Source organism: Psychrobacter sp. I-STPA6b (assembly GCF_020662265.1).
Lineage (GTDB): Bacteria > Pseudomonadota > Gammaproteobacteria > Pseudomonadales > Moraxellaceae > Psychrobacter.
Genome location: NZ_VEWM01000004.1, coordinates 1 through 51,759, shown reverse-complemented (window position 1 = coordinate 51,759; position 51,759 = coordinate 1). Strand labels below are relative to the sequence as shown.

General features: G+C 38.0%; 37 protein-coding genes and 2 tRNA genes. 6 read left to right on the top strand and 33 right to left on the bottom strand.

Annotated features, from left to right (window positions below):
• Window positions 1-1,022: 1,022 nt before the first annotated feature.
• The 9 genes from FHK88_RS00210 to FHK88_RS00170 all read right to left on the bottom strand — a co-directional run bounded on the left by FHK88_RS00210 (window position 1,023) and on the right by FHK88_RS00170 (window position 11,907).
• On the bottom strand, window positions 1,023-3,272 hold the full coding sequence (locus FHK88_RS00210) for a TIGR03986 family CRISPR-associated RAMP protein (protein ID WP_227428777.1): 2,250 nt from the start codon (window positions 3,270-3,272) through the stop codon (window positions 1,023-1,025).
• Window positions 3,273-3,309: 37 nt separating this feature from the next.
• A complete protein-coding gene (locus FHK88_RS00205; protein WP_227428776.1) occupies window positions 3,310-3,876 on the bottom strand; it encodes a hypothetical protein in 567 nt (188 codons plus the stop codon).
• A 38-nt stretch (window positions 3,877-3,914) separates the two neighbouring features.
• Window positions 3,915-5,480: an RAMP superfamily CRISPR-associated protein gene (locus FHK88_RS00200; RefSeq protein ID WP_227428775.1), complete on the bottom strand. Its 1,566-nt coding sequence runs from the start codon at window positions 5,478-5,480 to the stop codon at window positions 3,915-3,917.
• Window positions 5,470-7,287: a type III-B CRISPR module-associated Cmr3 family protein gene (locus FHK88_RS00195; protein ID WP_227428774.1), complete on the bottom strand. Its 1,818-nt coding sequence runs from the start codon at window positions 7,285-7,287 to the stop codon at window positions 5,470-5,472. Before FHK88_RS00195 ends, FHK88_RS00200 begins: the two co-directional genes overlap by 11 nt.
• On the bottom strand, window positions 7,277-7,975 hold the full coding sequence (locus FHK88_RS00190) for an RAMP superfamily CRISPR-associated protein (RefSeq protein WP_227428773.1): 699 nt from the start codon (window positions 7,973-7,975) through the stop codon (window positions 7,277-7,279). Before FHK88_RS00190 ends, FHK88_RS00195 begins: the two co-directional genes overlap by 11 nt.
• A gap of 72 nt (window positions 7,976-8,047) precedes the next feature.
• Window positions 8,048-9,736, bottom strand: coding sequence for a hypothetical protein (locus FHK88_RS00185; protein WP_227428772.1), 1,689 nt, complete (start codon window positions 9,734-9,736; stop codon window positions 8,048-8,050).
• Between the two features lie 143 nt (window positions 9,737-9,879).
• On the bottom strand, window positions 9,880-10,398 hold the full coding sequence (locus tag FHK88_RS00180) for a DUF2939 domain-containing protein (RefSeq protein WP_227428771.1): 519 nt from the start codon (window positions 10,396-10,398) through the stop codon (window positions 9,880-9,882).
• A 59-nt stretch (window positions 10,399-10,457) separates the two neighbouring features.
• Window positions 10,458-11,009, bottom strand: coding sequence for a hypothetical protein (locus tag FHK88_RS00175; RefSeq protein ID WP_227428770.1), 552 nt, complete (start codon window positions 11,007-11,009; stop codon window positions 10,458-10,460).
• Window positions 11,010-11,163: 154 nt separating this feature from the next.
• Complete coding sequence (locus FHK88_RS00170; RefSeq protein WP_227428769.1) at window positions 11,164-11,907, bottom strand: hypothetical protein; 744 nt, start codon at window positions 11,905-11,907, stop codon at window positions 11,164-11,166.
• Between the two features lie 394 nt (window positions 11,908-12,301).
• Between FHK88_RS00170 and FHK88_RS00165 the strand changes: the two genes are divergently transcribed.
• Window positions 12,302-12,715, top strand: a complete 414-nt coding sequence (locus tag FHK88_RS00165) for a hypothetical protein (RefSeq protein ID WP_227428768.1) — start codon at window positions 12,302-12,304, stop codon at window positions 12,713-12,715.
• Here FHK88_RS00165 and FHK88_RS00160 read toward each other — a convergent pair.
• The 3 genes from FHK88_RS00160 to FHK88_RS00150 all read right to left on the bottom strand — a co-directional run bounded on the left by FHK88_RS00160 (window position 12,710) and on the right by FHK88_RS00150 (window position 14,459).
• On the bottom strand, window positions 12,710-13,297 hold the full coding sequence (locus FHK88_RS00160; RefSeq protein ID WP_227428767.1) for a hypothetical protein: 588 nt from the start codon (window positions 13,295-13,297) through the stop codon (window positions 12,710-12,712). The two genes, FHK88_RS00165 and FHK88_RS00160, sit on opposite strands and share 6 nt — an antisense overlap.
• A 23-nt stretch (window positions 13,298-13,320) precedes the next feature.
• Entirely contained in the window at window positions 13,321-14,022 is a 702-nt protein-coding gene (locus FHK88_RS00155; RefSeq protein WP_227428766.1) for a hypothetical protein, read from the bottom strand.
• Between the two features lie 143 nt (window positions 14,023-14,165).
• On the bottom strand, window positions 14,166-14,459 hold the full coding sequence (locus tag FHK88_RS00150; RefSeq protein WP_227428765.1) for a hypothetical protein: 294 nt from the start codon (window positions 14,457-14,459) through the stop codon (window positions 14,166-14,168).
• Between the two features lie 111 nt (window positions 14,460-14,570).
• On the opposite strand from FHK88_RS00150, the gene FHK88_RS00145 reads away from it, so the two are divergent.
• The 3 genes from FHK88_RS00145 (at window position 14,571) to FHK88_RS00135 (ending at window position 21,235) form a co-directional block, all read left to right on the top strand.
• Entirely contained in the window at window positions 14,571-17,510 is a 2,940-nt protein-coding gene (locus tag FHK88_RS00145) for a DNA methyltransferase (protein WP_227428764.1), read from the top strand.
• Between the two features lie 115 nt (window positions 17,511-17,625).
• Window positions 17,626-19,839 carry a DEAD/DEAH box helicase gene (locus FHK88_RS00140; protein WP_227428763.1) on the top strand — a complete coding sequence of 738 codons (2,214 nt, stop codon included), beginning with the start codon at window positions 17,626-17,628 and terminating at the stop codon, window positions 19,837-19,839.
• Window positions 19,832-21,235, top strand: coding sequence for a GIY-YIG nuclease family protein (locus FHK88_RS00135; RefSeq protein WP_227428762.1), 1,404 nt, complete (start codon window positions 19,832-19,834; stop codon window positions 21,233-21,235). The genes FHK88_RS00140 and FHK88_RS00135 overlap by 8 nt, the downstream gene beginning before the upstream one ends.
• A 509-nt stretch (window positions 21,236-21,744) precedes the next feature.
• On the opposite strand, the gene FHK88_RS00130 is transcribed toward FHK88_RS00135, so the two are convergent.
• From FHK88_RS00130 to gyrA, 5 genes are all read right to left on the bottom strand, one after another.
• Window positions 21,745-21,821: transfer RNA gene (locus tag FHK88_RS00130), tRNA-Asp, on the bottom strand.
• A 19-nt stretch (window positions 21,822-21,840) separates the two neighbouring features.
• A tRNA-Val gene (locus tag FHK88_RS00125) sits at window positions 21,841-21,916 on the bottom strand.
• A 194-nt stretch (window positions 21,917-22,110) separates the two neighbouring features.
• The gene (gene clpB, locus FHK88_RS00120) at window positions 22,111-24,699 is read right to left on the bottom strand and encodes an ATP-dependent chaperone ClpB (RefSeq protein WP_227428761.1); all 2,589 of its coding nucleotides are present in this window, start codon (window positions 24,697-24,699) and stop codon (window positions 22,111-22,113) included.
• Between the two features lie 565 nt (window positions 24,700-25,264).
• Entirely contained in the window at window positions 25,265-25,942 is a 678-nt protein-coding gene (locus tag FHK88_RS00115) for a glutathione S-transferase (RefSeq protein ID WP_227428760.1), read from the bottom strand.
• 3 nt (window positions 25,943-25,945) lie between these two features.
• Window positions 25,946-28,624 carry a DNA gyrase subunit A gene (gene gyrA, locus FHK88_RS00110; protein ID WP_227428759.1) on the bottom strand — a complete coding sequence of 893 codons (2,679 nt, stop codon included), beginning with the start codon at window positions 28,622-28,624 and terminating at the stop codon, window positions 25,946-25,948.
• 242 nt (window positions 28,625-28,866) lie between these two features.
• Here gyrA and FHK88_RS00105 point away from each other — a divergent pair, with 242 nt between their 5' ends.
• Entirely contained in the window at window positions 28,867-29,664 is a 798-nt protein-coding gene (locus FHK88_RS00105) for a methyltransferase domain-containing protein (protein WP_227428758.1), read from the top strand.
• A 140-nt stretch (window positions 29,665-29,804) separates the two neighbouring features.
• Here the strand turns inward: FHK88_RS00105 and FHK88_RS00100 are convergent, their stop codons facing one another.
• The 10 genes from FHK88_RS00100 to FHK88_RS00055 all read right to left on the bottom strand — a co-directional run bounded on the left by FHK88_RS00100 (window position 29,805) and on the right by FHK88_RS00055 (window position 43,015).
• Entirely contained in the window at window positions 29,805-30,992 is a 1,188-nt protein-coding gene (locus FHK88_RS00100) for an ABC transporter ATP-binding protein (protein WP_413680419.1), read from the bottom strand.
• A gap of 102 nt (window positions 30,993-31,094) precedes the next feature.
• Complete coding sequence (locus FHK88_RS00095) at window positions 31,095-32,690, bottom strand: ABC transporter permease (protein WP_227428757.1); 1,596 nt, start codon at window positions 32,688-32,690, stop codon at window positions 31,095-31,097.
• Between the two features lie 147 nt (window positions 32,691-32,837).
• Window positions 32,838-33,968, bottom strand: a complete 1,131-nt coding sequence (locus FHK88_RS00090; RefSeq protein ID WP_227428756.1) for an extracellular solute-binding protein — start codon at window positions 33,966-33,968, stop codon at window positions 32,838-32,840.
• A gap of 350 nt (window positions 33,969-34,318) precedes the next feature.
• The gene (locus FHK88_RS00085; protein WP_227428755.1) at window positions 34,319-35,464 is read right to left on the bottom strand and encodes an extracellular solute-binding protein; all 1,146 of its coding nucleotides are present in this window, start codon (window positions 35,462-35,464) and stop codon (window positions 34,319-34,321) included.
• The gene (locus FHK88_RS00080; RefSeq protein ID WP_227428754.1) at window positions 35,461-36,240 is read right to left on the bottom strand and encodes a 16S rRNA (uracil(1498)-N(3))-methyltransferase; all 780 of its coding nucleotides are present in this window, start codon (window positions 36,238-36,240) and stop codon (window positions 35,461-35,463) included. Before FHK88_RS00080 ends, FHK88_RS00085 begins: the two co-directional genes overlap by 4 nt.
• A 36-nt stretch (window positions 36,241-36,276) precedes the next feature.
• The gene (locus FHK88_RS00075) at window positions 36,277-37,587 is read right to left on the bottom strand and encodes a 3-deoxy-D-manno-octulosonic acid transferase (protein ID WP_227428753.1); all 1,311 of its coding nucleotides are present in this window, start codon (window positions 37,585-37,587) and stop codon (window positions 36,277-36,279) included.
• 266 nt (window positions 37,588-37,853) lie between these two features.
• Complete coding sequence (locus FHK88_RS00070; RefSeq protein ID WP_227428752.1) at window positions 37,854-38,300, bottom strand: hypothetical protein; 447 nt, start codon at window positions 38,298-38,300, stop codon at window positions 37,854-37,856.
• Window positions 38,301-38,711: 411 nt separating this feature from the next.
• Entirely contained in the window at window positions 38,712-40,253 is a 1,542-nt protein-coding gene (locus FHK88_RS00065; RefSeq protein WP_227428751.1) for a tetratricopeptide repeat protein, read from the bottom strand.
• 204 nt (window positions 40,254-40,457) lie between these two features.
• Window positions 40,458-41,243 (bottom strand): SDR family NAD(P)-dependent oxidoreductase, encoded by a 786-nt coding sequence (locus tag FHK88_RS00060; protein ID WP_227428750.1) that lies wholly within the window; start codon window positions 41,241-41,243, stop codon window positions 40,458-40,460.
• 62 nt (window positions 41,244-41,305) lie between these two features.
• Window positions 41,306-43,015, bottom strand: coding sequence for an AMP-binding protein (locus tag FHK88_RS00055; RefSeq protein WP_227428749.1), 1,710 nt, complete (start codon window positions 43,013-43,015; stop codon window positions 41,306-41,308).
• A gap of 329 nt (window positions 43,016-43,344) precedes the next feature.
• On the opposite strand from FHK88_RS00055, the gene FHK88_RS00050 reads away from it, so the two are divergent.
• On the top strand, window positions 43,345-45,717 hold the full coding sequence (locus FHK88_RS00050) for a hypothetical protein (protein WP_227428748.1): 2,373 nt from the start codon (window positions 43,345-43,347) through the stop codon (window positions 45,715-45,717).
• Between the two features lie 120 nt (window positions 45,718-45,837).
• Here FHK88_RS00050 and FHK88_RS00045 read toward each other — a convergent pair whose 3' ends face one another.
• The 6 genes from FHK88_RS00045 to prfB form a co-directional block, all read right to left on the bottom strand.
• Window positions 45,838-46,122 carry a pyrimidine/purine nucleoside phosphorylase gene (locus FHK88_RS00045; protein ID WP_227428747.1) on the bottom strand — a complete coding sequence of 95 codons (285 nt, stop codon included), beginning with the start codon at window positions 46,120-46,122 and terminating at the stop codon, window positions 45,838-45,840.
• A 103-nt stretch (window positions 46,123-46,225) separates the two neighbouring features.
• Complete coding sequence (locus FHK88_RS00040) at window positions 46,226-46,495, bottom strand: hypothetical protein (RefSeq protein ID WP_227428746.1); 270 nt, start codon at window positions 46,493-46,495, stop codon at window positions 46,226-46,228.
• Between the two features lie 158 nt (window positions 46,496-46,653).
• A complete protein-coding gene (locus tag FHK88_RS00035; RefSeq protein ID WP_227428745.1) occupies window positions 46,654-47,868 on the bottom strand; it encodes an RtcB family protein in 1,215 nt (404 codons plus the stop codon).
• Window positions 47,869-48,806: 938 nt separating this feature from the next.
• Window positions 48,807-49,850 carry a hypothetical protein gene (locus FHK88_RS00030; protein WP_227428744.1) on the bottom strand — a complete coding sequence of 348 codons (1,044 nt, stop codon included), beginning with the start codon at window positions 49,848-49,850 and terminating at the stop codon, window positions 48,807-48,809.
• A 36-nt stretch (window positions 49,851-49,886) separates the two neighbouring features.
• A complete protein-coding gene (locus FHK88_RS00025; RefSeq protein WP_227428743.1) occupies window positions 49,887-50,573 on the bottom strand; it encodes a DUF6915 family protein in 687 nt (228 codons plus the stop codon).
• Between the two features lie 57 nt (window positions 50,574-50,630).
• A protein-coding gene (gene prfB, locus FHK88_RS00020) for a peptide chain release factor 2 (RefSeq protein ID WP_227428742.1) occupies window positions 50,631-51,726 on the bottom strand; the annotation gives its coding sequence in 2 pieces (ribosomal slippage) (window positions 50,631-51,653 and window positions 51,655-51,726; 1,095 coding nt in all).
• Between the last annotated feature and the right edge of the window lie 33 nt (window positions 51,727-51,759).

The following is a 51,759-nucleotide window of genomic DNA, read 5'->3' as shown; positions in this document are numbered from 1 at the left end:
CATTTGGGGTTATTATCGTAACGTTCGTCCTCATCAACATAACGATAATCTAACCCCTGCTGAAAAAGAGAGACTATTTTTTAACTAAAACCTCTTAACCAGTGTCTAAAAAAACTTGACCACAACATATCTACCCATATCCCGAATTTTATCGGCGGGAAGCCTTGTAAAATAAGGGCTATAAAACACAAGAGGTACGGTATAGTACAAGATATGCATGTCATTAAGACATGGGAAGTATTGAGTGGAGGTAGTTAATAGAGGTACGGTATAGTACAAGATATGTTTAAATCCCTAGCACAATATATAGCTAAGAAATATCTGTATGACTGTGACCTAAGCTAAAATGGGTTAATTATTAGAGTGTATCTACCCATATCCCGAATTTTATCGGCGGAAAGCCTTATAAAATAAGGGCTATAAAATACAAGAGTACGGTATAGTACTAGATATGCATGTCATTAAGACTCAAATACATTTTCATTTTTCCATCTCCAAAAGTACGGTATAGTACTAGATATGCATGTCATTAAGACTATATAATGATTTTAACTGAGGACCATATTCCCAAGGTGCGGTATAGTACTAGATATGCTTAAATCCCTAGTGCAATATATAGCTAAGAAATATCTGCATGACTGTAACCTATGCTAAAATAGGTTAAGTATTAGGGTGCATCTACCCATATCCCGAATTTTATCGGCGGAAAGCCTTATAAAATAAGGGCTATAAAATACAAGGGGTACGGTATAGTACAAGATATGCATGTCATTAAGACTTTGTTGATATTAGAATATTTAACTAAATATTGGTACGGTATAGTACAAGATATGCATGTCATTAAGACACTTGTGAATTATCGTTGCGGTCAAATTTGGTACGGTATAGTACAAGATATGCATATTGTTAAAGTTTTTAGAAAAATAAAACTACAATACAAGTCACACTTATTGCCATTAGATATAAAAAAACCGACCCAATAAGGTCGGTTTCTCTATATAAGTATTTAAATGTTAAAACTTTTATAGTGCATTTATTTTTTTAATAATGGCATCTAGTTGCTTTTTTGGACCTACCAATTTACTCATACGACCAGCAAGTAGCTTTAATCTAATCTTTTCTTCATCTGAAAGTATATCTTTATATTTATCATAGATATTTTTTAGCTTTTTATGAGATTTACTTTTAAAAGTGTCTTTAATTTGAGTCTTACTATTTTCTTTTTCTTCTATTTCTTTTTCAAGATCTAACAAAGCTTGTTCCTGCTCACTAGCATTATCATAGTGTTTTTTACGTTCGTATTCTTCTTCAAACTTCTTAATACTATTATCAATATCACAATGGTAGGTAACAATCTTTATTATGGTTGGATCTTCTACCATGATTGCTTTGTCAGTATGAAAAGTTTCAATCACTTGTGGTAGTTTATCAGGTTGCTTAAGCACAGAGAACTGTTTTGGGTTATCCATATACACATACTTATCTGCAAAAACAGGGTGACCATGGTTAGATTTGTCTGAACGGTTTGTCTCACTATTATCTATTGGGGTTGCTAGTTTAATTAATGCCTTAATAGGGTCACAATCCTCCCATGTTGTATCTATACCATTTTCTTTAAAGACAAGGTTCATATAATTTATAAACTCTTGTCGACATCCCTGCAAATAGTGATTATTATCCTCTATCGTCCCAAAATCATTTTTTATTAATTCACTAGTTATGATTTCCAGCTTTACTGCCCCCATACCATAAGGCTTACCCATGCCCAGTCCGTGACAACATTCTTGCCGTCCACCAAAGTCTAATGCCCAAAGCAATCCTCCCAGCTCCACAGGCAGTACGTTATGTAGCATAATCTCAAAGTCAAACTTATTATCTGGTTTTAGAGCCTCTATCTCTTTTTGCATGTTTTTATTTTCGGCAAGTTCTCTGTTATCAATAGTTTGTTTGACTTGGTACCGCTTCCAACCTGCCAGTTGTACATTTTTATCCATTAACTGACTGTAGTGTTTTTTATTAATCTGCTGAGACTGCTTGATATAAAAGGGATAGTAAGTTGGCTGAGGAGCGGAAAGAACCAGTTTTTTACTGATAAATTTTTCCTTAATCTTATCTTTATTTGGTGTGTTTTTATCAGTCAGACAGTTAGCATCCATTTGCAATTTAGCAAAACCAAAATTAATCCGACCTTTTAGTCCATTTTGGGTAGTTTTTTCATTATCACTATATCCATTTAATAGTTCGGCAAAATCATCTTGAGCATTGGGATAAATGTGATTGGCATTAGTATTGGCAATTGCATCGTGTAAGCTGTTTTTATATGCCAATTTATACATATAAGATAAGCCAAACGACTTCACATCACCATACGCATCTTGTACTCGATGAAAAAATACAGGTATGCCAGATTCAGTAATATCAGTGTGCTGTTGCCAAAACTCCCATTCCTCTGTGGGTTGGTAAATTTGCATAAATGCCTTTATAACTTCACTAGATAATGTTAAAGCTTTATCACTGGTATCATAGAATATAAACTCGTACTTTTTTACCCCCTTTTTATTAGGATTATTTTCCGTAAAAAAATTACCAATTTGCCCTGTCATTATCAGCTGTCCCGTTTGTGACCCTTGACTTTCTATTAATTTGACAGTATTTTGCATATTTGAAGTGTTATCAAATTGGACTTCAGGACAACGGATAAAATGACTGTTATTTGGCTGAGTCTTTTTGTGTATTAAGCGATATTTTAATGATGCTGGCGTCTTTTTATTGCTCACCCAATCTTTATAAGGAATATTAAAGTATTTAATAATTTCCTGCTGATGCACTCTTCGCATTTTACAAGGGTAGATGACCCACTTACTTTGTTTAGCGTCAAACTTTAACCAACCTGTTTCTGCATTTCGCATTTGGCTCAAATAAAAGTTATCACTTTTGCTCAAATCACGTACACTTAAGCTTTTATTTTCTACCTCTTTAAACCGAGAAAAGCTGGCAATCTTAAATACGTTTTTGACCATGCTACTAAGAGAGGTGGGAGGGATAGCAGGTATGCCATCAGGATCACGATAAAACTGAACTTTGCCAATAGTTTGCTCATCTGTTTTACTCTGCTCGCTACCAATACATAATAAAGTTTCATTGGTCAGTCTAAGCACTAACTTACCACTGACACCATGCTTAAATGGTTTGTCATGGCTGACTTTGTCAGCCCAACTTGGATATACAATCAAATTAGATAAAGGTACAAATCGATATGGGGCTGATATCATGATTAACTTCCTTTTACTTGTCTATGTTGAGAGGACACTACTTTTTCCGAGTTCTTACCTGCTCATCAAAGCCTCTAAAAAAAGCCATCTGCGCTATTAGTTCTTCGTTATGTTCATTATGTTGTTTGTCAAACTGCCATAGCTTGTCATAAACTAAGAAAATATCCTCTTTTTTATTGACTTGTTGTTGTCGTATACGCTCAGCAAGATGTGTTGCCTTCTCTATATCATCTGCTTCACAATCAATAATTTGACAACTCTGCAATCCCCATTGATAATCACTTAGATAATCAATCAAATAGCATTGACCTTGCTCATCAACTAATTCGGCATTAAGTAAGGGTGAATCTAAGTTAACAGGATTATTATGATATATTTTGACTTCACTGGTCGCTTGTATCCACCCTGTTACTTTATCAAGTCCACTTAAAACCTTTTCAAGACTATCGTAGTCATTAAAAATCTTATAGCCTTCGAAAGTCACTTTTACTAAACGGAACTTATCTATATCTAATAAAGGTACGATCTTATTGTTTGGGTCATTTTTTTGTAGGTTGACCTGACTTAGCGTTTTAATATCATCCAATAACGTTTTTAAGTCCATGATTACATTCCAAAAGTGAACGTTAATAAATAAAGTAGTTATGCAAACAACGCATCTAACTTTTTGTCTAACTGGTCAAAAAATTTGGTATCATCTTGTCGTAATTTAAACACCCCTAATCCTTTAGCACCAGATGCTCCTATGCATAGTCTACCCGATGCCATATCTCGTAAAGCAAGTGATAAGGCTGATTTAATATTCTTTTTAAAATTATTATCAATAATATTGTTATATCTAGATACAGTGATGGTGATATCTATATCAGTTTGCCAAAGAATTTGCTCACTAAATAATCCACCAGTTATTACTCCAGAGGTGTAATCATCTATTTTATTATGCGGAACAATTTGCGTGATAACTTCATTGGGATCTAAGTAAATATCTTTAAACCCAAGTATACTGGCATTGGGTTCATCTGAATCAGCAGAACCAAATAACAATTTTACAGCAGGGCTATCCTCTGTCTCAAAGGCTTGCTTATCAACATCGTCATCATCTACAAATCTACCGAGTAGCCTATTATAATGATAGGCTACTCGATGCCTAAGAGTACCTGTGATAGCTGAGGCGGGTAGTACATATTCTTGTTCACCCAAAGTCCCCGTATCTAGGTTATCTTTGCTTTTTGTCCATTTTATTCGTGGCTCATGCATCGGTAATAAATCTGGGTCTTTAATACTCTTAGTGTTATTATCTATAGTATGAAATGAGATTCTTCGCTCACCACCTCCCACACGCCAGCCTGCAACAGCTTTTAGAGGTATGGTGATATTGTTTTCTTGTAAGAGCTTATCATCAAGCTCTATCTTTTGTAGTCCTTGATAATTCATCCGTGTACAGTTATGTGCACAAAAGTTCTGTCTACCTACGGGTGTTTTTAAATTCCATACAGCTTGATGCAAACTTATTGTCTTAAACAAGCCATAACCTCTTTGTGTACCATGACCGATACGCAATTTTTTAATTTTAAATAGATTAATTAAATTTTGCCAATGTTGGCATATCACTTCGCTATTGTCATCTTGGCATTCATTATCTTGCCCCCAATAGCTCAACCAAAAGCTATAACGAGCACCTGCTGGCACTAAGGTCACATCATATTTGCCTGCGTGTTTAGATACTCCTCTATCATTAATACTGACATGCTGACGTACGATAGGTTTTTTATCCAGCATAGTCGACAAGATACTAGCTTCAAGATTTTCGGTTTTATCAGTGAGTAATTGAGCATCTTCATTATACTCAGTTACATTGCACTCAATATCTTTTACCTCTGTTAGTTCAGAGGGTAATAACAAGCCTTCTAGTGCTTGATTTTTAGAATTATGAATAAATCCCCAATATATCTCTACCCACGATGTTTGACTATCTTCCCCCTCAACAAAACCAAATAAATCTTTGGTTGCCTGTTCACCAAATTGATGTTGATATTCTTGTTTTAGTACTCCAGCCAAACTACTACCTGACAGTGTTGGTAAGCCATTAGCATCTCTTAAAATAAGTGTGTCATGGGTAATATCACCTTCACCTGTATGAATAGCATGGGCACTTTCTGCCTCTATACTTACTTTTAATATGTGATATACAGGGCGATCAGCTATCATATGCATACTCCTTATCAATAGCCTTAGTAGATTGCATGGTTTTAATACCTAAGCAATATTCTTCCCATGTACGAGACAACCCTAATATGGCTAGCTCTGCCACTACTTGCGAGAAATAGTTATTAATAATGAACGTATCTTTAATGCCATTGTCTTTGACTTCGTTGTTAATTTCTTTATACACATCATACAATTTTTTAGATAAAAAACTTCCCAAACATGCATGATAGCTAGGTGCATATTTTAGCTCCCAACCAGCGTTACTATAATTAGCATTGCTCTGTCGATTGGTATTTTCATCTTCTGTAACTACTACTAACATACCAGTACGATTTTTATTTAATCTTGCTTTATCTATCATTTTATTATCATTATCTGCTGAAGATTTGACATCAATATCACAAAGAAATGCTAGCAATCCAGTAGCGTCATTTCTATAAATATTAGCCAACTCTCTTAGCTTACCAAACTGAGTACGTTTGGGGGGTAATGGCTGTAGAGGCATGCCTTTAACCAATCCTTGATAATTTCTGGCTTGAGATACTTTTATGCATAATTCATTGAAAATAGCAGTTGCTTTTTTATTAGGTTTATCGCCTAGTTCTCTTTTTATTCTCTCATTTTCAAGATAAGCTATTAAAATAGAGTTTTCAGGTCTTTTGGTATCAGATGTATCATTCACTTGTGTGACTGGTGATGTGGAGGTGAGAGGTGACAAATTTGATTTTATATCCTGTAATATCACAGGGTCTACCAATACCTGACCAAAACCACACTCTCTTTGTAAGCCCAACCCTGCATGGCAATGTCGCACAATGTCTTTATATTCAGTATCGCTATAACCATTTGGTAAGCTGTATCGCAACACACTACCACGACTGATGACTTGTCTTTCTTTATCATAGTGTCGACGGTAATTATTACGAGCACTAAAACGACTACTACGCAAAAAGCTTTTGTCAGATAACCATACTGTTCCACTGGGTAGCCCCAATAATTCGGGTTCAGGAATAAGTGTGGGTTGGCCATGTTTTAACAACTGCATATCACTGACTAACCAAAGGGTCAGTTGATTATCCTCAGATATCTCATTAGATTCTGCTATTTGCAAAAATGTTTGCTCTGCTTCCTCCTTTTTCAGTGATGTTATATTGATTTTTCCGTATTCTGCACTAGAGCTAGAACGTCCAATATGAGCTGTTCTTGGTATGCATTCAAGAATCTTATTCCAAAGGTTTACATCTACATCTGCATCTGCTTCTATAGAAAAATAGTAATATTGATTTTTATCATTGGCTTCATAGCCAAACAATTGCGATTTAGCAGCTATGTTAGTGGTATTATCAATAGCTGTCCTTAGTTGATAGTGCTGCTGTGGAATAAATCGAAACCCAGTTGTAGTAATATTAAACCCTCTAAGTTGTACAGGCTGTCTTTGTTTATCATATTTAGAGCTTGATGTATCAAAAACTTTATTACTATCGATATAATTGTTTTGTAGGGTATACTGTTCGCCTTTATAAGTATGTAAAGACATAGGTACAGGGTATGATACTTCAAAAATATTCTTATCCACTTTTCTTGTAGGTAGAGCATTAAGAAAACGTACCTTTCCGCTATGAAATACTAAAAATGCATCCTTGCTTGATAAGGATGTATATAACTGAGCAGCAACTATTCCAAGAAAACAAGCCCCTCGTAGATAATCAACACTATGATGCATGCCAGCAGTAGCACTAGTGGCACTCATAATAATTGGTAATTCAGACTCAATGAGATAGCTTTGTTTGAGTATCTTAGCTGTCATTAGCCACTCCTTGTTCGTAATCCACCATACTAACTATGCACTCACCTAAGCCTCTACTACGCTTAGCACCAAAGGACTTTATTAAAGGTAAAGCATTATTAATAACTTGCCAAATCATAGGCTCAAAATTTTCTAATAGCTTTTTTTGTTGTTCCTTTATTTCGTCATAACCTCTAATGCCAATGAGATCAATTTGTACAAACAGAGTCATTGGTATAGCAACCTCACCACTTCTTAAACTACCATCTTTAGTGGTTTTAGTTTCAGCATTAATCTCGATGTTACTTAATTTTTTAAACAGCCCCTGTCGTAAAGTGCTGTTATCAGGCTGTTGTAAGTAGCATAGCTCAGCCTCCTCAAGCTTGGCATTATTGATAAATATAATGCCATTAGTAGTTTTTGACTCTTCAGAGTTATTATTTTTACTCTCTTTGCCAAAGATTAAATCAGTTAAGCTCTCTGTAATTTGATGTTTATCAATCTCTTTTTTACTATCCTCATACCATCCCCATTGTTCGGCTCGATACACAGCATTTCTTATGATACCTCTTATATGTTTGCCACCGATGTATGGCAAGCCATTATCATCTTTTACATTAGTATCATCCATACTACTACCCTGACCACTACCGCTACCTGCTCGGAAGTAGTTTTTGAATTCAATTTTTAACACCTTACTCTTATACATAAAACATATTCCATTTATATACAGGCTGATAAGTCATTTATTATTAGATTTTACAATAATAACCGTAATAAATTATTTATCAGTATTTTTCTTAATTATTTTTAATAAAGTTAAAATATCTGCTAATGCACTTTGGTAAGTAGTATCAGTTTTAGTAAAAGGTAAGCTTTCTTCTAATTCGCCTATCATATTACCCAGCATTTCATGAAATTCTGTGATATTTTCTAGCTGTTGCTTTTGATGTATGGTATGTACTCTCACTTTTTCTTTACTAGAAAACTCTAACCAACGTTTATAATCTTTTTTTGCTTTTGGCAGACTATCATGTATTGTCGTTGCAAAACTTCGAAGAAAATTTTCATTAAAGTCTGAATTTAGTAAAAAATTTACCAGTTCTTTTAATTGTTTAACAGTTGCTAATTTTTTACCACTATCTTCACTAAATTTTGAACTGTCAACAAAATAAGCAGGTAGGGATAAATGGTAAGTTGCATCTTGATGATTGACAGTTAAATTATTGGCAATGATTAAATCAATGTCTGTCAATGTACTATCTTTAACTTGATAAAAAGCCAAGCTGGCAGGGATGGTATTATCTGTTACCAAATCAAGATGAGCTCTCGAATAGCTTTTAGCTTTTTTGCATAGACTTTCTGCTAGCTCATAAGCCTGATGAAAAGGCTGTGAGGATTTAATAAATACTATGCCTGCACACGCTGTAAGATAGGTGGGTAAGTTATTAATAACATTTATATCTATGTCGTGTTGCTCAAATATTTGCCTTAATTTATTAAGTTCAATTGCACTTTGTCGCGCAAATTCCAGTATAAACACTTCGGTAAAATCAATCGCTAAATCTGCTCTGACAATGACTGAAAGATCATCACCTCCTAATACTAACGGTCTAGCAGGTAATACGTTATTTTTTGCTAGATTAGGTAGCAATATAGATTTTGATGCATTTTGTGTGGCAGTAATTGTTGCTTGAGTCATACCTTGAGAAAAAGCCCGATATAGCTCAATATATGTATCGTCATCGGCATTTGAACATGCTACATTTAACACCCTTAAGACTTCCCCCAAACCATTTCCATCAGCATGGATTAGACCTATCATCGAATCAGAGTTTAGTGGAAATCTTTTATTATCCTTTGCATCTGCCTCAAAGTTATTAGGGAAAAAAATCTTAGTATCATTATTAGTTTCGGCAACAAATCGACTGATAACTGAACCACTATTAGCAGGTCTATCAAAGTTCCTTAGAATATAAGTACTGGCGTCGATGGGTTCTTTTTTATTATCATGTGTATATATATTTCTTGCAACTGCAAGCCCAGTACGGTTACACCTTTGAGTTATGGGGCTGGCATTAGGCAGTGTAATTCGTATTCGATTCCTTGCTATATGCAAGTTATTAATACCCTTAGCGATAGACTCCTTAACTGATGTATCTTGTGTTATTGTGTCTACAATCTCTAAGGTTGGAAACCATTGAGACATAATAAGTCGCCAAACTGATTGAAACCGTTGGGCATCATTAAGATTATCAAATATTAAATAAAAAGCACCGCCTGCTCTACGTGGGGATTTGACTTGGCTATCGAAACCTAAACTACATAATGCGTGATCTAAAAGTCCATTTTCTGCACATATATAATCAATTAAATCACTACCGACAAGCATGTCTTTGAGTCTACCAGTAGAAAATAAGAATCGTTGGATACCACGAGCTTCAAATAGATAGGCAACCTTCTTAGACATTAGGAATCCTTAACTTTATAAATGTTTTGTGCTTATGCATTTATTTTATGTTTATGTATGAACGCACGATAAGAATAATAGTGTGAATAACTCTATAATATATAGCATGTATCAGCTAAAATATAAACTAGAATTTATTAAATCTAATCAAATGTCACATTTGTAATTCTCCATTGAGTAAACCCCTCTCTTTCAAGTAAAATAATAGCCCTAGACTCATAATTTTCATGGTCTACAATAACTATAAAATCATTAAGACCCATATATTTATATTGACAGTGGATTAAATCATTGTCAGAAAAATCCCATAATTCATGCGTCAATACATCATCATTATCATTTAGTATGCCACTTCTTAAAGCAATTCCGATATTATCGGGGGTTACAATATATTGCATAGAGACGGTAGCGACAACTTGACCTGTTTTAGCTAGCAAATTTGTCATAAAGTTACTATTTTCAGTATCAATGCCTATTTTTTCCTCAACAGCGTCATAAAGTTGATTACCAAGATTCTGTCTTAATTTAGGATAGTTAATATATTGCGATAGTTTGACATCATCAACACTGTCAATAGCAGAAAATATATGATAGGTAGTGATAAGAGGGGTTGCCAAAATATATAAGCATATTGCTAAGATTAATGTGCTAAAAATTTTCATCTGACAACTCCTCTACAAAAACTTATACAAATATTAGCTTTATAAATTATTAGAGATAACTAATCTAAGTCATATCTCTTTGCTAAGCTCTTATTCTTGATTTCATCAATTTGCTGGTACATATTTGACAGAATGTCCTTAATCTGTTCTTCCTTCAACATATCACTTAAATCGCCCTCAGATACTTTATCTATTTCATATTGTGCGTGATGGCGGATAGTAGCTATACTATCATTAAGATCATCTCCTTTTTGAATTGTCATGTTTTGCATAGCCCTCTGTCCTTTGACCTTTAGGCCCTCTACGAATGTGGCAATTTGAACATCCCAATGTGCTTTACTCTGGTGTCTTATAGCTTGAGCCTGATCTTTAATCACAGCAACTTGTGTATCACAGATAACTTGCTGTACTTCGAGGCTTTTATCACTCTGCATTCGGCGTGACTTTACTCTATTAATCAAGCCCATATTAGAATGGTTCTTTTCTGTGAGCGTTGTTTTACTCACAACATTAGCCACATCAAAACTTGCCAGCTCTTGTCCATGAGCTGATTTATTCTGTAAACCTTCTTTGTAACTAACCATGACTGCATTTTTATCAAATTTGCTCATTTTGATCTCCATTTTGTTAATCATGTTGAATTTCTCAATACAAATCATTACTGTGTCACTTATCTCCTCCTTTTATGACTCTTGATTGACTATATTAAAATCATACTTCATTTTCATAATCCGGCAATAAATGCCAACCTTGGCAAACTTACATTTAGCTATTATTAGCTTGATAAGATTCATAACTTTCACTAATCGACTGCCGAATATCAGAATAAAGCTCAATTTTTTCTGCATTATTCAGAGTAGTTGACGCTTTAACTTCATTAATAAGTGTCTCAATGACACTTCCAGTGTATTCTAAGACCTGAGATTGAATTCCGTTTGCTTCTAGTACCGCTGTTTGCCGTAGTTTATCAATCCTATTTTTACTCTCCTCATCAACGACAGATTGTGCAACCTTTACAAATGCAGAATTTACCAATGCTTCAGAACGAATGCGTGAGTAACTATCTCCTGTGGCTCGTAGTCTTGCTAATTCTTTAACAGCTCTATAATAAGTCCATTGAGATTTTAAATAGTCTATCCAATTATCCAATTGCGTTTTAACTCGATATTTATAATTGTTATAAATAAAGTATGTGGTGATAAGCGAAGATAACAATACCAAAGAAATTAAAAATCCCTGTCCTATGGCTATGACACCATTCTCCTGAATTAAATCTCCAGTTCCAGCTATATAACCTGAAACATAACCATCTTCTTTGCCTTCTTCGTAACCATCACGATGACCTTGTGAATATCCAGTTTCATATCCCTCTTCATAACCTTTTTTATAACCTTTTTTATAACCTTTTTCATAACCTCTATCATAACTACTCTTACACCCTGGAAGACTACATACCATTATCACAATAGCAAAAAGTGTAATCACTATTTTACAAACCCTTGACTTCATTTTTATCCCCTTAAGGTGTTAAGTGATGTTTTAAGATTACAAGGATTCTTAACTATTAAAAAGTAATGACAAGGTTGTCATTATTTTTTAATTAAGCAGACCTGAACTCAAGGCTACCAAAAAATAAAGACATCAGATGACTTTCCCAAATGGGAATGATAAATTGTCCCTATTAAAAGGGTTGTCTGGTTTAATTTTTCTACTACACGTAGTATGTTTTCTAAGGGGTGAGATAGTTTCTTATTCTGCTATCTTGGGTTTTAGGAAGTTTATTCTTATAATGAAGGTCTAACTGTTAGATAGTTGGTAAGAATATGGTCGGATACTGTATGTATCACACTGGGGTAAACTGAACCAGCAAGATAATGAAGTTGTCAATAGAGTAATGACAGAGATGTCTATTGAATTATTATCTAATACGGTATTAGAGGCACTGTTAGGTGGACAATGGCAACGTGTTTGGATTGCCATGATTTTGGTTCAAGATACTGACATTATTATGCTAATTGAACCTACTACATTTTTGGATATTGTCTATCAGATTGAGTTAATGAAGGTAATGAAAGCCTTAAAAGAGCAATGTAAAAGCATTATTATCGTGTTGCATAATTTGAGCCAAGCCTCTCGTTATTGTGGTTGGTTGGAATTGCTCAAAGTAGGTAAGCTACAGGGTTTTGGTACGCCTCCAGATATCATTACTCAAAACATACTCGCTGATCTGTTTTATATGCAGGCACCAATTAATCCTAAGCCCATTTCAGGAACGCCGATGTGTTTGTATTTGCAAGACATCAAACTGATATCATAACTGTTTAGCTTGCTTACCCACCGCATCACGAGTTAATCCTATCAACGAGGCAAAATCTTTTTGTAATAGATAATTGTGTATGCTTTTTTTCTCCTTGCCAAATAACTCACCCCAAATATCACTCTCAAATTCTTGCGTGATTTCTCTTAGCTCAGGATACATTGCTCCAGGCTTTGCAAGGGATAGAACCGAAATTGCTCTGATAAAGTCAAAGTAAACAAAATTAATGATATCTTGTTCAAACTCTTTTTGAGCACGGGCTTTATATTCAGATTTCACGTTTCTTGTAGAGCAGTAATTAAGAAAAATAGCATTGTTATTATTTAAATTTTTGATATCAAAAAATAGCGTAAAGCAACCACCGATGATTTGATACTTACTATTACCAGAGCTGATCATGTCTATTTGATGCACAGGCAAGCTTGAATAACACTCAAACTTTTGGGTGATTGCAACTAAATAATCCTTTTGTCCTCCAGCTACATACGCTTGCATTAAAATCTTGTAAAGTTTTTTGGTCAATGGATGAAACTTAAGTTCAGTGTTTTCATTAATACTTATCGTTTTTGCAGATAGTTTCATATCGTTTTAATCATTCTTATTTATCAGCCATCTATATTCATGCGCTCACCCATCATTATATACACATAATGACAGAATATTTGTAGGGTACGCACAGTCCACTGCCTAATAGGTAGGTCAGATTCACTGCGTTTTTCTAATCTTTGCTTTTCAGTTTGACTGGCTAATGACAGTTCAACTCGGATACCTCTTTGATACACTGTCTCGCTAGAGTCTATTGGCTTCTTTTCAATTTGCGATGCAGGAAACTGAGCTATTATTTTTTGCCACTTTCCACCTTCTTTTTTTGGAGCAATATCAATGTTATATACTGTCAGACGAATATCTTTTTTAAATACAAGTTGTGTCAATATTTCAACATAGTCTGCAAGCTTAAGTGGTTTAGAAAAAGAGATATGATTTTTATGATACTGGCAATGTGTCAACGTATAGATGACAAAATTTTCAAGAAGTCGTTTATTATTTCTTTTTCGCTTATCTTGGTAAAGTTCTCGAAATTTATTGGTCATCTGTGTCATCATCTTCTTATCATCAGCAAATTTATCTGATGCAGGCAAAAGTGCCAGAGTATCACTAGAATCAAATAGTCGAGGTTTACCTTTACTGGTCATAAATGCGGGGTTTTCTTTTAAATACTTGGCATTTGCTAACCACGTATCAAATGTTTGCTGGTCAATTTCATATATCTGCAAAAGTTCCTGATAATCCTGCTTATTTTGATACATGTTCAGCACATATCTGACTTCATCAAATGCATATCTTTTTGTTCAATTTTTTTATATTGAGTTCTATTTGTTAATGATTTTGCTGTTTCAGATTTGTCTAAATTGGGCAATTTTAGCTTTTTGATTAGATAATAGTTAATATCTTATGGTGCAGTTTCTATTTTTGATTTATGTCGTCTAGGAATATTTAAAATGTCGCTGTGTTTAGCCGTCAATTTAAAGTCAGTATGCCATAACCGTAACCCAAGCTGAATATCGGTTAGATGGATGTATGAGGAAAAAGTAGTTGTAGGGCTTGCATGCCCTGCTATGCCAGCTATTGCATAAATCTTTTTATACTGTATAGGCGTTTCAAATTTTTCTAAAATTTCTTTAGCTTTTTCATCATCATACGACACTAATTCTTTTAAAAACTGATAACTTTCTAAATAAACCATTGAACATCAGAGCTAAGCAATGCTTCTACTTTTGGCTTAAAGTCAGTCATTAAACTCTGCTATTCTGCTAAAATACTCAAAACGTCTCATTTTCTACAGTCGAGCTCTCGTATGTCATTTAACCAAACACAGTTTTTTGAATCATTAGAAAAGTTAACCAACCAAGTCATTAAAGATAATCTCATCGATACCTTTATCTATGATTTTTTGGCATTACTGGATATTTCTAAAGCCACCATTACCTCACTCAGAAACAATGATAGCCGTACCAATGTTGCCATACACCCTGAATTGGGCGAAGTTGCCAATAAACACCGTCTTTATTTCAAACCTATCAGCACAGATGCTAAACCAGAGACCATCAATCCAAAGCATAGCGAACAACAAGACACCAAACTACAAGACACTGACGATTTAGCCAAAGTACTAGCCAATATTAAGTCCAGCCCTGTTATTGCCAAACATAAAATCCGCATGATTATGGTTACCGACTTTGAGACGGTGTTGGTATATGACACTAAGTTTAACGATACGCTAGATTGCGACTTTACTGACTTATACAAAAACTATCATTTCCTATTGCCTCTAGCAGGACTAGAGCGGGCACAAGAGTTCACCGAACACCCTGCTGATGTGCAAGCATCTGAAAAGATGGGGCGTTTATTTGACCATATTCGCAAATACAATGAGTTTGATACCCCTGACGACATTCATGCGCTCAATATATTCTTTACTCGTTTGCTATTTTGTTTTTTTGCCGAAGATACAGGTATATTTAAGCCCAAGCAGTTTCATGACACCTTAGAGTCGTGTACTTTGACCGATGGTAGCGATACTGACACGTTTTTGTATGAGTTATTTAGCGTACTCGATATGCCTGAAACAAAACCATCACACCAATCAAGCCAATCAAGCCAATCAAGCCAATCAACTCAATCAGATAATCCACGTGCAAACTTGCCAGCGCATCTGTCCGCGTTTCCTTACGTCAATGGTAGCCTGTTTAAATATCAGTTTGCCATTCCTTACTTTAATGCACGTACACGGCGCATACTGTTAGATTGTGCGCAAATGAACTGGGCACAAATCAACCCAGATATCTTTGGCTCTATGTTTCAAGCAGTGATAGAGCCTGAACAACGGGGAAATTTGGGACAGCATTACACCAGCGTCAGCAATATCATGAAAGTGATTGAGCCGTTGTTTTTGCAAGCGTTGCGTCAAGAGTTAGCGACATTATTGGCATTGAGCGATGATAACCGCCACAAAAATAATAAAATAGAGCGACTAGACGCCCTACTTGAGCGTATCAGCCGTATCAAAGTATTTGACCCCGCCTGTGGCTCAGGTAACTTTTTGATTATTGCCTATAAAGAGTTGCGAGAATTAGAGCTTGAGATACTCAAAGCCAAGCAAGCATTATTAAAGACGGGACAAGGCAGTATGGATAATAGTGTCCTTACTTTAGACTTTGGTTATGACAGTGTGGTGAGTCTTGACAATTTTTATGGCATTGATATAGATGATTTTCCCAGTCAGATTGCACGCCTATCGTTATGGCTTGCTGAGCATCAGATGAACATAAAATTCCGTGAAGTATTTGGCGTCGCACCGCCAACGCTACCGCTAAAAGACAGTGGTCATATCATCAATGCCAATAGTTTGCGTATCGACTGGCAAGAGGTTTGCCCCAATAATGGTGATGATGAGATTTATATTGTTGGTAATCCACCTTTTGGTGGGACAACAAACCGTGATGATGAGCAAGCTAAAGATATGAACAAAGTTTTTGGAACTTCTAAAACTTTAAAATATTTAGATTATGTCACTTCATGGTTTTGGAAAGGAGCACAGTATATTGCTAATTCTAACGCTAGGCTGGCATTGGTATCGACCAACTCGATTGCTCAAGGGGAGCAAGTGGCAATGTTATTTCCAAATATATTTGATTTGGGCGTACATATTAGCTTTGCCTATCAAACCTTTCCATGGAAAAACAATGCTAAGCACAATGCTGGTGTTCATGTGGTCATTATAGGTCTATCCGCTACACCCACCATGCAAAAAACTATTTATAAGCTAGTAGATAAAATATGGCATCGTCAAGTAGTGGAAAATATTAGTCCCTACTTAGTTTCTGGAAGTAATACAGCTGTGGTAGCAACTAACACGCCTCTCCAACCAAGAACAAAAATGGTATTTGGAAATAAACCAACTGATGGTGGCTATCTATTTTTAACTCTTGAAGAAAAAAATGATTTGATAACAAAACAACCTTATGTACAACAATATATTAGACCTGTTTTAGGTGCTAGGGAGTTTTTACATAATGAACAGCGTTGGTGTTTATGGTTTGCAAATGCAAATTTACAAGAACTTGAAAAATTACCTTATATTAAAGAAAGGCTTGATAGTGTAAGACAGATGAGACTTGCTAGCAAAGCAAAATCTACAAGGGAGTATTCTAAATATCCACATTTATTTCGACAAATTGCTCAACCTAAAAGTGGTGAATATATAATAGTTCCAAGAGTATCTTCAGAGCGTCGCCAATATGTACCGATAGGTTTTTTTGAATGTGAGACTATCGCAACAGATGCCAATCAAATAATTCCAAACGGTACACTTTATGAATTTGGCATATTAACTTCACTTGCTCATAATGATTGGATGCGCTTAGTTGCTGGACGCTTAAAAAGTGACTATCGCTATTCAGGCACCATCGTTTATAACACCTTCCCATTTCCCGAAGCCAGCGAGCAACAAAAAGCTGATATTGAAGCCCTTGCTGAAGAGATTTTGCTAACCCGTGCTGACCATGTGGGCAAAACTTTGGCAGAATTGTATGACCCTGACAAAATGCCAGCAGACTTAAAACAAGCACATGCCAGCCTTGATGATGCCGTAGATAAATTGTATCGTCCACAAGGCTTTAAAAATACCGAAGAAAGATTGGCACATTTGCTGGCACGCTATGAAGACCTGATTAAAGCAGAAGAACAACAAAAGCTGGCAAAAAAAGCAAAGAAAACTAAAAAAGTACCTAAATAAATATATCAACGCATGAATATATTAACCAATGTATTCAACAGTTAAATAGCTAAAACTGACCACCCACAAGCAATCAGTAAATATGCCATCAGTAAATATAAAGTAGGTAATGATTATGACCACGCAACCCGTCAATTTACTCCAACAGACTTATGCTCAGACAGGGCAAAGCAAAAAGACCAATGAAATGGGCATGCGTGAGATGCAGGCTCGAGCCTATGGCAAGCGAGACAGCCAATACCTGCTGATTAAATCACCGCCCGCCTCAGGAAAATCACGGGCGATGATGTTTTTAGCATTAGACAAGCTCATCAATCAAGGCATTGATAAAGTCATCATTACCGTACCTGAGATGAGCATTGGTAAATCATTTAAATCGACAGCGCTCAGTGATTATGGATTTTTTGCCGATTGGCAAGTGGGTGACCGCTATAACTTATGCTTAAATCTTGCCGAAAGTGATGCCCGCAAAACCCAAATATTTACCGAATTTATGACGGGCAATAATAACAACAGCCGTCAATCTGATTTACCACAAGTATTGGTATGTACACATCACAGCTTTCGCTATGGCTTTGACAAACTGATGGCAGAGGAAGACAAGATTGAGCTGTTTGATAAGGTATTAATTGGTATTGATGAATTCCACCATGTGTCCGCCGATGAATCCAATCGTCTGGGAGCGATTTTAGACACCATCATAAACCAAACCAGCGCCCATATCATCGCCATGACAGGCTCATACTTTAGAGGTGACTCTGTTCCCATTTTGACCGACAGCGATGAAGAGCGTTTTGATAAAGTAACTTATACCTACTATGAGCAGTTAAATGGTTATGAATATCTTAAATCATTGGGGCTGGGCTATCACTTTTACAAAAAATCATTCTTTGATGCCCTAAAAGAGTGTTTAGATACCACCAAAAAGACCATCATTCATATCCCCAACGTCAATAGTTTATCTGCTGAAATTGATAAATATGAGACCGTGGGACGCATCATCGACATTATTGGCACAGAAGAAGCAACAGATACTGATACAGGCATCAAAACCATACTTAGCCATGATGGTAGACGATTATTAGTGGCTGACTTGGTCACTGATGATGCCACTCGCGTTAACACTCAGCGTTATCTAGCAAATATTACCTCACCTGATGATATGGATATCATCATTGCTCTTGGTATGGCAAAAGAAGGCTTTGACTGGGAATATTGTGAGCATGTATTAACCATTGGATATCGAGGTTCGCTCACTGAGGTGGTACAAATTATTGGGCGTGCTACTCGTGATAGCAAGGGCAAAACCCATGCACAATTTACCAATCTAATTGCACAGCCTGATGCGTCCAAAGCTGATGTGACAAGCTCAGTAAATGACCTACTCAAAGCCATTACCTTGTCACTACTCATGGAGCAAGTGCTGAAGCCTAATGTGAACTTTAAACGCCGTAGTGAAATTGACTGGCTGGGTGGTGAATCATTGCCTGTCGGTACGGTTATCATTGATGACAGTGAAAATCGTCCATCGGATAGAGTCATGAAAATACTGAACCAAGATAAAGATGAACTCTTAGCGCAAATTTGCCAAAAGCCTGAACATATTAAGGCTTATCTGAGTGCAGAAGAAAACCATATTGAAGCAGAAGCTGTCTCTAATACGGTTATTCCCAGTATTATCCGCACCAAATACCCACAGCTTGATGACAATGAAATCCGCCAAGTACAAGAAGGCATGATGCAATATATGACTATTAATAGTCATGGTGGTGTGGTTGACGGTATACACATACCTGATGAGGCTGTCATTGAAGGTGAGCGGGTATTTATTAAGCAAAATAACAGCTATATTGATATACAAAATTTAAGCGAGCAAGAGCGTAGTCAGCTCTCAGAAACATTACTTATCAAAGAGCGTTATTTGCCAACAGATGCTCATATTTATAACCCTAAAACAAACACGACCCAATATCGTGAAAACAACCCCAGTAATAGCTTTGTCAAAGTGGGTAGTAAATTTATCAACGTAAACAGTTTGCCAATTAACCTTGTAAAATCAGTCAATCCTTTTCATGATGCTTATGAAGTCCTGTCACAGTCTGTCGATAAAGAGATGCTAAAAACCATTAATGATGTGGTCAAAGCCAGTCGCTCTACTGTTACTGAAGAAGAAGCCTTATTAATGTGGCCAAAGATTAGAGCCTTTATTAAAAATAAAGGGGTATCACCAAGCGAACAGTCAAACGACCCAATCGAGCGTCGTATGGCAGAAATTATCGTTTATGTGCGTCATCAAAAAGCCAAGCGAGACATAACCTCCCATGATTAAACTTGATGAGATATACCAAAGCCGTGAGTTTAAAACCTTAGAAGATATCTTTGCCCAAGATGATACTGGCTTATTAGATGATGTGAAACCCATCAAAAAACAAACTGGCAATGATTCAGTATTAAAACAACAATTTGCCGAAATTAATGACTTTATTGATGAGCATGGATATGTTCCAAAGCAACAAGGTGATAGCTTAAAAGAGAAAATGTTAGCAAGACAACTGGCTTCAATTAATAATAACCAAGCCTATGTGTCAGAGCTCATCGCATTAGATAGTCATGGCATACTCTCACAGTCATCGACTGCTATGACAGAGTCTGAAATAGTGGCTGAAATAAAGACTGATGATAACTTACCTACGAAAATACCTAACCAGAATAAATTGCAGTCTAATACTTCTGACCAAGGTATCAAAAAAAGTATCGAAAAAGATGTAAAAGAGGCAGGCTATTCTACGGGTGCAAAAATTCCCTCAGAATCGTTACCAAACAGTTTAGATGATATTTTTAATCAAGATGACTTAGGGTTATTTGATGATATTAAATCGGATATATTGATTAATCCTGATGCTGATACCAATTCAGATAGGCGTTCTCATTATGACCAATATGATGATGAAGAGATTGCCAGCCGTTTTGAGTGTCAAGATTTTGCCAAATTTATCCCAACATTTGAACGTATTCATCATGCCATACAAGCAGGCAGTTTTAGTAAGGCAAACTTTTCGTCTATAAAAAATATCACTGTTGGTAGTGTGTTTGTATTGCAAGGTTTGCTGTGTTATGTAGCCGATATTTATAAGTCAGAAGTCCGAAAAAATGAGCGTAATCAACAACGTCTTAGACTTATCTTTGCTAATGGAACAGAATCAAATATGCTGATTCGTTCATTGGCAACGGCACAATATAAATATGATAATAGCTATCAGGTGATTATTACTGACCCTGAATGGATAAATAATGAATTGGCACAGGACTTTGGTGACAAGCGTTTAATGACAGGCGTTATTTATGTTGCTAAATTGACTAATATACCCGATGAGCTAAGACAATATCAAAACTTACATAAGATAGGTTATTCGACATTAACAAGTGAAACACGAAGCAAATACTCAATCAAAGACCCAACATTTTTACAACAAGCTGTAGATATCATTGCAGAGTGGCAAGTCTATGATGCCAATGCACAAAGTGTTGAAGGTGTGTTACATGCTTTTTTTGCTAGCCAACGTGTCAATCTGTCAGTTATTGGTGCGGATAACAAAAAATATCAAGCAACTGAATGGTTTGATGTGCCCTTAAGTGAGATTGAAAAAGCCATTGAATTGGTAATCACAGGTGAGATAAACAAATATCGTATGGACGAGTTTATGGGGCGAATTGTCTTAAGATAACTTTAAAGTCACCTTTTATTTTTTGAATCTAGATAACCTTGATGCCCTAAGAAATACCCTTTTAGAGTCATTCTATCAAAACTATAAACATGGGCATGAGGTGCTTCTCTACATCTGCCTACTAAAAAGTCTCAGTATTAGAATACTAAATTTGCTTAGTTATTTTTAGCTTGGGTATTTGAAAAGACTGGCAATAACTAAGTGATAATATAATAAAAGGGATCATAGAGTGATCCCTAACTTTTTAAATCTTGGTCACAAAATGGTCACCATTTGGTCACCGAGCAGTTAGTCACCGTAGTTTTTCTAACTTTAAACTATAATTAATTTAAAATATAGAGAAGTGTTTTTAAAAGAAACTAAAAATAGCAACCCATCTCAACTTTCTGTCCTAAATCCGACAAATCCCTTATAAACCAAAAACCTACAGACATAAAAAAACCTCAAGTAAGGGGATACTTGAGGCGAAACTTGTTTAAACTTTCAGTCTAAAATCTAGTTTTAAAATATGGCGCAGCGGACGGGACTCGAACCCGCGACCCCCGGCGTGACAGGCCGGTATTCTAACCAACTGAACTACCGCTGCTTAGGTCGTTTACAACAAGTGGTGGGTGGTGACGGGTTCGAACCGCCGACATTCTGCGTGTAAGGCAGACGCTCTACCAACTGAGCTAACCACCCTTGCTGTGGGTGTGTATTATATAGATTTGAGCTTCAGTGTCAAATGTTTTTTTCAAAAAAATTATATTTTTTTTGATTTTATCATCTTACTTAATTGAGTATATAAAAAAATCTCACCACTTTGTTTAAGTGATGAGATTATCTGACTAAACAACTATTTTAAAAGCAAGATCTAAAAATAATGCGCTATATCATTATGCTTTACTAAAGCTCAGCTCATCATTGTCATCAACATCGACTTTGATAGTATCACCCGCTACAAAATCACCTGCCAACAATAGCAAAGATAATGGATTTTCAATCTGTTGCTGGATAGCACGTTTAAGTGGACGTGCGCCATATACAGGGTCATAGCCTACTGCAACCAATTTATTCATTGCATCAGGGGCTAATACAATATCCATATCACGCTCTTGTAGGCGCTTACGCAAACGTGCTAGCTGAATATCCGCAATACCTGCCATTTGTGCCATACCTAGTGGATGGAAAACGACTATTTCATCAATACGGTTTACAAACTCTGGGCGGAAGTGTTGCCCGACTGACTCCATCACAGCCGCTTTGATTTCCTCGTATTCATCACCTGCCATCTCTTGGATTTTATGTGAGCCTAAGTTACTGGTCATAATGATGACAGTATTTTTAAAGTCCACCACTCGCCCATGTGAGTCAGTTAAGCGCCCATCATCAAGCACTTGCAATAAGATATTAAACACATCAGGGTGTGCTTTTTCTACCTCATCAAACAAGACAACACTATAGGGCTTACGGCGCACTGCTTCAGTCAATACCCCACCTTCTTCATAGCCCACATACCCTGGAGGCGCACCAACCAAACGGCTAACACTATGCTTCTCCATAAACTCACTCATATCAATACGAATCATCGCATCCTCTGAGTCAAACAAGAAGTTTGCTAAAGATTTGGTCAGCTCAGTCTTACCCACCCCAGTAGGTCCTAAAAATAGGAATGAGCCTGATGGACGATTGGGGTCTGATAACCCTGCTCTGCTACGACGAACGGCATTAGCAACGGACTGTACTGCTTCATCTTGTCCAATGACTCGCTCATGCAACTTCTCTTCCATTGCCAGCATTTTATCCCGCTCACCTTGCATCATTTTTGCAACTGGAATACCTGTAGCTGCACTAACTACCTCAGCAATCTCATTATCTGTCACTTTATTACGCAACAGCTTAATACCAGAAACTTCTCCTGACTGCTCTTTTTGCTCAGCCAAATCAGACTCAGTAATGCGTTTTTCTAGCTGTGGTATGGTCTCATATTGCAACTTGGACATGGTTTCATAATCACCTTCACGGCTGGCTTTATCATAAGCAATACGAGCCTTATCCAGTTCATCTTTAAGCTGTTGGCTACCTTTGACCAATGCTTTTTCTGCTTGCCAGATCTCATTTAAATCAGCATACTCTTTTTCTAATGCTTCAATTTGCTCATCCAGCACTTGCATTTCAGCTTTTGCACCTGCATCATCTTCATTTTTCAGCACTTCTCGTTGCATTTTCAGTTGAATCAAACGGCTATCTAACTTACCCAGTGCTTCAGGTTTACTGTCCATCTCCATACGTAGACGGCTAGCGGCCTCATCAACCAAATCAATTGCTTTATCTGGTAGTTTGCGATCAGTGATATAACGATGGCTCATACGTGCTGCTGCAATAATCGCACTGTCTTGAATATCAACCCCATGATGTAACTCATAACGCTCTTTGAGTCCTCGCAAAATAGCAATGGTATCTTCAACTGTTGGCTCATCAACCAACACTTTTTGGAAACGACGCTCTAAAGCTGCATCTTTTTCAATATACTGGCGATATTCATCTAGCGTGGTTGCACCAACGCAGTGTAGCTCACCACGTGCCAATGCAGGTTTCAGCATATTACCTGCGTCCATCGCACCATCAGACTTGCCTGCACCTACCATGGTATGTAGCTCATCAATAAATAAGATAACATTACCTTCTTGCTTAGCAAGGTCATTTAATACCCCTTTAAGGCGCTCTTCAAACTCTCCACGGAATTTTGCACCTGCAATCAATGCACCCAAATCCAAAGATAACACTTCTTTACGACGCAAGCCTTCGGGTACATCACCATTCACGATTTTTTGCGCCAGACCTTCCACAATCGCCGTTTTACCAACCCCTGGCTCACCGATTAATACAGGGTTATTTTTGGTGCGTCGTGACAAGACTTGAATGGTACGACGTATTTCTTCATCTCGACCAATGACGGGATCTAACTTCCCTTGCTCAGCACGCTCGGTTAAGTTAATGGTATATTTATTTAACGCATCTCTTTGATCTTCTGCATTTTGACTATTCACGGTTTGGTCTCCACGTAACTGTTCAATCACAGCTTTTAGCTGGCTTGCTGTCACGCCTGCATCAGTAAAAATCTTTTTAGTATCGCCCTGTTCTGCTAAAGCTAATAGCACCCACTCTGTTGCAATAAAATCATCTCCTGCTTTTTGTGCTTGTCTATCAGCAAGGTTTAGAATTTTTACTGAGCTAGGCGTTAAACTCACATCACCAGTTGGATTGCTAATGGTAGCTTGGTTATTCAAAGCCTTTGCCACACCATTTTTTAAAGCGGGTACACTCCCCCCTGCTTGTTGGCAAATAGCAATATTTGCTTCATCTTCTAGCAATGCTGCCATTAGGTGAATGGGGTCTACTCCTGTATGATCTCGACCTACAGCAAGACTCTGGGCTTGTTGTACAGCAGCTTGCAACTTTTGGGTAAATTTTTCAAATCTCATTTTAGTATCCTTATAATATAAATTTTTCTTAGACAATATTGTTTATCTATTTCTTAATAGCCCTTGTATTTGCTACAAAAGCATTCATTAAATGCTTTATGTTGCTCTATCACTATACAGAAAACAAACTTTATCCACTATGACAAATATCCACTATCGTAGTGAAATTATGTAAACAATATTATCGCCTCTTTTAAATTATATGAGGCTATCTACCTTCAATTTCAATATAAAAATTAAAAATATTTATTATTGTCAAATAAAAAATATTACCAATAAGTCACGCCTCTATAATAGTATGGTCAAAGAAGACTAAAACAGATACAAGGTGACTGAGTGTAGCTAGTACAGTTAGTACAACAAATAAGGTCAACATCGTAGCCATTTAGTAGTTTTTGACTATATTCATGATTCCTCCACAACAACCATTTATTTTTGCCAAAAAAATAAGGTGAATTGTTATCAATCCACCTTATTACTAATTACTAACTAATGACTACGAACTATATGTTACTTGCTACATACTATATAGCATCTAAACCAGTTAGCTTACCAATGCACACACTCAAAAATTAAGCTTACCGCCCTTTTCAACAGCACGTTGATATGCTGGACGTGCCTGACAACGTTTTAACCAGTTCAGTGTGTTGGCATATTTGCTTTTATCTAACGCATGACCTGCATTTGCAGCCTCAATGACAAACCCCATTTGTACATCAGCCGCACTAAATTCACTACCAGCAAACCATTGTGTATTACTTAATTGCTTTTCTACCAAATCCAGCGCTGTATTAATATTTTTTGCAATAAGGTTTGCTTCAACCTGTTTACGAATACCTCTGGTAATTGTCCTAATTAATACAGGTGCTTTCTCAGCAATTTTATGAAAGACCAGACGCATCACTAATGATGGCATGATTGAGCCTTCTGCATAGTGCATCCAAAAGTCATAGTCTTGCCAGACCAAGCTGTCCGCATCTGTTTTTGGATGCAACTGATATTCTGTATCATATTTTGCCATTAAGTAATCAATGATATGTCCTGACTCAATCATTGACACACCGTCCACTTCCAAAATTGGAGCTTTACCAGTTGGGTCTATTTTCTCTAAGCTCTCTGGTGCTAGATATGCTGCTGTACGCTCATATTTAGTCAGTTGATAATCAAGCTCTAGCTCCTCTAACAACCATAATATCCGAAATGAGCGAGAGTTTTCTAAATGATGTAAATGTAATTGACTCATCTTTTATTCCTTATCTTCTAAAGCCTCACTGTCTATATCACTATTGTCTGCACCATCTTCTGCCAAACCATCTTCTTTCAGTGCTTCGATAAGCTCATTATCCTCATTATTTTCGACACGTGCCATGGCAACTAATGACTCATCTTTAGAAAGACGAATTAAAGTCACACCTTGAGTATTACGTCCTGCTGAAGCCACTTGTGCCACTGGTGTACGTACCAAAGTGCCTTTATCAGAGATTAAAATGATGTCATCATCTTCATCCACTTTTGTTGCCCGTACCAATGCTCCATTACGCGCACTGGTCTTAATGGCTATCACACCACCACCACCACGTTTTTGAGCATTAAACTCTTCAATTAAGGTACGTTTACCATAGCCATTTTCACAGGCTATCAATATTTCTTTGACGTCATCATCAAGAACAACCAGTGATTTAATACTCTCATCAGCCTCTAAGCGCATACCACGCACACCTTTTGCAGTACGTCCCATCGCACGGGCATCATTTTCATCAAATCGAATGGCTTTACCACTGGTCGCAAACAACATGACTTCTTGACTACCATTGGTAATACGAGCAGAAACAAGCTTGTCACCTTCTTCTAGCCCAATTGCTATCAAACCATTTGAACGAATATTAGCAAACTGCTCAAGCTCTACCCGCTTCACTGTACCATTTGCGGTTGCAAAGAAGACAAAACGCCCAGCAATATCTGCAGATAAATCTGGAATTGGTAAAATGGTGGTGACTGTTTCATCTGGGTCTAGCGCAATCAAATTGACCAATGGGCGACCTCGTGAGCCACGGCTTGCCAAAGGAACTTCAAAGCCACGTAAGCTAAAGACACGTCCATTATCAGTAAAACACATCACGGTCGCATGTGTGGACGTCACTAATAGATGCTCAATCACATCATCTTCTTTCATCGCAGTGGCAGACTTACCTTTACCACCCCGACGCTGGGCGACATAGTCACTAATAGGCTGTGTCTTAGCATAGCCAGTACGAGAAACAGTCATCACCACGGTCTGCTCTGGGATAAGGTCTTCACGACTAAAGTCATTGCGAGAATCTACAATATCTGTACGACGTTCATCACCAAAGTTATCACGAACTTCGATCATTTCATTTTTAATCACTGTCATCAGCTTGTCAAAATCTGCCAAGATGGCTTCTAATGCAGCAATTTGACGAAGAATATCTTGGTATTCATCCGTTAACTTATCTTGCTCAAGTCCTGTTAGGCGGTGCAGTTGCATTTCTAAAATGGCATTAACTTGGTCTAATGACAGACGATAGCGAGTATTACTTTCTATCAATCCGTAAGGATTATTTAAATCTTCACCCTCAATAAACTCAGGACGTACAGCACGAACTTCATCGCCACCACGACCCGCCGCTGTTAGCATAGCGACAACCGTTCCTGACTCCCATGTTTTCGCAAGTAGTTGCTCTCTTGCCTCACCACGATTAGCAGAATGCTTAATGGTTTGGATAATATCGTCAATATTTGCCAATGCAACGGTTAAACCTTCTAACAGATGACCACGTGCCTTTGCTTTATCCAAATCATAGATAGTACGACGAGTCACTACCTCTTGACGATGACGAACGAACGCAGCAATCAACTGACGCAGTGTCATTAGTTTAGGTTGCCCATTATCTAGTGCGACCATATTAATGCTAAAGCTTGATTCTAAAGGTGTTTGCAAAAATAAATTATTAACAATGACTTCTGCAACTTCACCACGACGTAAATCAATGGCTATACGCATACCATCTTTATCAGACTCATCACGTATCTCAGAGATGCCTTCAATTTTTTTATCACGTACCAGCTCAGCAATACGTTCAATCAGCTTGGCTTTATTGGTTTGATAAGGAATCTCAGTAAATACAATGCGCTCACGGTCACGATTTACGCCTGTCTCACTCATTGGCTCAATATGATAACGTCCACGAACATGTAAACGCCCTTTACCTGTACGATAAGCATCTACAATGCCTGAGCGTCCATAGATGATACCTCCCGTTGGGAAGTCAGGTCCTGAGATATGTTGCATCAACTCTTCACCTGAAATCTGCGGATTTTCAGCATATGCTAAGCATGCATTAATCACCTCAGTTAAGTTATGAGGTGCCATATTGGTCGCCATACCGACAGCAATACCTGTTGCACCATTAACCAATAAATTAGGGATACGTGCTGGTAACACACTGGGCATACGCTCTGAACCGTCGTAGTTATCTTCCCAGTCAACCGTATCTTTGTCCAAGTCTGCAAGCATTTGGTGGGTGAGCTTAGTCATACGCACTTCGGTATAACGCATTGCTGCTGCAGGGTCATCATCTATCGAGCCAAAGTTACCCTGACCATCCACCATCGGATAGCGCAAACTAAAGTCTTGTGCCATACGCACAATCGCATCATAAACGGCTGTATCACCATGTGGGTGGTATTTACCAATGACATCACCAACCACACGTGCAGATTTTTTATAAGGTTTATTATAATCATTAGATAGCTCGTGCATGGCAAACATCACACGGCGATGCACAGGTTTAAAGCCATCTCTGACATCAGGCAACGCCCGTGACACAATCACACTCATCGCATAATCAAGATAGGATTGTTTCAACTCATCAACGATGGCAATAGGATTAACCGAACCGCTCATACATACATCTCCATGCACTGCATACCCACGATGGGCAATAGTAATTATTCATTTTTAATGGATGGCTATTTTACCACATTTTCGTCTCTCTCGGGCATCGCTATTACACCCTAAAGCAGGCATTATATCTGCAAAATAGGCGATTAATGCTAAAATAAAATTTGGAGTAATTTTTCCACCCAATCATCATCCAGTCATCACCTAACTTAGACTTACCTTAGAAAACTAAACAGGATAGCTTAATGAACCAACCTACTCTCAGCGACCGCAACTTTGACCCCATAGCCGATCATTTTACTGACAAAGTTTATGGTGGATTAAAAGGTGACATTCGGCTGGCTGTCCTTAAAAAAGACCTTTCCCAAGCCATCAATACCCTAATCTCTGAGCAAAATCGTCCTTTACGTATTTTAGACATTGGTGCAGGATTGGCACAGATTTCTATTGAGCTGGCTGATATGGGACATGAAGTCACCATCAATGACATCTCAATAAATATGCTGAATAAAGCAAAAGAGTCCATAACAGAATCTACACTTTTAGAGAGCATCAGATGGTTAGCTTGCCCTTATCAACAACTTGCAGACAAACTACAGGGGGAGTATGACCTAATTTTGTGTCATGCGTTATTAGAATGGCTGGCAACACCGGCGGATATTATTGCTTTTTTCCAACAATGGCTTAGCCCTACTGGCAAACTATCACTGTGTTTTTACAACCCAGCCAGTTTTATCTATCGTAACCTCGTTATGGGTAACTTCAATGTATTAAATAATCCAAACTATAAAGCGGATAACAAAAGAAGCCTGACTCCTAATAATCCCGTATCTTATGAAGAAGTAAGCATGTGGTTAGAGCAGGCAGGCTTTACCATCGAATCCGTATCAGGATTGCGAGTATTTCATGACTATTCACCACTAAAACGTGGGGGTCATACTAACCCTAATGCAGTCGTTGAGATGGAAGTACGTTATTCAACGCAAGAACCATTTAAATGGTTGGGACGATATTTACATATCTTGGCAAAATACGAAAGATAAAGATAATAGAGCAATAGGGTCTGTTGAACTATCACCTGCCATCCCGTCAGACTAAAGATGAATGTTCAACACACCCTAATTAAAAAACTTAATTAAAAATTATAGTTAAAAACTATCAACTTAAAGCATCCAGCTCAAAGTCAGATACGTTGCCACAATGCAGTATCAACATCCTGACCAGAAAATAAAATCACATGCTCTAACAGTGGACGAAAACCGATTTGTGTACCAACAGCATGGTCATGATGACTTGGAATTAATGATAATACTTGCTCTCCACTAGAGAGCTGAAGCTGATACAAATAATTTGCCCCACGAAATACACGTCCCATCACAGTTGCTTTTTGTGAACTGGTGTCATCATGTACCACATCATCAGGACGTATCAATACCTTGAATTTAGTACCATTAGGAAAGCTTTTACTACAGAACTTATCAGAGTTAACTGCACGTTGCACATCATCAGAGCTGAAATGAACTGGCTGACGACTAATATCTCCCATGGCTGTTTTGATAATACCATTTTCAATCACACCATCAATCATCGCTCCTTCACCAACAAACTCTGCAACAAATGGACTGTTGGGTTGATGATATAACTCACTAGGGGTCGCCCATTGTGCCAATCTGCCTTGGTGCATCACACCAATTTTATCGGCAATCGCAAATGCCTCATGCTGGTCATGTGTCACCAAAATCGCCGTAGTATTTGTACGTTTTAAAATATCACGTACCTTTGCGGCTAAGGTCTCTCTTAGCATCATATCCAGATTGGAAAAAGGCTCATCCAATAGCAACAAATCTGGCTTTGGTGCTAATGCTCTAGCCAATGCAATACGTTGCTGTTGCCCACCTGACAGCTCACTGATTCGTTTTTTAGCATGTGCTGTTAGCTCAACCAGCTCCAGCATTTCTTGTATCCGATCCAACTTTTGCTGTTTATTCCAACGATGCAGACCAAAACCAATATTTTCACTGACAGTTAAGTGACTAAATAATGCATAATCCTGAAACACCATACCCATACAACGATTTGCAGGTGCAACTTTTTGCTCAGGCTTATTCGGTAATATTGAGGTCAGTGTTCTATTATTTAATACAACCACACCATTTTGTGGTGTTTCTAAACCGGCAATCGCACGCAATGCCGTCGTCTTACCACAACCACTAAAACCAAGCAAACAGCCAATTTCACCTTGTGATAACCTCAATGACAATGAGCGCACCACCTCTGTTTCACCAAAGCTTACAGCAAGGTTGTCCACACAAAAGTAGTCAGTCATCGTATCGAACTCACTAGATGATAAGTTTTTGTCATTTGGTTGCATCATAGTTTTCAATCAATTTAAATGTTAAATAAAATAAAAAATGCTTAAAATTTAGCAGAGCTTTTGCCAGACACAACATATCCAGCAGTCTAAACTTAAAGCCTAATGCTTATCTGACTGGCGAATCAAAAAAATAACTGGAATCAAACCAACCAATACAATCGACAGGCTTGGAAGTGCCGCTCGCTCATACATACCTTCACTGGTCATCTCAAACACACGTACTGCCAGCGTATCCCAACCATGACGACGAGTCATTAACACAATGGGCATCTCTTTTGTCACTTCAACAAAAACCATAATCAGTGCAGTAAACACACCTGGACTAATAATCGGTAAAAATACACGTCGCCAACGATGTAATATACTATCACTCAACAAGCTAGCTGCATGCTCTTGATTTGGAGTTAAGCGTTGCAACTGTCTATCTATTGGCTGGAATCCTACCGTTAAAAAACGTATTGATAACGCCAATAACATGATAAGTACACTACCACTTAATATTTGAGCATCACTAATACCCCAACCAATAAGATGATTATCCAGCCATGCAATTGGAATATATACACCCACTGCCAATACTGTTCCTGGAACTGCATACCCAAGATTAGAAAAAGAAACCAGCAGCTGATTTAACTGTGTCGGAAATTGACGCTGTATCCAAGCAACTATCATGGCTAAAATAGCCACAAACATGGCTGTCATTGAAGCAATCAATACCGTATTAGTCACAAAGCCCCAATAACGACCATCCAAGTCTTGATGATAATGACCAATCACCCAATAAATAAGCTGTATCATTGGCAGACCAAAGGATACTAGAAAAATAACACTACAAAAGCCAAATGCCCAAAGATTTTTCCAGCCAGTTAATTGCACACGTTGATGCTGTCCTGCACTGGGCAGATAACTGCGACGTTTTTGCCAATAACGCTCAAACAGTAATACCACTAAAACAACAAGAATCAATAATGCAGCTAACTGAGCTGCTGTGGTTAAACTAAAAAATCCAAACCACGCTTTATAAATCGCTGTGGTAAATGTATCTAGATTAAATACTGATACTGCACCAAAGTCAGCCAGCGTCTCCATCCATGTTAATAACAACCCACCAATAATCCAAGGCATTGCCTGCGGTAACGCAACCTTAAAAAAAGCCTGTCGATGTGTTAACCCTAACATCTGTCCTGCTTCTAATGCCCGCCGTCCTTGCGATAAAAATGCTTGCCGTGCCAATAAATAAACATAAGGATAAAAGACTAAAGAGAGCATGACACCAGCGCCCCATGCACTGCGAATATTAGGAAACTGAAACGATACTCCCATATCCCGTAAGGTCGTTTGAATAATACCACTATAATCAAACAGCCCCACACCCACAAATGCCAGTACATAAGCAGGTATTGCAAAAGGCAACATCAATGCCCACACAAATACTTTTTGCCCTGTAAAGCGGTACATACTGGTCAGCCATGCCAGATAAGTCCCCAAGCTTCCAGCAATGACTGTTACTAAAGCTAGCAACAAAAGAGTATTCTTCATCACCTGAGGTAACACAAACTCAGTCAGATGAGACCAAATATCTGCCATTGGCTCAAGCCATGAACGCATGACAACTAAGATGGGTATTAACATAAAAAGCGAAATCAATCCTAAGACTGATTTCGCTATTAATGCTCGATAAGAAGAATGTTGCATATCACAAATTTCTTTAAAAAAGCGCTGATTTTATTTTGGATATACGACCAAGTTTATAATGACTACATAAATCAGCCGTATATCACAAAATACGAAAAATAGAATATAAGCTTAATCGCTTACACTTTCTCTTTTTGCTTCTTACTATTATTCGTAACCTGCACGATCCATAAGCTGGATAGCTTCAGCTTGACGCTTACCAAAGATACTAACATTGATGTCATCTTGTTTAAATGGTCCCCAAGACTTTAACATTTCTGACTCATCAGTACCTGGCTTAACTGGGTATTCTTTATCAGCACTTGCATAGATGCTTTGAGCTTGATCTGATGATAACCATTCAATTAACTGACGCGCACCAACCACATTATCAGCATTTTTGATGATACCTGCACCAGATACATTGACGTGTGTACCAAAGTCATCAGCACCATCGCCTTGGTTTGCCCAGAAAAGTTTTACAGGGAAGCTTGGGTTATCTTCTAAAATACGACCATAGTAATAGCTATTTGCAATACCAACTTCACACTGACCAGCATCAATGGCTTCTAGCAGTTTAGTATCATTACTAAATACAGGAGCAGCTAAGTTAGCAACCCAACCTTTTACAATTTCTTCAGTTTTATCAGCACCATAATGCTCAATCATACTAGCAACTAATGACTGATTATATACTTTCTTAGATGTACGCAGACATAGTTTGCCTTTCCATTTTGGATCTGCTAAATCTGCATAAGTTGATAAGTCAGTTGGTTGTACTTTTGAGGGATCATAGAAAATAGTACGTGCACGTAAAGACAAGCCAGTCCATAAGTCATCAGCATCACGATATTTTTCAGGTACATTTTCATTAACAATGCTAGACTTTAATGGCTGTAATAGACCTTTTTCACCCGCTTGCCATAGGTTACCAGCGTCAACAGTTAATAGCATATCAGCAGGTGTATTTTCACCTTCTGCTTCTAGACGTGCCATTAAAGGACCTTCTTTATCAGTAACCAACTCAACAGGTGTTCCAGTTTCAGCTGTGAATTTATCTAAAAGTGGTTGAATCAACTGTTCATTACGTGAAGAATAAATAGTTACTTTTTCAGTTGATGCAGGCTCTGTACCTTCTGAGATTTCAGTTACTTCTGGCTCAGAAGTTGCTGATTCAGTAGTTTCTGTGGCTTCTGGTGCAACAGTATCTTCTTTTGCACCCTTGTCACAACCACTCAATAAAGCCATTGTTGCAACAATGGCAGCACCTAAATATGTCTTTTGCATAGTTAAACTCATGTCTTAATATCCTTTAATGAACCATTTATAATGACTACCAATAATAAATAATTTAACAACAGATTTAGTATATCTATACAGCCAGATAAAATTTAGTTTGCTGTATTTTTCATATCTACCTGATACTGTTGGTGATTACGCCGGATGATATAATAATATAAATAATAATAATTATCAATAGAATAACGAGTGTATCTTTCCTGATAGATACGCTTAAACACACCTTATTACAATACTGTTACAATAAATATATAATCAAATCTATGATAACAAGTGTTAATTTAAATGGTAAGCTGTCTTTGCTGAAATAATTAGTATCACTATCCTCTATCTTTTTATAATCAAACTCATCATAAATAGCCTGCCTGCTCAATGATTTCCTTAATTTCTGCACGTTCATCATCACTTATGGATTTTAAATATGGGGTATTATTATCAGCCTGAAACTTTGTCCATTCAGGGCGTATCGCTAGCCTATTGATATTTGGGTCAGTAATAGATGCTAAAGGGAATGTATAACTATAAAAGCTCAGTAATGCCTGACCTGTATCTTCTGATAACCATTCTAACAAGCGCAAACCATCATCAGGGTTCAGTGCCTCTTTACTAATTGCACCCCCTATCACATCAATTACTGTTCCATTATTAATTTGGTTTGCCCATGCTAGGCGCACAGGTGTCTTAGGATTTTCTGCAACATAATGTATAAATACATCACTACCAACAATACCCACATCACACTGCCCATGAGAAATGGCTGTTATCACTGCCATATCATCAGCCAAAACGGGCTGAGCTAAGTTTGCGACCCACCCTGCTACAACCTCTTGTGTTTTTTGCTCACCACGATAGTTTATCATGTGTCCAATCAATGCTTGATTAGCTGGAAGCTGACTACTAGATAAACACAAGCGACCTCGCCATTTATCACTTGATAAGTCTGCATAATTAAACAGCTCTGCTTCATTTACTCGTTGCTGGTTATAAACTAAGGTACGACCATAATAACTTAATCCATACCATAACTTATCTTCACCCTGTCCTCCTAGTCGCTCTGGTAATACTTCTGAGCTTACAGCCTGCAATATATCAGCATCTTCAGCTTGTGTTAGTAGCACACTTTGATATAAAAGAAAAACATCCACTGGCTCTGATGTCTGTATACTAGGATTATCCGCTTGTGCATTACGAATAAAGCTATGCATATCAATAGAATGTAGTACAACTTGAATGCCTGTCTCTTCAGTAAAGGCTCGCATGGCTGGTAGTAGAAGCGCTGTATCCATATCTGTTGCAACAGAGATGACTTCAGTATTTAGACTCATGCCATCTTCTTCTACTGGCTCTGATGGCGCCGGTGTACAACCACTGATGCCAGATAATACGACAGCACCCATTAATACCAGCCTTGCCTTCTGTCGCAAGCAGTTAAACCAATGTGCCTTAGCACCACTGCACACCTTTTTTAAAACCATCCAACTAGAACGCTGCGTCATGAATAACTGTCCTTTGCATTTGCTAGCACTTGACCACACAATACATTGACCACTGCCTCAGTGCGTAAAATCCGTTGCCCAAGACTGGCAATATAACACCCTTGAGCCTGCATCAACGCAACCTCATAATCTACCCAGCCTCCCTCTGCACCAATACATAGTATCTGAGGTATGCCTTGCTGGATAGTACACTCAAAAAAACTCATCTTAGTATAAGGATGTGCCACAATCGCTATCTGGGACTTGTTATTTAACCATTCTGATAGCTCATCTTCGACAAATGGTTTAAAGCGTTGCCGATAGAGTATTTCTGGTGCTATGGTATCGACACCTTGCTGTAACCCCTCTAGAACAAACTCATCTATTCGAGACAGTAATGGACTTTGCCAATAGCTTTTTTGAGTACGTACACTATTCACCAGAACAATACGCTGAACACCAATCGCCGTCATATCCATAATGAGTCGGCGCAGTACTTTTGGACGTGGTAATGCCAAAATGACTGTTAAATCTAATTTATCAGGAGGATTTTGAGTTAACTGAACATTGGACAACCCAACCATCGTCTCTGTTAGGGTACAAATCGTTCCTGTCCCTAACATACCACCAAGCGCACCTATCTGAAGTGTATCTCCCACCTGACTTTTTAGCACTTGTCGGATATGTGCCACCTGTTTATCATCAGTCAAGACAGCCTGCAATCTGGCATCAGTCCTATTTATCAACTGACCTGATACGTTATCTTGCCAATTTTTTGGTAATAATAAACAGTTCATATGAAATTTTTGACCTTAAATAACTGATTCACAAAATCACTCACCTAAAATCATAGATAGCTGTTTTTGTACTGCCCCGTGATGTTTCTCAACCAGCTCCCGACCTTTTTTACCTGCCTGCTGAGCCTCTTTATCAGAAGATAGCCATTTTTTAACCGCCTCTACCAAAGCGACAACATCCGTACTATCACCAACCTGACACAATGCCCCAGCCTGCTGTAACTCTGTAACCAGTTGCTCACATGACTGCGTATACCGTCCCATTATGATAGGTGTTCCCACACTAGCAGGTTCAATTGGATTATGTCCACCAACGTTTACGCACGAACCTCCAACAAAAGCCACATCAGCTATCTGATACCAACACATCAGCTCTCCCATGGTATCTGCCAGATAGACTTGTGTCTCTGGCTGTATAGGCTGTTGCTGACTACGTCTCACACTTTGTAATCCCGACGCATCAATCAACTTAGCGACCTCATCAAAACGCTCAGGATGTCGAGGAACTATGATTAACAGTGCATTTTCCAGACCTACCTGTCGTATTAACTTTTGATGCGCCTGAATCACGGCTTCTTCTTCACCAGCATGTGTGCTGGCTGCTACCCATATAGGTCGTTGCTCTACCTCAACTGCCAGCAAATGATTTTCGATAATAGGCAATTCTGGTAAAGTCACTGACCATTTTAAAGAGCTTGCCATGCGAATTTTTTTACTAGGCGCACCAAGCTGGCGAAAACGTTTTGCTGATGGTACATCTTGAGCAATAATCAAACTAATATTGTTCATCATACATCGGCTAAGTGAGGAAAATTTTTGATAGCTCTGAAATGACTTTTCAGACAAACGCGCATTCACTAAAACCGACCGAATCTCTCTGGATGTCAACTCATACAATATGGTTGCCCACAACTCTGTCTCAACAAATAGCGCCAAACAAGGAGAAACATGCTGTAAAAATCGTGAAACCACCTGTGGTGTATCAACGGGTACATAGCTATGTGTCATCTGTCCTGTTTGAATAAATTCAGCAAAACGTTGCTGCGCTCTTGTAAAGCCTGTATGCGTTGTATTTGTTAACCAAATACCGTAACCTTTCTCTAATAAGACATCAAGCATGGGTGCAATCGTATTTGTTTCACCCAATGATACTGCATGACACCAAATCACCTGCTCAGTATCTGGACGTTTAGGATATGTCAAAGCGAAACGTTGACTGACTTCTGACAAATAGTCTGGACTCTGACGACGTTGCCACCACACTTTCAGACGATACAGAGGTTTTAACACCTGCATCACCAAACGATAATATAAGGGCGGACGCACAGGATGAGATAAAGAAGGCAAGAGAATCATAGTAAGATAAGAATAAAATAGAAGATAACAAATAAGAAAGATAATCTAAATAAATAAGACTAAACAAGAGAGCCATAAAAGACTGGTACACAAAATAATGTAATGCTCTCTACTATATGCTCACCAATTAGGTAACCACCAAAATCATTGCTTATATCCATTAAAGTACTTAGGCTATCTTTGGGTGGCGTATTTTACTGGCTTATGACTGAGATGAAAAGATGAAGCGGTACCATTCACACACTTTATTATTTAGACTAATGACAAAGGTGTGAAAGTACCAATAGATAAGGATGATTGCCCTTTCCATAATTTCCTAATGCACTGCGCTTACCTTCAACACAGACACGAAATGATTGCATGGGTGTATCCTTTTCAAAATACTGTGACTGGCTTAGTATATGATATGGATCACTGACAAGATAAGTACGCTCATGTGTTTTTAGTGTAATTTCTTTTCCAGCAAAAGTAACGACACCCTCATAGTTACCAGAATGCTCATTACTCACGGTCTGTACTAACACATGTGGTAAACTCTGGATGCTACTAAACGCCATGCTCATAACAGCACTGACACTTAAAATCGTGATGCCAACCACCTGCATTAAAATATGTTTATCAGCAAAAAACCGTGATAAAACATTTTGTTTACCTGCCGGTTGCCGTTTTGGCTGAGTAGGTAACATTGTGACTTTGTCCTTCATGATATGCCTTTCAAACCTATCAATCCATAGCCAAACTTCAAAAATGTAATGCTAGTACACTAAATCAACTAAACCATGCATGATGTATGAGCTTCATTATTTATCGTGCTACACAATAACAATATTAGAAAAATAAGCTACCTTTAGTAGGATGAAATAACAGTTTTAATTGACCAAAACATAAAGTTGCTTTTTTTAACCTAAAAAACAATAAAAAATACTATTGACTACGTCAAAAACCCTTTATCCGTAGAAAAATAAAAGTCCCCATAAAATTCTTTGCCTTCTATTCCCACAATAAAATTAGTGATTTAATAAAATCCGCCACAGACTTTGCTATTTATAAGTTTGAGGTTATCAAAGATAAACAATTACCTTTAATTTCAAAAATATAACTTCAGTAGCAGTCCATTACACTAAAATAAATATCATAACTGCCAAGATAATAACACCCACTATTAGTAATAAATAACGCCTATCGGTGGTTTCATCATACTTACGTTCATCAAGTGCAGTTTGTGCTTGGTTCCACTGCTCTAGCAAAGCTTTTGCCTCAACATGTCCATTATCCGCCGCCTTTTCTAGCCAATGCCGACCAAGCATCATATCTTGAGTATGCCCAAGACCTTGATAATATAAACGACTCAGCTGACGTTGCGCACGTGGGTCATCCATCTCAGCAGCCTTTTGTACCAGCTTAAATCCCTTATGCTCATCCTTTTGAATACCTTCTCCCAAAAAATAGCATATAGACAATCGTAACATGGCACTGGTATTACCTTGCTTGGCTGCTTTAGCTAACTGCACAACAGCTTGCTTTCTAGCTTGCTGATGCTTTTCATCAAAATTAATCTGTTTTAACTCTTTACCAGACTGACACAGCTTAGCGATATGCTTATCAAACTGATTTAATATTTGATTGGCTTTAACATACTCTGCTTTACCAGCAACCTGATCTACAGAAATCTGTGCCAAATCATTACGCAAGTCTGTAAAGTCATCTTGACGAATCAAAGGCTGTGCTTTTTTTACCACTACTGGTGCTTGGCGCTTTGTTTGAACATCCGCTTTTGTCTCTACAGTTGCTACTTTTTGTGATACCCCTTGCTCTATGCTAGTAGACTTTTGCTCGGATATTTGTTGCGTACTTTGTTTTGATGTACTAAATACCCCATCCTGACTTTTAGCATGCTCAGCATGACTATGCTCTACTGTACTCTCTACCGTTTTATGTGAAGGTGTCGCTAATATGTGGTTATTTGAATGTCCTTTATCCGCAACATCTGCCTTATTTGTAATACGACTGTGTGTATGTTGTACAAGGCTGGCTTGTTGTGCCTGCATTTTTTCTAAGATAGCTTCTTTTTTTGCTGGGGGTAACCGCTTAAACACTGCCTGAAAAATACTATTACTGACAGCATCCCCCATGATTGAACGATTAGGCTTTTGCGGATTACCAAATAGACATTGCGCAATTGGCTCTAAAACAAAAAATAAGTGTTTACTCTCATGGGTCGTCTGAAACCGACGTGGCAGATATTCTAAAGCCATAAAGTGATATGGATTATCCTGATCTACTCTAAGATGGGGATATCGCAAATTAACTTCACTACGACTTAACCACTTTGGTGCTACTCCCCATGCTTGAGCTAATATTTTACCCATATAAAAACCAATAAATAACAACAAATTACGGTTTTTAGTATTATCAATAAACACCATCTCCGTCTGCGTTAAAGACTGACGCAACTCTAATAGCAATTTATCTAACCGTTGTAGACTTTGCATGCTACCATTTAGCCGGCATTGTCGAAGTTTATCCTCATACAATATTCCACCATCAATTGGTCGAGACTCCTGATAGTCACTCCAAAAAGCCTCAGCAATATACTCTATAGGGCTTTTTTGTGGTGATGTTGGTACAGTTTCAGACGTATTAGTAAAATTAGACATATGCACGGCAGCTTCAGTTAGGTTATTGTTTATTTTTTATTGTGACGAAAAAAAAGAACACAGTGATTTGATAATACCAAATCAAAATGCTCTTATAAAATTACTAAAATGTAAACCTAACTTTATTTAAATATATCCAAGGTGAAATACAAGCTGATATACCCCTAGATTCGATAACTTAGAATATCAACTTTATACAACTGTCTACACCATACGGATTGCCCCATCAAGGCGAATCACCTCACCATTGAGATAAGCATTACTGATAATATGACAAGCCAGCTTAGCAAACTCGTTTGGCTCTCCCAAGCGTTTGGGATAAGGCACACTGGCTTCTAACTGCTGGCGTGCTTCCTCAGGAATGCTTTGCATCATTGGGGTGCTAAAAACACCGGGGGCAATGGTCATCACTCGGATACCATGACGGGCAAGCTCTCGTGCTAATGGTAACGTTAACCCAACCACACCTGCTTTAGAGGAAGCATAACTGCCCTGTCCGACTTGACCATCAAAGGCGGCAATACTTGCTGTATTAATAATCACCCCTTGGTCAGCATTATCAGTATTATTTGCACCACCTTCGCTAGCTACTCTCTTAGCAATACTGGCAGCAACCAAACGTGCCACATTAAAAGTACCGACTAAGTTAACTTGAACCCCTTTACTAAACTTATCCAAATCCGCAGGGTTATTGTCTCTATCAAGCAGTTTTTGTACGACCACAATACCTGCACAGTTGACCGAGCCATGCAAACTACCAAACTTATTTTCCGCCATTTCTACTGCTTGTTGCACATCCTCACTACTGGTCACATCACAACGCACAAAATGAACAGTATCGCCTAGCTCTTGAGCCAATGTTTGCCCTTTTTCTAAATTTAAATCTGCAATGATGACATTTGCCCCTTGTGCCACCATCTCACGAGTGGTTGCCTCTCCCAACCCTGAAGCCCCACCTGTGACGATAAATGTTTTATCTTTTAATTGCATAATTTTTCCTTTATTTATTACATTCAATCATTATATAAGGTGTTTTATATTCACAAACACCATTAACCATTTTGGCGTAGTAAAAAGCGTTGCGTTTTACCGCTGGGTGTTTTTGGCAAAGCAGTCACAAATTCAATATGGCGAGGGTAAGCATGGGCTGCTAGGCGTTCATGAACCAGATTTTTAATCTCTTGAGCCAGCTCATCACTGCCAGTAAAGCCTTCTTTTAATACCACATAGGACTTAATCACATGACCACGCACTTCATCTGGCACTCCAACGGCGGCTGACTCTGCAACGGCTTCATGCTCCAATACGGTATTTTCAACATCGGTCGGTCCAATACGATAGCCTGCGGTAATAATGATGTCATCATCACGCCCTGAGAACCAATATGTGCCGTCACTATGACGCTCAACCACATCGCCTGTCAGATAGTAATCACCATGAAAGGCTTGCTTTTCATCCCAGCTATAACCCGTAAAATAAAATGCTGGAGACTGACTCACCACCACCGCAAGCTGTCCTTGCTCACCATCGGCAACTTCATTCATCTCATCATCAAGCACCACTAAGGTATGCCCCAATAGTGGTTTACCCATTGAGCCCGTGTCTGCTTCATGAGTAAGTGCATGATGCACACAGCAGGTCATTCCTGTTTCTGTTTGTCCATATTGGTCACATACACGACAACCCAAATTATCCGTCACCCAACCTACCACTTCGGTATTTAGTGTTTCCCCTGCTGAATTTGCCACTCGTAATGATAACTTATCACTATTATTATCAAACACACCGCTAGATTTCATCATTCGAAATGCAGTTGGTGATGATGCCAAATTGGTAATACCATGACGCACCATAAAATCAAAGGTATTTTGAGCATTAAATCCTGCTTCATTAAAGTGGGTGGTCATACCCATCAACAAAGGTCCTGTAATCGCATAATACAAACCATACGCCCAACCAGGGTCTGCCATATTCCAATATTTATCATCCTCACGTAAATCAATGGCATAACGTATATACAAATAAAAAGCAGGCAAGGCAGATAATGGCACACTCACCCCTTTAGATTTACCCACTGTACCTGAGGTAAACATTTGCAAAAATGGGGCATCAGTTGTTAATAATACTGGCTCAAAATCGCTATTTTGCGAAGCAATCTCGTCTTGATACAGCACATCGCCCCATGTGTTTTCTGCACTGTTTGCACCAACTAACACCATTTTTGGTAGGCTGGCAAGCTCACCATGCTTTTCTAATTCTGTAAATTTGCCCCGATTGGCAGGATTGGTAAACACCACTTTGGTATCGGCTTTTTGCAGACGGTAATCAATCGACTCATAACCAAAGGCAGTAAATAACGGCTGATATACCGCTCCAATACGCCATGTCGCTAGAACAATCACCAACAGTTCAAGGGTACGTGGGAGCATGGTTGCCACTCTATCCCCTGCCTGCACACCATAGCTTTTCAGCAAATTGGCAACTTGTCCGCTTTGCTCGGCAAGCTCAGCAAAAGTTAATTGACGCAGATTTCCTTCACAATCCTCATGCACTAAAGCAACCTTATTAGCTTTACCATCACGCACATGACGTCCACAACACGCCATATAAGCATTTCTGCCATCATCAGGGTGACTGCCAAAGATTTCTTGCTGTAGATTATCCATGGTGAAGTTATCGTAAGCGTGCTGATAACTGTTTTGAGAGACTGGAGAGTTTGAAGTGTTGGTTTGAGATGTTGTTTGATGATTTTGTGTTGTCATAAGGCTAGTCCTTTAGCTACGTTAACTAATATAAAATCCTATGACCTATTAATAGCGCATTATAACCATTATTTCAATACATATTGTATCATTTTTACGATTATCATTAATCGTCTCTTTTAAGATTTTACTTCTGATTACTTGCCTATTTAGAGTATTTATCTAAATTCGTGTTTACCCAGTCACCTAAATACTTATGACTCTTAAAGCCCAGACTAAACGCCACAAACAAATAATACTCATCATAAAACCAAACCTAAAAAATGATAAACTTTCTCAACCTCTGCTACTCTTCTATCATTTATTACAATAAAGTTATCTGAGACATTATGCAAAAAGACTGTTGGGAAATTCTTGCTATTGAGCCAACTACTGATAAAAACCTTATCAAACGTGCTTATGCCAAACAGCTAAAAGACAATAAACCTGATAAAAATCCAACTGGTTTTCGCCAGTTGCGAGAAGCTTATGAAACGGCATTGGCAAACTTGGCAAATATAGAGTTACTGGCAGAAGATGAAGAATATGTAGATAAATCAGATACTGAATTTACAGTTGATGCAAACCTAGACTATAAGCATCACTATGAACAGGGCTATGACCATAGCTACGACAATGATACAAATGATACGTATCACACTATAGAAAATAAGCCTAACCTTGAGGACAGTCCTACTACAAGCAGTGCTAATCCTGTCTGCAGTATAAGCAAATTAGAAACATGGCAACAAGCATGGGATAGCTGTCACAAACTGCACCCAAATTTAGATGATGCTGACTTAGCCTTATACCACTGCTTGTCTCATCAATTCGCACAGCGACATACTCTAGCCCTTGATGAAACCATAGAATTTGAAGAAACACTATTCAACTGGCATCTGGCTCATGCACCCAATTATCCAATCAGTTTTTGCTTTACAGTTGATACATTACAGTGGCAACAAAAAACCAAGTATATCCACACTGGCTTTGATATGTGGCAATATCTATCATCACTGATTAATTTTTATCAACAAAATAATCAACAAAATTTTTTTAGTGTCTTATCACAACATCATGACCTAAATGCCGACTTAAACTATATCGAAAAACAGTGGCAGGATAGCATTATAAAAGGACATTTTTTTGAGCAATTGCAATGGGATATCGAAAACAACCAACTACTTAATGATGAGCAAAGCCAAGCATATTTTGAGCAATCCCTATTTATCTTCTTTTTTTATAATACCCACACAAACTTGGTGAATGAGTTTTTTCTAGCTTATCAACACTTCTCTTGGCACAAGCATTTACAAGGTATAGATAGATACCGTTTTCCATGGCATTACCTACCTGAACTAATACAAAATTATATCCCTGAGTTTAAAATCAACACACTGCATGATTTTGCAGATTATTTATCCTATCATCATCCGTCCCTGTATAAGCAGTGGTACACAGACAATGGTGATAAATCTAATATCATTGCTGATTATTACTATCAAGAAGCTGATACTAAAAACAATAATAATGGTGATAATGACGATAGCGATGGCAATCATGACCATTCTGATACTCAACAACTTTGCTATCAATGCAATCAATACCAGACAGACTATCAAGCAAAGCCTTCAAAGTGGCAATCTTGGCGGTGGCATTGGCAGTTTTTTTACCGTCTTCTACTGCCCTATAAAGTCATTATCCTTATTAAAAAATTACGTACTGTTGAAAAAGATATCCAACACTATGAATGGTTAAATGCTCATGGCTTAACTGACCCAGACTATATAAATAATATTGCAGAGGCTAAAAAAACCTCAAGTAAACCTTCTAAAGTTTATCAATACTGGCACTGTTCCAAAAAGATAAATTTTTTATATCAACTGTTATTTAATGGATTTTTAAGACCATCGGTGTTTTGTGTATTGGCAGTTATTGCCACAGTTTTTGTCATCACCATATCCTTAATCTATGCTAATCCATTGTGGACTTGGCAACATATCATTATAGATAGTATGGGTGTTTTTTTATTGCTTAGCTTTACTGTTATATTTTGGCAGATACAGCTTAGGCTATTTATGCATAGCAACAGCTTTTTCCACAATCAACCGCAACCACCTAAAAAATCATACTCAACCCTCTCAACTCTGGGTATGATGTTATCCAAACCCATAGCCATTGTATTAATTGTCAGTGCATACCTACTGAGTATCCTATTACCGCAGAAATTAGCTATCACCTTGCCCCTATCAGCAGAAGCAAGTCTGTTTTTATTACAAAATGGGCTGGGACTGATTATGGTATTATTGCTGGCTTACCGAGCAAAAAACATCCACTTAGCACTGGGAGCTTGGTACATTAGTGTGCTATTTAGTGTATGGGTACTGTTAAATATATTGGCTGTACTCACCCAATCAAATGAAACCATATTAATACAACCTTTACACTGGCTATGGATATTTTTATCTATCCCATTATGGCTAAAAATATGGGCAAATAGTAAGTCTATATATAGTGAACTGCCCCTTTATGCTGAAGTTGTTATGTTTTTTATATCTGCGTTTGCTTTATTTTCATTATTTTTCACTATATTTGCTATTGGCACAATCATTCCTAACAATATTAATCTGATTATTACTATCATTTTATTATTATTCTTACTTATATTTTGGGCAATTTCTTTATTTAGAATATGGCATTTTACTGCCAGTTTGGAGTTATAAAACACTATAGCTAGTATGAGAATATAACTGGCAGAAAAATCCCCAGTTACCCTATTTTAAGTATTAAAACAGAACAACTGGGGCTTGATATCATTATTCGCTAATGTCTATTTAGCCAGCTTACTTACCATACGTACATAAATAAGCAGTTTCCATCTCCACTTTGACCGCAAATTTTTGCTGAGCCTCAACGGTAAACTGTTCACCTTCCAAAAAGGTTTGCCAGTCATCACTATCAGGTAGTTTCACCGTTAATGCACCGCTAACAACGGTCATGGTTTCAAACTCGCTAGTACCAAACTCATATTCACCCACTTCCATCACCCCGACAGTAGCAGGCTTATTAGCGGTTTGAAAGCCAATTGAAGTTACTTTGTTATCAAAATACTGGTTAATTTTTGGCATGATTATCTCCTTTTAACTGTTAATATAAATATGACCATAAGTTTAATAGTAACAGCTTAGTAAACTTAATTACTAAGCCTTTGTCAATCACTATTTAACCAACTCACAGCTCCGACAGCCAATCTGTTTGCCGTAACTTTTGCTTAGTCTCACGACGACGTTTTTTACGCACGATTTTGACATCGTCTTTTTCATGTACGCCACCTTTTCTTAGTAGCGGATTGAGTGCCAAATAGTTGCGAGGTTTGACCGCACCTAATGAACGGCTGACAGGAACATCTGTGTTTGATTGTGAGTCCTGCTTATCCTGTTTTTGCATTTCTGCCAAACGCTCTAACTGTTTGGCTTGTTTTAATGTCTCTTTTAAGCTCATTTTTTTGTTTTCCTATTTTCTATTTGATTAAAAATATCATGGTCATGGTAAAAAATAGCAATTGCGAAAATCTGCCTACCAAGGAAGACATGTGAAAATTGTACAAGTTAGTACATTGAACATGTCTGACACAGGTAGGCGGATTTGCAGGTTTGCTATTAGCCTTTAATACACATCACTTGTTTCAGCGTATGCACCACTTCTACCAAATCACTTTGGTTTGCCATCACCTCGTCAATATCCTTATAAGCACTGGGGATTTCGTCCATCACGCCTTTGTCTTTACGACATTCCACGCCTTCGGTTTGCAGACGTAAATCGTCCAAATTAAACTGACGCACTGCCTTACCACGACTCATTTTGCGACCTGCCCCATGCGAGCATGAGCAGAACGATTGTGGATTGCCAAGTCCACGCACAATAAAGGATTTTGCTCCCATCGAACCGGGGATAATGCCAAGCTCCTCGCTATAAGCACTAATCGCCCCTTTGCGGGTCACATAAACGGTTTCGCCAAAATGAACTTCTTCATTGACGTAGTTATGATGGCAATTAATCGCCTCTTTGGTGATTTGAAAACGAGGCAAGCCCGTTTGTGGTGATTGCATGGCTTTGATGACCAATCGCATCATCTCTTTGCGGTTTTGCATGGCATAATCCTGAGCCCATTCCACCGCCTCGATATAATCGGCAAAGCTGTCCGACCCTTCAGCAAAATAGGACAAATCACGGTCTGGCACATGACCAAAACGGGATTGACGCTCCTTTTTGGCAAGGTTAATAAAATACTGCCCGATACAGTTGCCAATACCGCGACTGCCTGAATGTAACATCACCCAAACGTCATTGTTTTCGTCCAAACACAGCTCAATAAAGTGATTACCACCACCCAATGTACCAAGCTGTTTTGCCCATGTACGCTCAAAGCCTTTGAGCATTTTTAATAAGCCTTTGTGCTTATCGGTAATGGGTTTTAGGCGTTTTGCCAATGGGTCAAGGGTCGATATTTTTGCCTCAATTTGCTTGTGCATGTTAAAGCCAACGGGGACTTGTTGCTCAATGGCAAGGCGTAATGGCTTTAGGTTGTCAGGCAAATCATTGGCGGTTAATGACAATCGTAAGGCATTCATACCACAGCCAATATCTACGCCCACCGCCGAGGGGATAATCGCCGACTTGGTCGGTATCACACTGCCCACCGTTGCCCCTTTACCGACATGAACGTCAGGCATCACCGCAATATGTGAATGCACAAATTCAAGCTGAGCAAGATTGCGGAGCTGTTGCAAGGCAGATTGCTCAACATCGCTGGTGTAAATCTTTACTGGCACGCCATGTTTGCCACTTTTATTTAAGGTTAGTTGTATGCTCATCGTTTTTTCTCATTTTTTATATTGGGTTAATTTGACTTATTACTTTTTTATAAAAGGATTTTATTAAAACTGTATTTTTAAAAAACAGCAGACAAAACTATCTCCGTCCCATATTTTTTGTTAAGTACAAAATTTTGGGCAATAAAATCCTATGGCGTTATTAAAGAATTGCCAAAATAAAAAAGCAACACGATAAAACACCAACAAATTAACCTAATAAAGGTTTTGTTTAGTTATTGATTCTGTTATTTACCAGCTCACTATAAAGCGAAGTAAATTTAAGTTTTTGGAATGTGCTAAAAAAAGCGGTTTAAGAGGTAACTTAAAGACAAACATAAGCTATCAAGATAAGGTCTTTTTACCTTATTGTCTTATAAGCTGTCTTGTAAGTTTAAATTTCTTAAGAGAGGATAAAACAAAGACTAGACATCACAACTGACAACATACCATTGTTGCACTTATACCATAATAGCCATTAAACAACAGCCATATGCCATAAATGGACATCACAAGATACGCCAAACAGCCAATTATAAACAATCAGTTTTAGAAAATCAGAGGATATAGCTTAGTAATAAATAAAGCCTACTACTATAGAGCTATACTGATTTTATACCCACAACAGAGTTAAGCGTTGCTGGGGTGATTGTCTGCTTTGTATTAACCAATGCTTTAGTTAGCACAGATGAAAATAACGACATTGCTTTTACTCCTATAAGTTGTGGGTTAATGGGAAAGGTTATGTGCGGATATAATAAAGGCTTAAAAATAAAAGTCAAGTATTTTTTATAAAAAAAGAGATAAAATAAAAACTAAATTAATTTTATCCCTTTATAATCCGCTTAATTTTGGAAACTTTGATTTTAGAATCTAATTTTAGAAATAGCAGAATTATGAATTAAATAGAAAAATAAAACTACATTTTTTTCTGTTTTACTTTAACCAAACCACTGACGCACTTTTTGCCAGATACTTGACCTTGCTTTATGCTCATGATGAGTCGAGTTATCCTCATGTTGTTTATTTATGTATTGGTTTTGCTCTTCTTGGTTTTGCTCTTCTTGGTTTTGCTCTTCTTGGTTTTGCTCTTCTTGGTTTTGCTCTTCTTGGTTTTGCTCTTCTTGGTTTTGCTCTTCTTGCAATTGCATTAATTCTTCATAGCTTAATTCATGAATATGAAAAAATGGTTGTGACAATACAGCATTAACCGCCCTTAATGCCTGCACATCACCACCTAGGTAGTGTAACTCTGTTTCACCATTAGTCCCATCACTTGGTTGTTTAACAGCAAGTTGTCTAATGGCAAAGTGTTGTGCATATTGCACCAATAGACTTTGTAGAATTGGGTTATTCTCATCAGCTTGTTGATATACAGTGGCGATAAAGTCACCTTCAAATACTTCAATATTTTTAAAAAAGTCTGAATCAAAAAATTCATCAGGGTGTACCACGTCCCAAATACCACTCCACTCTTCATCGAAGTTTTTTAGATAATTATAACCTTGTGTGCAGTATGAACGCTCAGGGTGACAAATCTGTAGTACATAACGCTTGTCCTGAATGGGGTCAAATTCAGTCAATCGGTAAATATTACAATCCACTGCCAACAACACATCAAGCAATTGCTCATCAGTTAGTGTATCAAGTTGCAATTCTTGACTATCTATAAAACAATCCCAAAAATTTACTTCTTGGCTTTGTATTTTGGATAATTTTTCTTCGGTCGCCTTGCTGACTACCACACCATGTTCTCGTAACTTATCAAACAAAACCTGTAAGTTTTGCAAATTTTTATCACTTTCCATGTCTGCAAAAGGCTCTCTTACCAGCAAATCCAAATCAAGATTATCCCGTTCTAACTTTGCCCACTCACTCATTGCCTCTATTTTATTGGTATAAGTTTTGTGTAATGAGACCGCATTACTTAGCTCGTAATATGCATCATTATATTCAAATCCTCGACTGTGGATTGCATATGCCATATCTTGTGTCCCTTAATACAATGTAAATTATGGTTGTTATTGTAGATTTTGTTTTAGATTATGCTGGTGCATGTTTTGAATATAGCGGGCTGATGGGGGATAGTCCGCCCCTTGATTCATCCATTGCTCAAAACGCATATCAGCAAAGATAACTTCACCTGCCAGCTCAAAATCAATGAACTTAACATCCAACAAAGCAGACGCTAAGATATTTTCTGTAGCTGAAGTGGTTTGTGTCTCTGTTAGGTTGGGTATTCGTGGTAATACTGACAATAAAAACCAACTATTATGGGTAATCAGCAATGACTTTAATTGTCCTGTCAGTGCCAATGGTGATAACAACAAACGACTAATAGATGGTGATAATGCATATTGACTATGAAATCGCTGAATGGCTTGCTGTTGCTCAGGGGTAACTTCACCCTGCATGGCTTGCACAAAGTCAGCTAAGGTAGGAATAAAACGATGACGGAAATCGACCAACAGATGGTCTTTTTCACAGATATCTTTGACATCAACTTGTACACCATCACTATTGGTAATTTGATGACCAAAAATGGGCAAGACAATTTCATTGACTGCCCAGAGTGTATGAAAAATACGATGGCGATTGTCACTACACAGGTTTTTTGTACTGTCAATAAACTGATGAATGTCTAAATAATCTTCTGCCACACCGCCATGACGGCGAGCAGAAATTTGTGCGTGTTTAATAGCATTCATCGTTTAGCAATCCCTTCTAGTGCCATCCCTTATGAATAGTATATCTTGCAAAAAGACTTACAACCCCGCCTTAAGACTTGCCTCAATAAACTGGTCAAGGTCGCCATCAAGCACCGCCCCAGTATTAAAGGTTTCAACCCCTGTGCGTAAGTCCTTAATACGAGAATCATCAAGCACATACGAGCGAATTTGACTACCCCAACCAATGTCTGATTTATTATCCTCAACGGCTTGCTGTTTCTCCATGCGTTTTTGCATTTCCAACTCATACAGCTTGGCACGTAGCATTTTCATTGCTGTATCTTTATTGGCATGCTGGCTACGTTCATTTTGACACGCCACCACTGTGCCTGTGGGTTCGTGGGTGATACGCACCGCCGAATCGGTGGTGTTGACATGCTGACCACCTGCCCCACTTGAGCGATAGGTATCAATACGCAAATCAGCAGGATTAATATCAATGTCAATATTGTCATCAATTTCTGGTGAGATAAACACTGAGGCAAACGAAGTATGGCGACCATTATTGCTATCAAATGGTGATTTGCGTACCAGACGATGCACCCCTGTTTCGGTGCGTAGCCAACCAAAAGCATAATCACCTTTGACTTGAATGGTCGCTGATTTAATCCCTGCCACACCCCCTGCTGATACCTCAATCACATCGACCTTAAAGCCATGAGCCTCACACCATCTGGTGTACATACGCAGTAGCATTTCTGCCCAGTCTTGTGCTTCTGTACCGCCTGAACCTGATTGAATGTCCAAATAGCAGTTATTAGCGTCCATTTCACCGCTAAACATACGTTTAAATTCTAACTCTTCCACCTGCTTTTGAGCGGTGTCTAGCTCACTTTGTACGTCTTTAAGTAGGCTTTCGTCCTCTGCCTCAATCGCCAGCTCAAGCATGGCATTGGCATCTTCTAACGTGGTTTCTAGTCCAACGATGGTATCAATCACCCCATCAAGTTGGCTTTTTTCTTTGCTAATTTTGGTGGCTCGCTCGGGGTCGTCCCAGAGATTGGGGTTTTCTAGCTCAAGGTTGACTTCTTCCAAGCGTTCTTGCTTGCCTGCAAAGTCAAAGATACCCCCGTAACTCGGTCGCTCGGTTGCTTAAATCTTTGATTTGCTCTACATATTGATTGGTTTCCATAAAATACCTATTTCTTTATTCACTTTAAAAAAT

Coding starts and splice junctions, on each gene's coding strand:
- FHK88_RS00140 (WP_227428763.1), top strand. CDS start 17,626: ATGACCACGCAACCCGTCAATTTACTCCAACAGACTTATGCTCAGACA.
- gyrA (WP_227428759.1), bottom strand. CDS start 28,624: ATGAGCGGTTCGGTTAATCCTATTGCCATCGTTGATGAGTTGAAACAA.
- FHK88_RS00205 (WP_227428776.1), bottom strand. CDS start 3,876: ATGGACTTAAAAACGTTATTGGATGATATTAAAACGCTAAGTCAGGTC.
- FHK88_RS00055 (WP_227428749.1), bottom strand. CDS start 43,015: ATGACAACACAAAATCATCAAACAACATCTCAAACCAACACTTCAAAC.
- FHK88_RS00210 (WP_227428777.1), bottom strand. CDS start 3,272: ATGATATCAGCCCCATATCGATTTGTACCTTTATCTAATTTGATTGTA.
- FHK88_RS00155 (WP_227428766.1), bottom strand. CDS start 14,022: ATGTATCAAAATAAGCAGGATTATCAGGAACTTTTGCAGATATATGAA.
- FHK88_RS00085 (WP_227428755.1), bottom strand. CDS start 35,464: ATGACGCAGCGTTCTAGTTGGATGGTTTTAAAAAAGGTGTGCAGTGGT.
- FHK88_RS00070 (WP_227428752.1), bottom strand. CDS start 38,300: ATGAAGGACAAAGTCACAATGTTACCTACTCAGCCAAAACGGCAACCG.
- FHK88_RS00100 (WP_413680419.1), bottom strand. CDS start 30,992: ATGCAACCAAATGACAAAAACTTATCATCTAGTGAGTTCGATACGATG.
- FHK88_RS00135 (WP_227428762.1), top strand. CDS start 19,832: ATGATTAAACTTGATGAGATATACCAAAGCCGTGAGTTTAAAACCTTA.
- FHK88_RS00185 (WP_227428772.1), bottom strand. CDS start 9,736: ATGTCTAAGAAGGTTGCCTATCTATTTGAAGCTCGTGGTATCCAACGA.
- FHK88_RS00200 (WP_227428775.1), bottom strand. CDS start 5,480: ATGATAGCTGATCGCCCTGTATATCACATATTAAAAGTAAGTATAGAG.
- FHK88_RS00035 (WP_227428745.1), bottom strand. CDS start 47,868: ATGAGCATACAACTAACCTTAAATAAAAGTGGCAAACATGGCGTGCCA.
- FHK88_RS00105 (WP_227428758.1), top strand. CDS start 28,867: ATGAACCAACCTACTCTCAGCGACCGCAACTTTGACCCCATAGCCGAT.
- FHK88_RS00195 (WP_227428774.1), bottom strand. CDS start 7,287: ATGACAGCTAAGATACTCAAACAAAGCTATCTCATTGAGTCTGAATTA.
- FHK88_RS00165 (WP_227428768.1), top strand. CDS start 12,302: ATGTCTATTGAATTATTATCTAATACGGTATTAGAGGCACTGTTAGGT.
- FHK88_RS00160 (WP_227428767.1), bottom strand. CDS start 13,297: ATGAAACTATCTGCAAAAACGATAAGTATTAATGAAAACACTGAACTT.
- FHK88_RS00150 (WP_227428765.1), bottom strand. CDS start 14,459: ATGGTTTATTTAGAAAGTTATCAGTTTTTAAAAGAATTAGTGTCGTAT.
- FHK88_RS00030 (WP_227428744.1), bottom strand. CDS start 49,850: ATGGCATATGCAATCCACAGTCGAGGATTTGAATATAATGATGCATAT.
- FHK88_RS00170 (WP_227428769.1), bottom strand. CDS start 11,907: ATGAAGTCAAGGGTTTGTAAAATAGTGATTACACTTTTTGCTATTGTG.
- FHK88_RS00050 (WP_227428748.1), top strand. CDS start 43,345: ATGCAAAAAGACTGTTGGGAAATTCTTGCTATTGAGCCAACTACTGAT.
- FHK88_RS00080 (WP_227428754.1), bottom strand. CDS start 36,240: ATGAACTGTTTATTATTACCAAAAAATTGGCAAGATAACGTATCAGGT.
- FHK88_RS00180 (WP_227428771.1), bottom strand. CDS start 10,398: ATGAAAATTTTTAGCACATTAATCTTAGCAATATGCTTATATATTTTG.
- FHK88_RS00095 (WP_227428757.1), bottom strand. CDS start 32,690: ATGCAACATTCTTCTTATCGAGCATTAATAGCGAAATCAGTCTTAGGA.
- FHK88_RS00065 (WP_227428751.1), bottom strand. CDS start 40,253: ATGTCTAATTTTACTAATACGTCTGAAACTGTACCAACATCACCACAA.
- FHK88_RS00090 (WP_227428756.1), bottom strand. CDS start 33,968: ATGAGTTTAACTATGCAAAAGACATATTTAGGTGCTGCCATTGTTGCA.
- FHK88_RS00145 (WP_227428764.1), top strand. CDS start 14,571: ATGTCATTTAACCAAACACAGTTTTTTGAATCATTAGAAAAGTTAACC.
- FHK88_RS00025 (WP_227428743.1), bottom strand. CDS start 50,573: ATGAATGCTATTAAACACGCACAAATTTCTGCTCGCCGTCATGGCGGT.
- FHK88_RS00060 (WP_227428750.1), bottom strand. CDS start 41,243: ATGCAATTAAAAGATAAAACATTTATCGTCACAGGTGGGGCTTCAGGG.
- FHK88_RS00040 (WP_227428746.1), bottom strand. CDS start 46,495: ATGAGCTTAAAAGAGACATTAAAACAAGCCAAACAGTTAGAGCGTTTG.
- FHK88_RS00190 (WP_227428773.1), bottom strand. CDS start 7,975: ATGTATAAGAGTAAGGTGTTAAAAATTGAATTCAAAAACTACTTCCGA.
- clpB (WP_227428761.1), bottom strand. CDS start 24,699: ATGAGATTTGAAAAATTTACCCAAAAGTTGCAAGCTGCTGTACAACAA.
- FHK88_RS00175 (WP_227428770.1), bottom strand. CDS start 11,009: ATGAGCAAATTTGATAAAAATGCAGTCATGGTTAGTTACAAAGAAGGT.
- FHK88_RS00045 (WP_227428747.1), bottom strand. CDS start 46,122: ATGCCAAAAATTAACCAGTATTTTGATAACAAAGTAACTTCAATTGGC.
- FHK88_RS00115 (WP_227428760.1), bottom strand. CDS start 25,942: ATGAGTCAATTACATTTACATCATTTAGAAAACTCTCGCTCATTTCGG.